This window comes from Paenarthrobacter sp. NPDC057981 (genome assembly GCF_042886835.1).
GTDB lineage: Bacteria > Actinomycetota > Actinomycetes > Actinomycetales > Micrococcaceae > Arthrobacter.
The window spans coordinates 1-50845 of record NZ_JBHVQI010000029.1 but is presented as its reverse complement, the minus strand read 5'-3'; the positions used below and the strand labels follow the sequence as shown (position 1 = coordinate 50845).

Genomic DNA, 50845 nt, shown 5'->3' with positions numbered 1-50845 from the left:
AACATCCGACCGCGTCAAACCCTCGAATGGGACACCCCAACTGAAAGACTGACCAAACTAATCGACGGTGTTGCACTAGCAAGTTGAAACCGCCCGGTTCATAAGCGCGTTATGTGTACAAAAACTCCGGAGGGCTAGGCGGGGGTGATCCGGACCGTCTGGCCGTTGACGGTCACGGTATCGCCGGCATGGAGTTGGCGGCCGCGTCGCTCGTCGATCTCTCCGTTGACCTTGACCAGGCCGTTCTTGATGAGCTCCGTAGCCTCCACGCCGTCCTCCACCAGGTTGGCGAGCTTGAGCAGCTGGCCGAGGCGGATCATGTCGTCGCGGATGGGAATCTCTTCGATTTCGGGGTTGCTCATACAGCAATGATGCCTGAAGTAGTGTGGTGACGGTGCCGCAGCCTTCGTCCCGTCCCGCCCTTCCTTTGGCCGTCGGCCTCATCCTCGCACTTGTCACCGGCTTGGTGCTCCCGATTCAGGGACGCATCAACGGGGCACTGAGCGCTGTCCTGAACGACGGCATTGCCGCTTCCGTAGTGAGCTTCACCACGGGCCTGGCAGTGATTGCCGTGATTTCCCTGAGCACGCCAAAGGGCAGGGCCGGGCTGCTGAGCATCGTTCCTGCCGTCCGCAGCCGCAGCTTCCCGCCGTTCTACGTGATGGCCGGTGGCGTCGGAGCTTTCTTCGTTTTCGCACAGTCATACACCGTGGGCCTTCTGGGCGTGGCCGTGTTCACGGTTGCCTCGGTGACCGGCCAGACCCTCAGCGGTCTGTTGGTGGATCGGCTCGGCATTGCCCCGGGCGGCAAACGCTCCATCACGGGACTGCGGGTGTTGGGCAGTGTCCTCACTGTCGCGGCGGTCGCGTGGGCGGTGTCGCCGCATTTCGGCGTCTCCACCGACGTCGGAATGATGGTGTTGCCGATCTTGCTGCCGCTTTTGGCGGGTTTCCTGATGAGCTTTCAGCAAGCCATGAATGGTACGGCCACCGTGCACTACGGCACGCCCCTGGCCACGACGGTGGTCAATTTCCTGGCAGGATCGGTGGTGTTGTGGATCGCCTGGCTGATCAAGGCGTCGCTCGTGGGAACCGGCAATCCGTTGCCCGCACAGTTGTGGTACTACCTTGGCGGCCCACTGGGCTGCGTTGCGATCGGCCTGGCGGCCCTGCTGGTCCGCAGCCTCGGCGTTCTTATCACCGGCTTGGGCATGATTGCCGGGCAACTGCTGGGGTCGCTGATGCTCGACGTCGTGATCCCCACGTCCGGTACGGTGGTCGCCTTGCCCACGGTGCTGGGCACGGTGCTGACCCTTGCGGCGATCATCATTGCCACTTTGCCGTGGCCAAAGGGAGCATTCGCACGGAGAGGTGCGGCGAAAGGCCGGTAGGGTAGGAGTCAGCAAATTCCCCCAACACCCCGCCGGACGACCCTGTCCGGAACCGGGGCCAACCACCCGCGGACCGCACCCAGCGGCCCTGTAGAACAAATGGAGTTACCCATGGCAGCAAAATCCGTCCTTGACCAGGTCATTTCCCTCTCCAAGCGGAGGGGCTTTGTCTTCCAGGCCGGTGAAATCTATGGTGGCTCCCGCTCTGCATGGGATTACGGTCCCCTCGGTGCGGAATTGAAGGAAAACATCAAGCGCCAGTGGTGGCAGAGCATGGTCCGCGGCCGCGAAGACGTCGTTGGCCTTGACTCTTCGGTCATCCTGCCCCGCCAGGTATGGGAAGCTTCCGGCCACGTCGAGGTCTTCTCGGATCCCCTGGTTGAGTGCCTTTCCTGCCACAAGCGTTACCGTGCGGACCACCTCGAAGAGGAATATGAGGAAAAGAAGGGCCGCCCTGCCGAAAACGGCCTGGCCGACATCGTCTGCGCCAACTGTGGTACCCGTGGACAGTGGACCGAACCCCAGGAATTCTCAGGCCTCCTGAAGACCTTCCTCGGCCCTGTGGCCAGCGAAGAAGGCCTGCACTACCTCCGTCCGGAAACGGCGCAGGGCATCTTCGTCAACTTCAACAACGTGCTCACCACCTCGCGGAAGAAGCCCCCGTTCGGCATCGGCCAGATCGGCAAGTCCTTCCGTAACGAAATCACGCCAGGTAACTTCATTTTCCGTACCCGTGAGTTCGAGCAAATGGAGATGGAGTTCTTCGTTGAGCCGGGCACCGATGTTGAGTGGCACCAGTACTGGATGAAGGAGCGCATGTCCTGGTACCGGGACCTGGGCATCCGCGAAGAGAACCTCCGCTTCTTCGAGCACCCGCTGGAAAAGCTCAGCCACTACTCCAAGGGCACCACGGACATCGAATACCGCTTCGGTTTCCAGGGCTCCGAGTGGGGTGAGTTGGAAGGCATCGCCAACCGTACGGACTTCGATCTCTCCACACACGCCAAGGCTTCCGGCACGGACCTGAGCTACTTCAACCAGGCCACCAACGAGCGCTACACGCCGTTTGTGATCGAACCCGCCGCCGGCTTGACCCGCTCCTTCATGGCGTTCCTGATCGACGCGTACACCGAAGACGAGGCACCCAACGCCAAGGGCGGAGTCGACGTCCGTACCGTACTGAAGCTGGACCCGCGACTGGCCCCGGTCAAGGCCGCCGTCCTTCCGTTGAGCCGCAACGAAGACCTCTCGCCGAAGGCCAAGGCGCTGGGCGCCCAGCTGCGCAAGAACTGGAACATCGACTTTGACGACGCCGGTGCCATCGGCCGACGCTACCGTCGCCAGGACGAAATCGGTACTCCGTTCTGCATCACCGTTGACTTTGACACCCTCGAAGACCAGGCCGTGACCATCCGTGAGCGCGACACCATGAGCCAGGAACGCGTTTCCCTGGACAAGGTCGAGGGCTACCTGGCTGCACGTTTGATCGGCGCCTAGTCGTGGCACTGGAATACCGCGAATGGAAGGAAGGCGACGATCTCGCCCTCCTGGAGATCTGGGGTGGTCCTGAGACCCTCCCGGCGGAGCAGTTCCGTGCGGCATTTGCGCCGTCGAGCAACCAGCCTTGGCGGCGGTGCATCGTGGCCGAGGACGTGGTGGACGGCGTGCGGATTCCTGTTGCGGCAGGTGTGGTCCACGAGGCGTCGCTTCACCCGGAACGGCTCTGGGCCTACATCGAGGTTGCCAAGGACCACCGCCGTGAAGGCGTCGGCGCCACCCTGCTGACCATGCTTCGCGCGGAAGCCGGCAACTCGCCGTCGGGGGTTACCAAGCTGCGCAGCAAGGTGGAGCCGGACACGGCCGGTGCGGCGTTCGCTGCCGCTGCCGGGCTTTCGCCCATCCAGAGGTCGCAGCTGGTGGTCGTGGACCCGGAGCCGCTCCCGCTTCCGCGCTTTGGCGATGGATCTGAAGAAGCTGCGTCCGAACGCGTGGAGGACCTGGCAACCGGTTCCGTTGAGCTGAGCGACGTCGTGGGCAAGTACTACACCCACGTTCACCACTGGGACAGCCCGGGGGAGCTCAGCATTGCCACTGTCCAGCGCCTGTTCCTGCATGACCTGACCGGCGCCCATGGTGCCATTGTGCTGCGTGCGCCCAAGGCCAGTGCCTTTGGCCAGGGTGTTCCGGCCAGCCGCAAGGGAAAGATCCAGGCGTTCGCCATCAGCTACGCGAAAGGTGACTCCGAGGAGCCATCGGACGTCTTTCTGGGCCACGACCCCAGCCTGTCGGCCGAGGAAGCCGCTTTTGCCGTTCGCGACCTGTTGGCGCTCATTGCCTACCAGCACCCCGTGCTGCTGGAAGTTGACGAGTCCATGACAGCCCTGCGAACAGTCCTTGAGCCCTTGCTGGAGTCCGGCAAAGCCCATGTCCGGGGCGCTGATACGGTGATAGTCAGCGACTGACCCGGCTTCATTGGAGCGTTGCGAATCCTGCCTGACCCTGTAGCACGGGTCGGGCAGGATTTGCTGTTTCCGGGTCCTTGTCAAAGGTTCTTGACGCGGCCAAGGCTCAGGAGTAGTCCTATCGAAGTAAGCCCCCACGCCGTCACGAACAGGGGGAGAAGCGTGAGGAAAGTCCGGTCTCACGGCTGAATCGATGGTAAGTACTATGAATCCAATAGCCCTCGACGGACTGCGGGAACAGTTGCGCGGGCAGCTCGTCACTCCCGAAGATCCTGACTACGACGCAGCACGTGCCGTCTTCAACGCCATGGTGGACAAACGCCCTGCCGGTGTCATCCGCGTAGCGCAGGTTTCCGACGTCATCGCCGGCGTGAATTTCGCCCGTGAAAACTCCATTCCCCTGGCCATCAGGGGAGGTGGCCACAGCGCTCCCGGCTTTGGCACCTGGGACGATGCACTGGTGCTGGACTTCGTTAACCGCACTGGGGTCCGGGTGGATCCCCAGCGTTCCAGGGCCCGGGCCGAGGGCGGGACGACGTGGGCCGACTTCAACTACGCCACCCACGCTTTCGGGCTCGCGACCACCGGCGGCATCGTCGGATCCACCGGTGTCGCGGGCCTGACGTTGGGCGGGGGGATCGGGTACCTCGCCAGGAAGTACGGGTTGTCCTGCGACAACCTTGTCTCGGCAGATGTCGTCACCGCGGACGGAAACTTTCTGATCGCCAGTGACGAACAGAATGAAGACCTGTTCTGGGCTATCCGGGGCGGTGGCGGCAACTTCGGTGTGGTCACGTCCCTGGAGTTCGAACTTCATCCCGTAGACATGGTCCATGCGGGCATCATCATTTACGGGGCTGAGAATATCCCCGCGGTGGCCAGGTTCTACCGTGATTACATCGCCTCCGCACCCGAAGAGTTCGGGGCATTCCTCGGCTTCCACCAGGGCCCGCCCGTTCCTTTCCTCCCCGAGGAATGGCACGGAAAGGCAGTGTGCGTTGTGGTGGGAATGTGGACGGGGGATCCTGCTGAAGGGGATGCACGCTGGCAGCCGTTCCTGGAGGCCGCTCCTGTGGCCGGGTCCATGGTGGGGCCCATGCCCTATCCGGCGCTGAACGTGGCCTTTGATGGACTCAATCCCAAGGGCATGCAGGGGTATTGGAAGGCCAACTTCCTGCGCGAACTCAACGATGGGGCAATTGCTGCCCACGCCCAATTCGGGGCCACCGTGACCAGCATGAACACCGCGGTCCATGTCTATCCCATCGATGGCGCTGTGTCGCGGGTAGGCGTCCAGGACACTGCCTTCGCCCACCGCGACATGAAGTTCTCTCCGGTCATCGCAACGCAATGGCCCGATCCCGCGGACAACGAGGCCAACATCGCCTGGACCCGAGGGTACGCGGCGGCCTTGGCACCGCATTCGGAAGCGGGCGGCTACATCAATTTCATGGACTCGGAGGACCAAAACCGGGTCGCGGACAATTACGGGCCCAACTGGGAAAGGTTGGTGGCCGTCAAAGCGAAATACGACCCCGACAACCTCTTCCGCGTGAACCAGAACATCCCGCCGGCCTGAGTCTGGAGCGCCCTGCCGTCCACGTAGGCTTGACCCATGAGGTTTTGCAGCTGATGGGTCATAGTCACTCCCACGGTCATTCTGAAGGTTTGGAGCCAAGCCCGCAGGCAGTCGCTTCCCGGAAACGGGCCAACTGGCTGCTGGCGGCGGTGCTGGTGCCCCTGGGTGCCCTGACGCTTGTGGCGATGCTGCTGATGTGGCCTTCGGGCAACAGGGAGGGGATCAATTTTTCGAGTCCCTACCAAGCAGCCCCGGGCGTGACTTTCGATACCGGCAGGATCCAGAGCGTAGTGGTGGAAAGCTGCACCCAAACGGGCCAAAACAGCAGTGCCCAAAGCCAAACGGGCCAAAACCAGAACCAGGCAGGCGGCTCCCAGTGCACCTTCGCGTTCACGGTTCCGGACAAGGGCGGGGACGCGGTAAAGGTGGTCATCAACCCCGATGTGGCCATGTCACACGGCGTGGATGTGGGCGACTCCATCCGTTACCTGAACCTTTCCGGGGTCCAGGGCAGTAACGCCGGCACCGGCGCGCCCGCGTATGTCTTCGTGGATTTCGTTCGCAACATCCCCATTGCCGCCTTGGCGGTGTTGTACGCAGTGGTGGTGATTGCAGTGGCCCGTTGGCGGGGCTTCCGTGCGCTCCTGGGGCTGGTGGGTGCCTACTTCGTCCTGGTCAGCTTCATTCTGCCTGGCCTGGTTGAGGGCAAGCCGCCGCTGTTGTTGGCGTTGGTGGGCTCCACGGTGATCATGATCGGTGTCCTCTACTTCGCCCACGGATTCTCGGCGCGAACATCCACGGCGTTGCTCGGGACCATTTTCGGGCTCGGTATCACCGCACTGCTTGCCGCCTGGGCCACCGATGCAGCCAACCTCGCCGGTGTAGGAAACCACGATGCCGCGACGCTGGTGAACATGTCGCCTCAAATTTCCATCTCCGGAATCATCCTTTGCGGCCTCATCATTTCCGGCCTGGGTGTCCTGAACGACGTCACCATCACCCAGTCCTCGGCCGTATGGGAGCTTTACGAACTCGCCCCGAACACCAGCGCGCGGAAGCTCTTCTCCTCGGCCATGCGGATTGGCCGGGACCACATCGCGTCCACCGTGTACACCATCGCGTTCGCTTACGCGGGCGCAGCACTTCCGATCCTGATCATCGTGATGCTGTACGACCGCCCCTTGGCCGAGGCTCTCACCAGCGCCGAGCTGTCGGAGGAAGTCATCCGCACCCTGGTGGGCTCCATCGGCTTGGTCCTCGCCATTCCGGTCACAACCCTCATCGCCGTCCTGGTGGTCAAGGCCACCGGCATGAAGCGGCTTGCCGCCGCCGGCGGACCGACCGTTAGCGCCGACGACCTTGACGACACCGGCGCGCTGGCCGCGGCCGCCGTCGTCGTGGGTTCTGAAAAGGACGACAGGAACGACGCCGGTGCGCGGGCAACTACCGACAGCAGCCAAGGCACCGATCACACGCCGGCGCGGCCGGGAAGCCGCCGGGCGCAGCGCGAAGCCGAGCGCCGGGGGAGCGAGTAACCCGATGACATTTGTCATGTCCAACTGATGACACCCGCTAGGGGTGCGCGGAGGAGCCTCCGGCTTGAATGGGTGTACAAGACCTATTCCAGGGAGAGCAATGACAACACGGGGAGTGCCGGCCGTTCACGCGGTCGGACTGCATAAGAGCTTCGGGAAGGTCCAGGCTGTGCGTGGCCTGGACCTGACCGTGCAGCAAGGGGAGGTGGTGGCTTTCCTCGGCCCCAACGGGGCCGGCAAGACCACCACCATCGACATGATCCTGGGGCTGAGCACCCCGGACCAGGGCGAGGTTTCCATTTTCGGGCACACCCCCAGGGGTGCCATAGCCCGCGGGCAGGTGGCGGCCGTCATGCAGACAGGCGGGTTGCTGCGGGACATCAGTGTCCGCGAGACCGTGCAGCTCACCGCGGCCATGTTCGAATCGTCACGTCCCGTGGACGAGGTGTTGAACCGCGCCGGCATCCAGGACATCGCGGATCGACGGGTTGAAAAGTGCTCGGGCGGCCAACAGCAACGCCTGCGCTTCGCCATGGCGTTGGTCTCCGACCCCGGCCTGTTGATCCTGGACGAGCCAACCACCGGAATGGACGTAGCCGGTCGCCGCGATTTCTGGTCCGCGATCCGCGCGGATGCCACCAAAGGCCGGACCGTCATTTTCGCCACGCATTACCTGGAAGAAGCAGACGCCTACGCCGACCGGATTGTCCTGGTCCGCCAAGGGGCCATTGTGGCCGACGGGACCGCCGCCCAGATCAAGAATCTGGCCTCCGGCCGGACCGTCAGGGCTTCTCTGCCACCGCAGGACAGGGAGCTGCTTGGCGCGCTTCCGTCGGCCGACGCCGTCGAGTACGACGGCGGACGCGTCACCGTCCGGACGTCCGACTCCGATTCAGTAGTCCGGTTCCTCCTCAATAACACCCGGGCGCACGACCTTGAAGTGGTGGCCCACAACCTCGAGGAAGCTTTCGTGGCCCTGACCGGCGACAAGCCAGCCACCGCGACAACCCCGGCGTTCGAAGGAGGCCGGGCATGAGCCAGGCAACAGCCATCCAGGACCGGAAACCGTCCGCTGGCGGTGTAAACGCCACGTTCCTGTGGATCGAAATCAAGCGCATGCTCCGGAACCGACGGACAGTCATGTTCACCGTCCTGATGCCGGCCATCTTCTTCTTCATCTTCGGTCTGTCCAACAAGAACCAGCAGTTGCCCAATGGCCACAGTTACGGCCAGTACATCCTGATCAGCCTCACCGTCTACGCGGCCATGACGGCAGCCACAGGTGCAGGCAGCCAGGTGGCTGTGGAGCGGGCCCAGGGGTGGAGCAGGCAGCTTCGGCTGACCCCACTGCTTCCCGGGGCCTACATCGCCGTCAAGGCAGCGGCTGCCCTGACATTGTCCTTGGTAGCGGTCATTGCGCAGTTCGTCATCGGCGCCATCTCCGGTGTCACGATGGATCTGCAGACCTGGCTTACCGCGGGCATCGTCGCGTGGTTGGGCTCCCTGGTGTTCGCTGCTTTAGGGCTGTTCGTTGGGTACCTTATGCCCAGCCAGAACGTCATGCAGATCCTGGGCCCGGTCCTGGCAATCCTGGCCATGCTGGGCGGCCTGTTCATGCCGATCGAGATCATGGGCGATACCTTTGGCCAGATCGCCAAGTTCACGCCGGCTTACGGCATTGGACAGTTGGCACGCAGCCCCATCACCGGGGAGTTCGATGCCATGTGGATCGTGAACGTCCTGGTCTGGCTGGCGATATTCGTGGGTGGGGCGGCCATGGCCTTCCGCCGTGACACCAACCGCGTCTGAGCTTCCTCCGCATGACTAAGGTGGGATCCATGAGCAGCCCGTCACTGTGGGAAACCCTCCGCGGTCCTGGTCCCCGGCGTTGGTTCCTCGGGGCAGGCTTGTCCATCATGCTGTGGGCCTGGCCCACCTGGAACCTCGTCTGGTCTGTGGAGGAACCGGCAACCTGGAAGGTCCTGGCCTCGGTGGCGTTGGTGGCCTTCTTCGCGGCCTACGCAGTCCTGCCGATGATCAGTCGGCGACGGGACGTCCGGACTGGATTGGTGTGTGTGGCGATCCTCTTGGCTCTCAACGGACTGGTGATCCTGCTGGTTGGCCGGGAAGCATTGTGGACCTGGCCATTCCTGGCCTGCGCCATTGGAATGACCACCCTGCCACCCCGCGTGGATTTCGCCTTGATCATGGCGCTTTCCGGTATCTCCCTGGCCTCGGAGTTGGCTGAGGGAAACCTGGAGCAGGCATTCTTCCAGCCGGCGCTAATCTTGTCCCTCGGTTTCATGATGTCCTCGTTCGCCCGGATGATCCGCCAAACGGTGGCGTTGCGGGCCGCCCAAACGGAATTGGCCGATGCCGCCGTCGCAGCTGAACGGAGCCGGGTGGCGCGGGATATGCACGACATCCTGGGCCACTCGCTCACGGTCATCGCCGTCAAAGCGGAATTGGCGGGGCGCTTGATGGAAGGTGTGCCGGCCGGACCTGCCAGGGACAAGGCGGCTGCTGAGGTTGCGGAGGTCCAGGAGCTGGCCCGTGGGGCGCTCGCCGATGTCCGGGCGACGGTAGCCGGCTATCGCGGCGTCAACGTCCTTGCCGAACTCGCGGCAGCGCGGACGGCCCTGGAATCGGCCGGCATCCAGGCCGACCTTCCCCTCACCGTGGAGCAGGTGCCTGCCAAGTATCGGGAGCTGTTCGGGTGGGTGCTCCGGGAAGGGGTGACAAATGTTGTGCGCCATTCGGGCGCCGTTCAGTGCCGGGTCCGCTTGACGGCGTCGACCGTCCTGGTGGAGGACGACGGCGTGGGGCCGGGACCGGGCGTCCCCGGCAGCGGGCTGGCGGGGATTCGGGAGCGGGCGGCCACCGCCGGCGGAACGGTAAGTATTGGAGCGAGCGACCTGGGAGGGTTCAGATTGGCTGTTGACGTATGACCATCCGGTTGGTGATCGCAGATGACCAGGCTCTGGTCCGGGGCGCCTTGGCTGCTCTCCTGGGGCTTGAAACGGATATCGAAGTGGTGGCCGAACTGGGGGATGGAACCGGTGTGGTGTCTGCCGTACTGGAGCATTCCGCGGACGTGGCCATGCTGGATGTCGAGATGCCGGGCTTGGATGGCATCAGCGCCGCTGCCGAGGTCCGAAAGGCCGCCCCGAACTGCAGGGTGCTCATGGTCACCACGTTCGGCAGGCCAGGGTACCTCCGAAGGGCCATGCAGGCGGGAGCCTCCGGTTTTGTTGTCAAGGACACTCCGGCCCGGCAGCTGGCCGAGGCAGTTCGGCGCGTGCACCACGGCTTGCGCGTGGTGGACCCCTCGCTCGCAGAAGAGTCGTTGATGTCCGGCGACAGCCCGCTGACCGAGCGTGAGTCAGAGGTGCTGAAGGCCGCGTCCGACGGCGGCACGGTGGCCGACATTGCCAGAGCGGCGGCGCTTTCGGAAGGGACAGTCCGGAACTACCTCTCAGCGGCGATGGCCAAGACCGGTGGACGGACCCGGGCCGAAGCCGTGCGCTTGGCAGAGGAGAATGGTTGGCTGCTGTAAGGGCCCCGGCCATCGATTTGCCCTGATTTGCAACAATGGATAGGTGACTGTAGTAGCAACGCCTCCCACTCCCAAGCTCGAGCTTCCGCCCTTGCAGCTGGGCGGGATCACCGTGGACACCCCGGTAATCCTTGCTCCCATGGCCGGAATCACCAACTCCGCCTTCCGCAGGCTCTGCCGTGAATACGGTGGCGGCCTGTACGTGGCCGAGATGGTCACCTCCCGTGCCTTGGTTGAGCGGACGCCGGAGTCGCTGCGGATCATTTCGCACGACGACGACGAAAAGGTCCGCTCCGTGCAGCTCTACGGTGTGGACCCTGTGACCGTAGGCGCCGCTGTCCGCATGCTCGTGGAGGAAGACCGCGCCGATCACATCGACCTCAACTTCGGTTGCCCGGTCCCCAAGGTCACGCGCCGCGGGGGAGGCTCGGCACTGCCGTGGAAGATCGACCTCTTCACCTCGATTGTCCAGACCGCAGTCAAGGAAGCGTCCAAGGGCGGCATCCCGCTGACCATCAAGATGCGCAAGGGCATCGACGAGGACCACCTGACCTACCTCGACGCCGGCCGGATTGCCCGTGACTCCGGGGTCGCCGCCGTCGCGCTTCACGGCCGCACGGCCGCACAATTCTATTCCGGCCAGGCCGACTGGTCCGCCATTGCCCGGCTTCGTGAGGCACTTCCTGACATTCCGGTGTTGGGAAATGGCGATATTTGGTCCGCCGAGGACGCTGTGCGCATGGTCCGGGAGACCGGCGTCGATGGCGTTGTGGTGGGCCGCGGCTGCCAGGGCCGCCCCTGGCTCTTCGGTGATCTGCAGGCTGCCTTCGAGGGCAAGGATGAACGGCACCGACCCGGTCTGCGTGAAGTTGCCGAAGGCGTCTACCGCCACGCCGAACTCATGGTGGAGACTTTCGGCAACGACGAATACAAGGCGCTCCGCGAGATCCGCAAGCACATGGCCTGGTACTTCAAGGGCTATGTGGTGGGCGGGGAGCTGCGCGCCAAACTCGCCACCGTGCCCACCTTGGAAGTGCTGCGTGAATTGCTCGACCAGCTGGACATGGATCTTCCGTATCCGGGCGTCGACTCCGAAGGCCCCCGCGGCCGCGCCGGCACTCCGAAGAAGCCGGCACTCCCGAAGGACTGGCTGGAAAGCCGTCAGCTGAATGCTGAACAGAGCGCGGATATCTCGGCGGCAGAGCTGGACGTTTCGGGCGGCTAGCCTCACACGTGTAAGACTGGCTCAAGAAGCTCCACACCGGCGGCGCTTGAAGGAGGCAGATACCCATGGGAACCGATGCAATGCTGGGCCGCGACGGAACAAGCCATGATTTCGTGCTGGCTATCCCCGGATACTCCGAGGCAGACTCTGCCAGGTGGGTTGAGGAGCCACGTAAGAGCAACTACCGCTCGGACTTTGAGCGGGACCGCGCCAGGGTCCTGCATTCCTCGGCCCTGCGCCGGCTGGGTGCCAAGACGCAGGTCGTGGCTCCGGACACCGACGACTTTGTCCGCACCCGCCTGACCCACAGCCTGGAAGTTGCCCAGGTGGGCCGCGAACTCGGGCGCTCCCTGGGGTGCGATCCCGACGTCGTGGACACTGCCTGCCTGAGCCACGACCTCGGCCACCCTCCCTTTGGTCACAACGGCGAATCCGCCTTGAACGAGGTCGCGCATACGATTGGCGGGTTCGAAGGCAACGCCCAAACGCTCCGCCTGCTGACCCGCCTCGAACCCAAAGTACTGGCAGCCGACGGCAGGCCGGCAGGGCTGAACCTGACCCGCGCGAGCCTGGACGCGGCGTCCAAGTACCCATGGTCCGCCGTCGACGCCCCCGTCATCCATGGCCACCGCACCAGCAAGTTCGGCGCGTACGAGGACGATCTGCCCGTGTTTGAGTGGTTGCGCGAAGGCGCGCCGGGAAACCGGTCCTGCATCGAGGCGCAGGTCATGGACCTGGCCGATGACATCTCGTACTCAGTCCATGACGTTGAAGATGCGATCGTGGCCGGGCATTTCCAACTGAAGTGGATGGAGAACCCGGACCATCGGGCCCGCGTGGTGGGCTACACCAAGCAGTGGTACCTCCCTCACAACGACCCCGCGGAAATCGATGCCGCATTGGCCCGCCTGGAAGCCACCAAGGTCTGGGTCCGCGAAGCCGATGGCAGCCGCAAATCCATGGCGGCCTTGAAGGACATGACCAGCCAGTTGATCGGGCGTTTCTGCCAAAGCGCCATGGAAACAACCCGGGACCACTTTGGCCCGGCCAATCTCACCCGCTATGACGCCGAGCTCATGGTCCCCGAGGAAACCGTCACCGAGATCGCGGTACTCAAGGGCCTGGCCACCACGTTCGTTATCTCCACCGACCACCGTCAACCGGTGTATGAACGTCAGCGCGAAGTGCTGCACGCGCTGGTGGGCGTTTTGAACGCCACCGGCGACCGTCACCTGGAGCCGATGTTCGCCGCTGACTGGCGGGACGCCGTCGACGACGGTGCGCGCCTGCGCGTCGTGATCGACCAGGTGGCGTCGCTGACGGATGTCTCGGCCCTGGCCATGTACGAACGCCTGGTGGGCAGCCTCCCGTCGCTGTGGTAGTGCCTCTGGGCGGACAGACTAGGATGGACTGGTGGCTGGCCTGATCAAACGTGAAGATATAGACGAAGTACGCCAGCGCACGGACATCAAGGAAGTTGTTGACGGTTACGTCACGCTCAAGGGCGCAGGACTGGGCAGCTTCAAAGGATTGTGCCCCTTCCACGACGAACGGTCACCTTCCTTCACCGTCCGGCCCCAGGTAGGCAGGTACCACTGCTTCGGTTGCGGCGAGGACGGCGATGCCATCTCCTTCATCCAGAAGATGGACCACAGTTCCTTCCATGAAGCCGTGGAGAAGCTCGCGGCGCGCATTGGCTACGAGCTCCGCTACGAGGACGGCGGCACCGGCCCAAGCCGCGAGGAAGTGGGCAAGCGCCAGCGCCTGTTGGATGCCCATAAGATCGCCGATGAATACTTCCGCGCCCAGCTTCTGACTCCCGGCGCCGCCGAGGCCCGCAACTTCCTGGATGGACGCGGCTTTGACCGCGCTGCGGCGGAACACTTTTCCGTGGGCTACGCACCGCAGGGCTGGGACTCCTTGCTCAAGCACCTGCGTGGGCGGGGTTTCACGGATGCCGAGCTGAAGCTCACGGGCATGTTTTCAGAAGGCAACAGGGGAATCTATGACCGGTTCCGCGGCCGCCTCATCTGGCCCATCCGCGACATCGCCGGCGACACCATCGGCTTCGGTGCGCGCAAGCTCTACGAGGACGATCAGGGCCCCAAATACCTGAACACCCCGGAAACCACGCTCTACAAAAAATCCCAGGTCCTGTATGGCATCGACCTCGCCAAGCGGAACATCGCCAAGGACCGTCAGCTGGTTGTGGTGGAGGGCTACACCGACGTCATGGCGTGTCACCTCGCGGGAGTCACGACGGCGGTGGCGACCTGCGGTACTGCCTTCGGTACCGAGCACATCAAGGTAGCCCGGAGGCTGCTTTCGGACGACGGCAGCGGGGGAGAAGTCATCTTCACCTTCGACGGTGACGCGGCAGGCCAAAAGGCCGCTTTGAGGGCTTTCGAGGAGGACCAGCGCTTCACGGCCCAGACCTATGTGGCGGTGGAACCCTCCGGAGCCGATCCCTGCGATCTTCGCCAGCTCAAGGGCGACGCCGCAGTACGCGAGCTGATCGGCACGAGGAAACCGCTCTTCGAATTTGCCATCAGGGCCACCCTGAGGCGGCACAACCTGGACACCGTGGAAGGGCGCGTGGCAGCACTGAGGGAGGCGTCCCCGGTGGTTGCCCAGATCAGGGATTCAGCTGCGAGACCCGAATACACGCGCAAACTTGCCGGCTGGCTCGGAATGCCCATTGAGGAAGTCAGCCGGTATGTCGGCGCGGCCGCCAAACGGGGGGCAGGCGGCAACGCCGCCGGTCCTGCCGGGCAGGCGCCAGCCGCGGCAGCACCGCCGTCGGGCATGCCGGTCTTTCAGCGCCCCAACCCCGGCGACCCCGTGGCAGGGATGGAACGACAGGCCCTGGAAGTGGTCCTGCAGGATCCTGCTGTCCTGGGCGGAATGGCGTGGGACCGCTTTGCGGCTTCACTCTTTTCCACTCCGGCCTACGCGGCCATCCATGCTGCCATCCGCGCCACGGGACTTGCCCAGGCAGCGGACACGGTGTCCTGGGTGGAACAAATCCGGCAGGAAGTGCCGGAACCATTGCGGAACCTGGTGTCAGAGCTGGCCGTGACGCCGTTGCCTGCAAGCACTCCCGAAGCCATGCAGCGGTACTGCCGCGATATCCTGGCCCGCCTTTTTGAACTCCAGATCACCCGCATCAAGGCTGACAAGATGGGGCAGCTGCAGCGGCTCGATGCGGCGGCCTATCCGGAGGAGTTCCAGCGGCTGAACCGCGAGCTGATGCAGCTCGAAATGGAACGAAGGGCCTTGCGTTCGGAGGGCTGAGAACCTCGATTTCGTTTTCCGGCAGCCCCCTGTTAAGCTAGTAACCGCTTCATTCCTCCGTAGCTCAATTGGCAGAGCATTCGACTGTTAATCGAAGGGTTACTGGTTCAAGTCCAGTCGGAGGAGCGCACATTACCCCCGTTCCGGTCAGCCGGAACGGGGGTATTTTTATACCCCCAGGGGGTATCTTCGCTCGATTTCACATCCCGCAAAACCTTTGCTAAAGTCATAACCGCTTCATTCCTCCGTAGCTCAATTGGCAGAGCATTCGACTGTTAATCGAAGGGTTACTGGTTCAAGTCCAGTCGGAGGAGCAAAAGGACCCCGTACCGGCTTCACTGCTGGTGCGGGGTTTGCTGTTTAAACGAAATCCATCTCCACCTGCAGGAAGCGGGAGGCTTCGGCCACGGCTGCCATGAACGAATCCTGCTCGGTAGGAGGAGTCCTGGGTTCCCGGGGATGCCATTCATGGGCCGCCGAATAGACCCTGGTGAAGCCTCCGCCGGGAGGTGCGTAGAAGATCCCGAACCGCTGCACGGGCCATTCGGGCGATGTTTCAGGCGCTACCAGCAGTGCGGCATCCGTTTCCGGGTTGTACCACTGGGCGATGGGCCTTCGGCGGTCGTCGGTGAAGAGACCTCCGGCGTACAAGGCGGCCGACGGCGGACTGGTCACCGAGCACAGGCGGTCCCACCACAACGGAAGGATGCGGTCATCCTTGCGCTGCCACGGTGCCGGAAACGGCTTCACCTCTTGCCAATGTGGCACATGTCAACTTTATCGCCGGTGGGTGGCCGCGAAAAGGGCAGCAGTCAGCGGGAGAGTCCCAGCCGCGGGTACAGCACGTCAAAGCCCTTCTCGAGGCCCGCATTCAGGGCAAGGCCCACGTGTCCGCCGTTGGGTACCTCGTAGTACGTCACCGTCATCCCGGCCTTCTGCGCCGCGGCTGACACGGCTTGTGCGGCAGCGACGTAGACGAGGTCGTCCGACCCCGCGGTGAACACGGCCGTGGTATCCGGGAAGTGCCTGCCCTTCATGATATTGATGGGCTTTTGGGCATCGTACGCGGCCTGGTTGCCGGCGAAGATTTCTTCCAGGTTCCCTGCCGGGTCTTCGGCCCCGGGGAATTCCTCGCCTGAGATGTCCACCACGTTGCCCCACATTTCCGGATACTTCACTGCGAACGAAATGGCGCATTGGCCGCCGTTGGAATAGCCGGCGATGGTCCAGTGGTCCCTGTCTGGAAGGATGTTCAAGTTGGCGCGGGCCCAGTTCACGACGTCCTGGTTGATGTACTTCTCCACGTTCCCGTACTTGGCGGTGTCCAGGCACAGGGTGTCATCCTGGTCGGGGCCGATCTGGTCGGCGACGATGGCGATGGGTGCCAGGCCGTGGTTCCTGGCCGCGAAGTCATCGAGGGCGGCTGAGACGTATTGCGGGTCGGGGAGGCCTGGCTGGCCCATCATGAGGACGAACAGGGGCAGCCGTGGGGGATCCGCGGTCAGTGCAGCCGGAGGGAGGTAGATTCCCGCGGGGCGGGCATTGAAACCGGAAGCTGTAGCCGGGATGACCTGTGTCCCCACCTTGCCGTGGGCCGGCATGTCTGCCGGAGGAGACCAGTGCTGCCACAGTGGTCCGGTGGGGATGGCACTGTCCGGGTTCGGTTTGTTCAACTCGATGGCGTCCTGGGTGGAGATCCCGAGGGCTGATCCCAAGGTGTTGTTCAGGCCGAACTCCGCATTGATGCCCAAGGCTGCAGCGATGACGAAGACGGGTACCGAGACGCCGGCAACCACCTTGCGCCAGGGCCTGCTGCGGACCAAACTGACAGCGGCCAAGCCCAGGGCAGCGAAGCAGCTGATGGACCAGAACCACACCCGCGGCGTCAAGCCCACGTGAAAGACGTCCATCACGTCCTCCACGATCCACACGGTAACCCACCCCAGCAGCCCGGCCACCACGATGGCAGTCATGGCCGTGCGCACCCAGCGCGCGGACGGCCTCAGGAACAGCACCAGGAAAAATGCCAAGGCAACGATCCCGGCCACGACCAGGATGAGGGGACTGGTGATCTCGAGTTTCAGGACGTCGTTCATGGGCACGCCGCCCGGTCAGTCGTCATGCGGCGGGCTCCCGGGCCACCATCTGCCGCAACAGGCCGGCACTTTGGGTGGGAGACAGCCCGGGCAGGTAGGCCGAACCAACGGCCAGTCCAATCGAAGGCAAGGCCAAAGGATCCTGGTAGTACATGTACAAGGTGCGGTGCTCGGGCTGGAAGCGTGATTTGAAGGCCGCCAAGGATTTGAAGCCATACATCGGCTCCAAAGCGTTCCCCAGGAGCGACAGGACCCGGTCCAGGGAGCTGCGGTCACCTTCGTCACTCCCGGTCCCGGCATTTGCCAGGGGAGAGCCGGAGAGGGAGATACGCGGAACCTGTTCCTTGAAGTGAGTTACTGCGGAGGCAATGAGGAATTCCATGACCCCTTTGAAACCCGTGGTCCGGCGCCTCATGAAGTCCAGGGTCCAACTGGAGATGCTGCCATCGCGGAACACAGGAAGCCAGCTGGTCACGCCGTGGACCAAACCGTCGTCGTCCACCGCTACACAGCAGAGGACTTCGGGATCCTTGAGTTCATTCAGGCCACCCAGGGTGAATCCCATCTCCGGAAGGGCTTTGTCGGACACCCACTCTTCAGAGATCTCAGCCAACTGTGCCCTGATCCCAGGCGGCATGGCTCCGTAGTGGTACCAGAGGTCCTTGATGGACAACTTGTCCGCGCGGTTGAGGGCGGTCCGGACGTTTTGCCATTCCTTGCCCTTGAACGTCATGGCCTGGACATTGAGCAGCGTTTCTTCGGCAACCTCCAGTTTCCTGAAACCGTGGGGGAGCAGTGGGCCATCCAGGCCGGAATCAGCGGAGTAGAAACATGGGACCAGACCCAGCGTGGAACAGTGCGAAACGAACCCGAGGGCTGCCTCGTCATGGTGGCTGGCCGCACCGTAGGGGCCGGCTACAGTCAGGGCGACGCCGTTATGGACCTGGTAGGCGACGCCTGCCTCTCTGCCAGGAGTGAACCAGTACTGGTTGTTGTCCCACAGTGCCATCCATGACAGGGTGCCGCCGCCTTGGTGCAGCAGCTCACGGGTGTGCCCCAGATCGGCTGCGGGGTCGGTGGTGATCATCTTGAAGCGGCGGTAGTTCTTCAGGACCAGGACCAGGATCACGAGCCAGATGACCACCCCGCCCAGGCCGTACAGAACTGTGCTCACCAGCCCCTGCGGCAGGGCCACGACAAACGGAACAGGGAAGGGAACCAAGATGTGCGTCAGTTGACCGGCAAGGTCCCACAGCGAAGATTGGCCGGCGTTGCCCTCCAGGAACCAAAACGCTGCGTACAGGGCCACGGCAGTGAGGGCCAGAACCAGTGCGGCCCTGCCCAAGGTACGGTATCCGGCGTCGCTGGACTCCACCCTGAACCGGTGCCTGTTGGCCAGCAACAGCGCCACGATGATGATGGGGGCCAGGACCGCGGGGACGACATACAGCAGCAGGTAGCCGAAGTCCTCATCGCCGAGGGTAACGTCGGGGTCAGAGACGTACTGGACAATGGCCAGGATCGTCACCGCCACCAAGTACAACTGGATGATCAACGTCAGGCGATATGCGAGGCGACGACCACGGCGAAGTCCCTCTGCGCAGACCAGCAGCAGGAGAACCGGAATCGTCGTAAGAACCGCCGCGCCCAAGCTGCGGACGCCCACCACGTTTTGCAGGGCCACGCAATTGGCTTCGTTTCTGCAGGCTTCCTGTACCTCGTCGACGTCGGGACTGGCTTGGAGCATGACCTCCGAGACCACCGACAGGGGGCCAACTTCCCAGGTACCGGTGATCTGGGTGAGGAGTGGACCCAGAGCGAACACGCCCACCACCGTGCCCACCAGGAACCTCGTTTCACGCAGGCTCGAGGAGCGGAAGGAGCCTCCGCTCCTGTGGAAGACAGCAGACTGAACGGCCCACCCGGCGACGACACCAATGACGGCGCCGGCCAGCCCCTGCAAGGTCTGGGCGACACCAACGAACAAGGCGAACATCAACGCCGCGGCAAGCAACCACGTGCGGAGGCGGCGACGCCACAGCGACTCGAGTGCCGCCGTCGAAAATCCCAACGCTGCTGCGGCACCGCCGTAGGCTCCCACTGCATACTCGCCGCCCAGGAAGCTGAGCCACTGGTCGCTGTTGTCGGTGCCGAAGGCGACGAGCGCCACCAGCGCGAGGGCGCTGAGGGCGGATCCTCCAATGAAAGCAGCCAGGGCCAGCCAAGGGCCGATGACCCTTTCTGCGATACCTGCCCCCACCAATATTGCGGCGGTACAAGCCACGTAGTCCAGAAGCGAGGAACCGAAAAACGTTGATGTGAACACAGACCACCACGGTCCGGGTTCTACCGCCAGTCCAAGCCCCACCCGGTCCAGGAGGCCTTCATCCGGGCCGTTGAGGACACTTCCCGTTGCTAATCCCACGATCCAGAAAACAGCCACCAGCGCAAGCGTCACTGGCAGGCTTCGCACGGCGGCCAGCCCCCGCAAGGTGCCTCGAAATCCGACGGCCGTGCTCATGTGATGTCCCCTTCACCGGTTCCGCGCCGGTAAGACCGGCTGGCCACCATTCTGCCCTGCGGCCGGGCGTTAAGGGGAGGGTTTGGAATGTTCGACGCCGGAGGGCCGCCTCACGCTGGCCGGCTTAGTCCCGGTTCCACGGCCCCGGGTTGACGCGGTAGAGAACAGCAGCGCCGATGACAGCGCCTAACAACGCGCCGAAAACCGCGCTCCCGGCGGCGCGACCAATCAGGGCGCCGGCAATTGCACCCAGCATGGCACCCAGAAAAAGCCCTCTGCCGTTGCGGTGCGGTTTCTTGCTCATGGAGACAGCCTACGTGTGGGCTAGTGGATTGAGGGCACGGTACGAGGCCGCACCACCAGCCACAGGGCAGTCATTGAGCCTGTAATGCAGACTGCCATGACAGCGCCCATCGGGACCGCGGAGGTAACCCCCAACCAGCCCACCACCGGTGGGACAATGCCGGCCATCATGAATTGCGAGGCACCCAGGAGGGACGCAGCAGTGCCGGCTTGGGCGCCGTGGTTGGCCAGCGACAATACCTGGACGCACGGGAACATGAAGCCGGTGGCGCAGATGTAGAACCACAACGGAACCAGGGTGCCCCACAAGCCCACATGGAACAAGTCCAGCACGATGATGAGTGCTGACATGCACAGCATGAACAGGGTTGCTCCGGCCACGATCCATTGCGGAGCAATCCGCCTGATCAAGCGGGAACTGATTTGGACACCGGCCACGATGCCCAGCGAGTTGATGCCGAAGAGGACGCCGTATTCCTGGGGCGAGAAACCGTAGACCTTTTGGAAGAGGAAGGTGGAAGCCGAAAGGTAGGCAAAGAGGCCTCCGAAGTTGAGGCTTCCCACCAACACCATGCCTACGAAGATCCGGTCGGTGAGGACCTTTTTGTACCGTTGTCCCACCGTCACTGCGGATTTACCGCGTTGTTCGGCCGGAAGAGTCTCCCGGATAAAGAATATGGACGCGACGATGACCAGCAGTCCGTAGGCAGCCAGGAAGTAGAAAATGCCTGGCCAGGGGAACACGAGCAGCAATTGAGAGCCGATGACCGGGGCCAGGATAGGGGCAAGCCCGTTGACCAGGGACATCCGGGAAAACATCCGGACCATGGAATAGCCGTGGAAGAGGTCCCTGACCATGGCCATTGCCACCACGCCACCTCCGGCCGCGCCGATACCCATGAGTACACGGAAAACGGAGAGCATGCCGATGTCTGTAGCCAAGGCCGCACCCAGCGATGAGCCGATATGCAGTGCCGTGGCAAGGATCAGGGGGAGCCTGCGGCCCACCTTGTCACTGAACGGCCCCACCACAAGCTGGCCAACCCCGAAGCCGACTGTTGTTCCGGTCAGGGTGAGCTGGATCGCTGCTTCCGAGACCTTGAAACTGGACTCAAGGGCCGGGAAGGCCGGGAGGTAAAGGTCGATGGTGAAAGGGCCCAGTGCCGTCAAGGCGCCCAGGAGCAGAATGTAGACAAGTTTTTCGCGTCGGCTCAGGGAATCGCCCGGAGCAGTGGGAGGGGTCACGATCATCTATCCTATGGGCCAGATCATATTTATTGGTGGTATGACGGGCGCGCCGCAGCGTGGCCCCGAAAGTTCAGCCGGAACCTGAATGATAGCTTTGAGGACAGGTGTCCGCAGCGGTCTTTTCCGAGGCGTTCGCCCGACACGATGCCCAGAGGAAGCAGTTAGGCGGAACCCATGAGTGGACGTCACACCGGCCGGACCAGTCAAGGACCAGCCATACGTACTTTGCCGAAGACCCTCAAGCTCGTCGCACGCTTGGCCCCACGGCAAATCAATGACGAGATCGCCCTTGCCAAGGTCGAACTCAAGCGCAAGGCAAAACAGCTTGGCGTGGCCGGTGTCTTCTTCGGCGTCGCCGTCGTATTTCTTGCGTTGCTGGTCATCGCGGTAGTAGTCGCAGTGATTTTGGGCCTGGCGACCATCATGCCCGGTTGGCTCGCGGCCCTGATCGTTTCAGCCTTCTTCCTCGTGGTTGCCGCCATTGCCGCCCTGATAGGTATCGCCAAATTCAAGAAGGCGATGCCGTTGGCTCCCGAGGACACCATCCGGGGCGTCAAGCACGATCTCGGCATCGCCAAGGAGGGCTCAGCCTTCGACGAGTCGATCCTGGACCCGAATTCACCGGCTGCCAAGGCCGCGAAGGCCGAGAAGGAAGCCGCAGCCCAGAAGGCAAAGGCCGAAAAGGCGGCAAAGGAAGCTGCCAAGGAGGCCGACGCCGTCAAGGCGCCCACTGAGGCCGAACTTCGCTCCCGTCTGCGGAAGCGCCGCGAGCACCTGACCGGGGTACGGGATGAACTTGGCGAACAGCTTGACGTCAAGAAGCAGGGCCAGGCGCTGCTGGAAAGCGCCAACATCAGGTTCCAGGAAAGCAAGGAATTCGCTGCCGCAAAATTCGCCGACCTGGGGGATTCAGTCCCCGAAAGCGTCAGCGAGCGGATGGCTGCCCGCTGGAAGGACCTCGCAGCGTTCGCCGCCGCCGCGGTCGTCTTCGTGGTCGCACTCAGGAAACTGCTGAAGAAGTAGCAGCTTCCCGCGGCACCGGAAACTGAAGGCAAGGAAGGGGGACATATGAAGCTGATTGGTGCTGGTTCGCACCCTGATCGTCCGCAAGTCGATCACGACCTCATCTTCACAGTCCCCAACATCCTCACTGTCCTGCGTTTCATGGGCGTACCCCTGTTTGTCTGGCTGGTCTTGTCTGAACAGGAGTACGGGTTCGCGGTCCTGGTTCTGGTTGTCATGGGCAGCACGGACTGGGTTGATGGCTACATCGCCCGGCGATTCGACCAGACCTCCAAGTTAGGCAGGATCCTGGACCCGATGGCCGACCGGGCCGCCCTCCTGGCCGTCGCGTTCACCCTGGTGATTGCCGGCGTCGTGCAGTGGTGGTACTTGGCCGCCTTGCTGGTGCCGGACGCCATCCTGGCGGTAGCTTCGTGGATCTACTTCCGGGGCCACCCGGACCTGCCCGTGAGCATCATTGGGAAGATCCGCACCGCGCTGTTGTTGGTGGGAACGCCATTGCTGGTCCTCTCGAAATTGCCCGTGCCCCTCACAGAGGTGTATTTCGTGGCGGCCTGGACGTTCCTGGGACTCGGCCTGGTGGGACACTGGATCGCGGCATACAACTACTACTGGGCCATCCTGCGAAAAGGAAAAGAATTGAAAACCGACGACGGCGGACACGGCTGATGGTCTTGCTTGCGGTTTTCCTCGCAGTCATGGGCGCCTTCTTCCTCGCCATTGGTGCCCAGCGGCAGGGCAGCGCCGTTAAGGCGGACACTGGTGGGCTGGCGCTGAGCTCGAATGGCTTTCTACGGCTGTTGCGGAATCCACGCTGGATGCTGGGGCTTTTGTTCCTTGCCATGGGAATGGCGATGAATGCCATCGCCCTGGTGTCCGCGCCGTTGACAGTGGTACAGCCTATCGGTGCCATTGCGTTGGTCATCACCACGGTGGTCAACGCCAAGGACCAGGGGCTCAGCATCAACAGGGCAACCGTCGTCGCCATCAGCGCCTGCGTTACGGGTTCAGCGCTGTTTGTGCTGCTGGCTGTTTTCGTGACCCAGGAGAACCACCACGTCAGTAGTGAGGATGAGCTGACGATTGTCCTGCTCCTGGCATTGGCGGTGGGCGTATTTGGCACCCTGGCTGTCTTGTTCAAACACCGGATGAGCGCCTTCATCTACATCCTTGGTGCCGGTGTGCTGTTCGGCTTTGTGGCTGTGCTGACCCGCATCATCGGCAAGCATCTGCTGGATCCGAACGGCATGTTTCTGTTCAACGTGCAGTGGTACACACTGATCGCTATCGCGGCAGCGGGTGGTTTGGGTTCATGGTTCGTGCAGAGCGCATATTCAAGCGGTCCGCCCGACCTCGTGATCGCCGGACTGACCGTGATCGACCCCATGGTGGGCATCGCAATCGGCATTGTCATTCTTGGTGAGCTTCGTCCCGATGTCCACGCCGTCATGGCAATCGCCATGGCAGCGGCCGCTTCCCTTGCTATCGTGGGGGTTATTGCCCTGAGCCGGCACCACCCGGAAGTCACCAAGCGCAAGAAGGATGCGAAGGCGGCTGCCAACCGGAAGGCCTAGGGCAGATCTGTACCTTGCGCCACCGCTTTAACAGGTGGCAAGCCGGCGACACCGCAGCATTGCCACAAGCAACGCTGTCCGCACCGTGACCATCAGGAGTTCTCCACGTGACCATTCCCGACACCACCAAACCCCTCACCATCCTGATTGCCGCGGACACGTACCCGCCGCACGTCAACGGTGCTGCCCAGTTCGGCTACCGGCTGGCCAAGGGGATGACGGCACGCGGACACAACGTGCATGTGCTGGCCTGCCGGCAGGATAAGGGCAAGAGCTTCACGGAGTTCCGCGACGAAGCCACTGTCCACCGTCTGCGCTCCCACAGTGTCTTCACACACGAGTACTTCCGCATCTGCTTCCCCTGGGAGATCAAGAAGGAAATCAGCCTGCTGTTCGACAAAGTGCAGCCCGACGTCGTTCACATCCAAAGCCACTATATGATTGGCGAGCACGTCCTGTACGAGGCCGTGAAGCGTGGCATCCGGGTTATCGCCACCAACCACTTCATGCCGGAGAACCTGAACCCGTTCCTTCCCTTCCCGCAGTGGTTCAAGGACATCGTGGGCCGTATTTCGTGGAAGGACATGGGCAAGGTGATGGGGCAGGCCGACGTCGTGACCACTCCCACGCCACTGGCCGCCAAGGCGATGCACCAGCATGCTTTCCTGCGAAAGGTCCTGCCGCTGTCCAACGGCATCGACTCCTCGGCCTACGAGCTCCATGCTGGTGAGGTGATCGAACCGCACCGCAATCCGACGGTCCTGTTTGCCGGACGCCTGGCTGAAGAAAAGCACGTCGACGTCCTGATCGAAGCGGTAGCAAAAACCCCACGTGAGCTTAATGTGCACTTGGAGATCGTCGGAGGCGGGGAAGTCCGCCCGGCTTTGGAAGCACAGGTAGCCAGGCTGGGGCTCCGCGATCGCGTGAAGTTCCTGGGGCTTGCAAGCGATGAGGAACTACGCGAGGCCTACATCAAGGCAGACATCTTCTGCATGCCCGGCACTGCCGAACTGCAGTCGCTGGTGACCTTGGAGGCCATGTCGGCATCCACCCCTGTGCTGCTCGCAGACGCCATGGCCCTGCCGCACCTGGTCCGGGAGGGTGAAAACGGATACCTCTTCGCGCCCAATGACAGCGCCGAACTCGCGTCCAAGATCACCAAGTTGGTGCAGCTTCCCAAGAACGAACTCGAAGCTATGGGCAAGATGAGCCGCGAAATGGTGGAGCCGCACAGCATCAACGGAACACTCCAGACCTTCGAGGACCTCTACCGGGGCGCCTCTTACGAGGACAAAGTGGTGTGACCACAGCACTGCTCTTTAGCTATTAGTATTGCTAGAGTGCTTTGCCCCGGACGGCTGTTTTGTTCGGGGCATCACGGGGCTATAGCTCAGCTGGTTAGAGCGCGGGACTCATAATCCTAAGGTCCTCGGTTCAAGTCCGAGTAGCCCTACCTTGACGGGGAGCTGTGGTTGACGATCAGTTGTCATCCATGGCTCCCATGTTGTTTCCGCCGCTGACTGCCGCCCACAGCTCTCGGCGGATTTTGGCTTCCTCGCCACTTCCCGTCGTGGGCAGACGCAGGAGCCGGATCTTGTGCTCACGGCAGATGGCGTCTTTGTGGGCATCCCGTGCCTGTTGCACGGGGTTGTTCTCATGGAAGGCGTACCCATCGACCTCAACAGCAAGAACGGGCCTGTTGCTGATGCGGTTGTAGACCACAAAGTCCAAGGTGGCGCGGTTCTGGACGTAGGTGAGTTGTTCGGGCGTGAGCATCGTCAGATCCGGCAACAGGTTCCGAAGCATAACTTGCGGCGCGATAGCCAAGTCACCGAAGTCCTTGTCTTGGACTATGTCAGACAACAGCGTCCACACGATGTTTTCCGACGCGAACTGTGAGTTGCCCCGCACCCGACTCGCGAGCGGTCTCAATAGCGCCGAATACTCTTTGTACAAGAGGTCGAAGACAGACAGGACGCTGCTGTCAAAAACCCCATCCTCCGGGTAGCGGTATTGGATGAAATGAATCAAGTCCCGAAGGTGGCGGCTTGTGGGAAGCATTGCGTTGTTGGTGACGAGTACAAACCGTTTCACAGCGCGGGACACTGCGACATTCACCAGGTGCGGGTCGTCCACGAATTCCATGCCCGATGCCCCGCCGTTTGACTCGTCCAAGACGGTGCTCATGATGATTACGGACTTCTGCCGCCCCTGAAACTTATGGACCGTGTCTGCTTGAATATTGTTGAGCAGGGCCTCGGTTACCTTGTCCACTTGCCGGCGGTACGGCGTCACCACAGCTATTTCGTGATCGGGGACGCCTGAACAGAATTGGGCCAGAACTTCCTTTGCGATGACATCCGCTTCACGCTGGTTGGTCCGTCCTCCGCCGTGGTGCTGCCGCATGTGATTGCCTGCAACTGTCCGGACTACGACGAGCGGCCGCCCCTCGACGGTGCCGGAGGTGTATGGAACAAGCTGGCCGTCATAGAACTTTTTGTTGCAATAATCGATGATCGCCGGATCGCAGCGGTAATGCTCTCGGAGCATGGTGCGCGGAAGGTAGGCGCCGAATTGTTGAATGATAGAGGACAGAATGTTGTGCCGTGTGTAGTCAACGTTCGGCGATGGCGCTCTCGAAGAGTGCCTCGAGGCCTTCTCGTCGGCGATGTGCTGAAGCTGCTGGAGGTCGCCGACGACGATGACGTTTCGGGCGCAAGAGAGGGCCAGGCCAGCAGCAAGCAGGTCCACCTGGGAGGCTTCATCGATGATCAAGTAGTCCAGGAACTTCCCAACAGGGACGTTCCTTCGCAAGGAGTGGCAGGTGCTGAGAACTACCGGGTAGTCCGAAGTGAACTCCGCAAAGTCAGTCTTGTAGTTGCTTTCGGTGTATATCCGTCTCCGCGTCCGGGCATATCGCAGATGGAGTGACGCGTCGAGCATTTGCCGTGAGGTCAGCCTATGTTCCTCCTCCAGGCGCCTGTGGTCCCCGTCCGCAAGAATCGCTTCGGCTTGGTCCATGCCCTGCTCCAGTTCGGCGATCTTCTTGTCGTAGTAAGCACGTTGCAGACTCAGGACCACATCTGTGGCTCTGCTATCCACACTCCCAAGCTGCCCGTACCGCAGTCGAAGCTTGATGCGCCTGAAGAACCTGCGGAGCGGACCTTCATCCACGGGAACGGGCGACGTTTCGGCAAGGAATTCGAGGATGCGGCTCGACGATCCGGGCAAGGACGCTACCCCGGCCGGCCCAAGGGAACCAGGGCGCTCCGGCTGGCGGAGGAAATGGCGCCTCTCGAGTTTGAACGCTTCAAGTTCATGCCTCATCCGTGCCAGATTCCGGGCCGTTTCTTGTAAGACCCGCAGTCGCCTGTCGAGGTCTGCTGCCTTGTCCGCCGTCGGCGCTTCGCCCGGCGCGCGGCTGACGAAATGATCGACGTCGGCATTTCTGGTTTTCTGTCCGACGAAGAATTCGTCCATTTTCTCCTTGCGTCGAAGGTCCGCCACTATGTAGCCGAAGCCTTCCTCCGCGAGTTTGTCCCGAACGTTCTCAACTGCCGCATTGTTGAAGGAGACGATTCCGACCGTCCTGCCTGGGGCCGCGACAATGTTGGCAACCAGGTTCAGTATGGTCTGGGTTTTTCCTGTTCCAGGAGGACCGTCGATCACCGATATCCGGTTGCTGAGTCCTTTCATGAGGGCTTCACGTTGGCTGATGTTTGAAGAAAAGGGCAGTATGGGGGGCTCTTGAGCCATGCGGACGGAGTCCTGGGCTTGGCCCCTAAGGTAGAGGTCGAGGGCGCTTCCCTGGGGGACGCTGTTGAAATTTTCGTACTGCCGACGCAGCGGGTCGTCCTCCCGCAGCTTCGACGAAATTTCCCGCCAATAGTCGAGGATGGCCTGGGCTTTCAGCTCTTCAGCAGAGGGCCTGGAAATGGCTATCTCATTGTCACGACAGGTTTGGTAGCCGGGGCCAGAGGCAACCGTGTGGAATGCACGCCACCATGTTCCCTGTGGCGATTCGAAGCGGAGAAGCTCCGTGACGCCTTCGACGACCTTGCCATGAATGGTCACTGCGTCCTGGGGCTGAAGGAGTACAGGGGCTGGATTCCCCAGAATTATCACCTTGTCAGAGGAGTATCTGTATCGCTTTTCGGAACCGAAGGTGACATATGTGTAGGCACCCGCGGTGCGGTACTCCGCCACCTCTGGGGTCTTGTCCACAAGACCGTTCTGCTGACGGGTGCGGATCAGAATCGCCTCGCGTCGTGGATTGATCACAGCAAAATCCCCCAAGTTCAAGTGCAGCGTTGCACGTCCGACGTTACAGAACAGTGTGAGGAGAAGCGCAGCTTTGGAAAGGTCTGCAACGTGTCATCCATTGCGGTAACCGAGGAACCTGCGGTAAGTTACTGATCAGTAACTTACTACTCGCCGGTAACTTGGCTGCCCGGCGGCCCCAGGGCCAGCAGCGCAGTCGTCGCCGGATCATGACGTGGTCGCAGGTGACCACCCTTGAAGGAGCGCACATGTCCAACACTGCATTCGATGCCGGCAACCTTCCCTATGCCGACGGCGACTTCTACGCCTTTGAGCAGCTGCTGACCAGCAAGGAGCAGGATCGGCTGGCGGAAGTCCGTGAGTTCCTCGCGCGCGAGGTCAATCCCATTGCGGTGGACTGCTGGAACCGTGGCGAATTCCCCATGGAACTCATTCCCAAGCTCGGCGAGCTGGACCTTGTCAGTCCCGTGCGCCGTCAGGGGTATTCCAACCTGTTCGCGGGCATGCTCCACGCTGAGGTAACCCGCGCGGACGCATCGATCGCCACCTTCATGGGTGTTCACGACGGACTCTTCACGGGATCCATCGAAGCCCTCGCGTCCCAGGAGCAGAAGGACGCGTGGCTTCCCGACATCTACTCCCTGAAAAAGATCGGGGCCTTCGGGCTTACCGAGCCCCTCGGCGGTTCTGACGTGGCCGGCGGCACCCGCACCACGGCCCGCCGCGACGGTGACACGTGGATCCTCGACGGCGCCAAGCGCTGGATCGGTAACGCCACCTTCTCGGATTGGGTAGTGATCTATGCCAGGGACGTGGCCGACAACCAGGTCAAGGCGTTCTTGGTTGACACCACGTTGCCGGGCTTCTCCGCCAGCAAGATCGAAAACAAGATCTCCCTTCGCACTGTGCAGAACGCGGACATCACCCTGGACAACGTGGTTGTTCCCGACTTCTTCAAACTGGCCAACGGCAACAGCTTCCGGGACACCAACAAGGTCCTCAAGGTCACCCGCCTGGCCGTTGCCTGGCAAGCCGTCGGACTCCAGATGGCAGCCTTCGATGTGGCACGCAGCTACGCTGTTGAGCGCCAGCAATTCGGACGCCCGCTCGCGGCCTTCCAGCTCGTGCAGAACCAGTTGGTCCAGATCCTGGGCAACACCGTCGCCTCGATGGGCATGATGGTGCGGTTGGCGCAGCTGGAGGATGCCGGCGTTGCCAAGGATGAGCAGTCGGCGTTGGCAAAGGCCTTCACCACGGCCCGGATGCGCGAGAGCGTTGCCCTGGGGCGAAGCATTCTGGGCGGCAATGGCATTGTGACCGATTACGGCATGGCCAAAATCTTCTCGGACGCAGAGGCGATCTACTCCTACGAAGGCACACACGAGATCAACACGCTGGTGACCGGGCGGGCCATCACCGGAGTTTCTGCGATCGTCTAGAACTTACGGCGTGTAGCCCTCGGGTCCGGCGTCCATCTCCCTGGGATGCCGCTTCGCGGGCTATTCCAGAGGCAACAGCACTGAGGGCCTTAGATCTGCAACGAAGCCCAGCGGATTGACGTATTCCCCGTCGCGCCGCACGCCCCAGTGCAGGCAGGTGGTGCTCCCGCAGTGGCCCGGCTGCACGTTGCCGATGGTTTGTCCTTTGACGACGTGGTCGCCCTCTTTCAACGCGCTGATGACGGGTTCAAAACTGCTCTTGAGTCCGTCGCCTTGGTCGATGGTGAGGACAGAGCGGTCGACCACGACGCCGGCAAACGTCACCACGCCATCGGACGGCGCGGTGACTGGTCCGCCGTCGGGCGCTGGACCCAAATCCACGCCCCGGTGCCCGCTCAGCCACGGTTTGTCCGGAGGGTCGAACGTCCGCAGGACGTTTGGTTTGGGAGAGAATGGCCAGTTCCACCGCCCAGGGGGAGAAGGGGCGGTCCCGCCGGGCCAGGCCAGGAGGATGAGGGCAATGACCGTTGATACTGCAGGTTTTAGGAAGGGCATGGCTCCAGCCTTCCGGGCGTCGGGAATTCGGGCCATGGTCCGGAGGTCGTATGTGGATAACCGGCGGTGATCGGCGGTCATTTGGGCGGGTTCCCTGTAGTACACTTGGTGGAGCAGTTTGCTGTGCCCTCATGCTTGTTCAGGAACATGTCTCATTCAGATATGTGAGGGTCCCAGGCTGACTACGCGTATCCAGCCCTCCTTCAGCGAAGCCCAGTCTTCAGGCTGCGGAGGATTGTGCCTCTTGCGGTCCGGCGGAACCTTGGTTCAGGCCGGATGAGAAGCGCAATGGATGCCAGGAGCCGCGCCCGTCCGGGCAAAGGCTAAACAACCGTCAACTATTGGCAGGGTAAGAGCAGCCCCCTGGGCTCTCTCATGAATGACCTGCCGGAAGGAGCGTCGGCATGCCCGTCGTAACCATGCGCCAGCTGCTTGACAGCGGCGTCCACTTTGGACACCAGACCCGTCGTTGGAACCCGAAGATGAAGCGCTTCATCTTCACGGAGCGCAACGGCATCTACATCATTGACCTCCAGCAGTCGCTGTCCTACATCGACCGCGCCTACGAGTTCGTCAAGGCTACTGTCGCCCACGGCGGCACCGTCCTGTTCGTCGGCACCAAGAAGCAGGCTCAGGAAGCAATTGCCGAGCAGGCTACCCGCGTTGGCCAGCCGTACGTCAACCAGCGTTGGTTGGGCGGTATGCTCACCAACTTCCAGACCGTCGCCAAGCGTATCCAGCGCATGAAGGAACTCGAAGAGATCAACTTCGACGACGTCGCCGGTTCCGCTTACACCAAGAAGGAGCTCCTGCTCCTCAAGCGTGAACTCACCAAGCTTGAGTCCAACCTCGGCGGTATCCGCAACCTGACCAAGGCTCCCTCGGTCCTCTGGGTTGTTGACACCAAGAAGGAACACCTTGCTGTTGACGAAGCCAAGAAGCTGAACATCCCGGTTGTTGCCATCCTGGACACCAACTGCGACCCGGACGAAGTTGACTTCCCGATCCCGGGCAACGACGACGCCATCCGCTCCGTCAACCTGCTCACCCGCGTTGTTGCCGACGCCGTAGCTGAGGGCCTCATCGCCCGCAACCAGCGCGCAACCGGTACCACCGAAGCTCCGGAAGAGCCGCTGGCCGAGTGGGAGCGCGAGCTCCTCGAAGGCAGCAAGGCCGAAGAAGCAGCAGCTGAGGCTCCTGCAGCCGAAGCTCCCGCTGCTGACGCTGCTGCAGGCGAAGCCGAAGCCAAGTAAATCTTGACCTTCGCCGGCCCCGGAAACGGGGCCGGCGGCAACTGACAGGATGGCGGCTCACGCAGTGGGCTGCCGTCCTTCAGTTACGTAAACACACAAATTTCTAGACAGAGGGGTTCACATGGCGAACTACACTGCTGCTGACATCAAGGCCCTGCGCGAGCGCACCGGCGCCGGCATGATGGACGTCAAGAAGGCTCTTGACGAAGCCAACGGTGACGCCGAGAAGGCCATCGAGATCATCCGCATCAAGGGCCTGAAGGGTGCTACCAAGCGCGAAGGCCGTTCCACCGCTGAAGGCCTGGTTGCTGCCAAGGTCAACGGTGGCGTTGGCGTAATGATCGAGGTCAACTGCGAGACCGACTTCGTGGCCAAGGCTGACAAGTTCATCCAGCTGGCCGACAAGGTTCTCAACGTTGCAGTCGAGTCCGGCGCTGCCGACCTCGAGACCCTGCTGGCCACCGAGGTCGACGGCAAGCCGTTGTCCGAGGTTGTTGTCGAAGAGGGCGCTGTCCTCGGCGAAAAGGTTGTTGTCCGCCGCATCTCCCGCGTTGAGGGCACCACGGTTGACGCTTACCTGCACAAGACGTCCAAGGACCTCCCGGCCCAGGTTGGCGTTCTGTTCGCAGTCGACGGTGAAGGCGAAGCCGCTGAAACCGCCGCTCACGACATCGCTGTCCACGTTGCAGCCATGGCACCGAACTACCTGACCCGCGAAGACGTTCCGGCCGAACTGGTCGAGTCCGAGCGCCGCATCGCCGAGGAAACGGCCAAGGCTGAAGGCAAGCCGGAAGCTGCTCTCTCCAAGATCGTCGAAGGCCGCGTGACTGGCTTCTACAAGGGTGAGGTTCTGGTTGACCAGGCATTCGCCAAGGATTCCAAGAAGACTGTTGCACAGGTCCTCGAAGAAGCCGGCGTCAAGGCAACCGCAGTAACCCGTTTCCGCGTCGGAAACTAGTAATTCATGAGAAGGGGTGGTCACTTCGGTGGCCGCCCCTTTTTCATGCACGCGTTCGGGTAGTACCAGCCCGGACCCACAGCACGATAATCTAGCCAGAGTCCACCAACGGGAAGGCACCATGGAAACCGTCAACACTGCAATCCAGCCCGAGAAGACCCGCCGACGTGTACTTCTGAAACTTTCCGGCGAAGTCATCGGCGGAGGCAAGCTGGGCGTCGATCCCGAAACCGTCCGGGCCATTGCCAAGCAGATCGCAGCCGGCGTGGCAGATGTGGAAGTGGCCATCGTTGTTGGCGGAGGCAACTTCTTCCGCGGTGCTGAACTGTCACAGAGTGGCATGGACCGCTCCCGCGCCGACTACATGGGCATGCTGGGAACCGTGATGAACTGCCTCGCGCTGCAGGACTTCCTGGAGCAGGCAGGCGTGGAAACCCGAGTCCAGAGCGCCATCACCATGGGCCAGGTGGCCGAGGCCTACATTCCCCGCCGTGCCATCCGCCACATGGAAAAGGGCCGCGTGGTCATTTTCGGTGCCGGCGCAGGCTTGCCGTACTTCTCCACTGACACTGTGGCCGCGCAGCGGGCCCTGGAAGTACACGCCGACGTCGTCTTGATGGCCAAGAGTGGTGTCGACGGCGTCTACACCGCCGACCCCAAAAAGGACCCGGCAGCCGAGAAGCTGGATGTCCTCAGCTACGACGACGCCCTGCGCCGCGACATCCGCGTGATGGACCAGACCGCCATGACCATGTGCAAGGACAACAACCTCTCCATGGTGGTGTTCGGCATGGAAGGCGAAGGCAACGTGACCCGCGCGATCCTGGGCGAAACGCTGGGAACCCTGGTAACTCCCTAGCAAGGGCTAGGATATTTCTAGGACCGTCCGCCCCTGGTGGCGGATCTTTACTGTGCATTGCCGCCTGCTGTTGGGCAGCAACTATTTTCTGAGGAGAAACCCGTGATCGAAGAGACCTTACTCGAAGCCGGCGAGAAGATGGACAAGGCCGTCGAAGTAGCCAAGGACGATTTCGCCACGATCCGTACCGGCCGGGCGAATCCCGGTCTCTACAACAAGGTCATCGTCGAGTACTACGGCACGCCCACTCCGCTCCAGCAGCTGGCCTCCTTCGGTGTGCCGGACGCACGGACCATCCTGATCACGCCTTACGACAAGACGGCCCTGCGGGACATCGAAAAGGCACTGAGCGACTCCGAGGTCGGAGCCAACCCGTCCAACGACGGCAACGTCATCCGCGTCACCATTCCGGAGCTCACGAAGGAGCGCCGCAAGGAATACGTGAAGATCGTCAAGGGCAAGGGTGAGGACGCCAAGGTCTCCATCCGCAGCATCCGCCGCAAGGCAAAGGACGCCCTGGACAAGCTCGTCAAGGACGGCGACGCCGGTGAAGACGAGGGCGCACGGGCTGAGAAGGAGCTCGATGCCCTTACGAAGCAGCACGTCGACAGCATCGACGAGCTGCTCAAGCGCAAGGAAGCCGAGCTGCTCGAGGTCTGATGAGCCAGGCTGAGCCGGCGCCCACTGAACGGGTCCCGACACGCGATAACCCCAAGCGCGCCCGGCGCGTACGGGCGAACCCCACACCCAAGGCGGGCCGAAACCTGCCGGCGGCGATCGGCGTCGGCCTTGCCATGCTGGTGGCCGTCTTGGGAGGGCTGCTGTTCCTCCCGCTGGGGTTCGTCCTCCTCACGACGGCCTTCGCCGTCCTGGGAGTGTGGGAAGTATTCCGGGCCCTCGAAGCCCAAGGCACCAGGATGCCGATCATTCCAGTGATGGTCGGCAGCCTGGCGATGCCGGTTTCGGCGTACTTCGGCGGTCTTGAAGGCCTGCTGTTCACGATGACGGCAAGTTCCGTGGCAGTGCTGCTGTGGCGCTCCATCGAAAGCGCGGCCGGAGCACCACGGAGTGTCTTTGCCGGCGTCTTCACGCTGGCCTGGATCCCGTTCCTCATCAGTTTCGCTGCGCTGCCGCTGCACGCGAGCGGTGGTGCTACGCCTGTGGGCTTCTGGCCCCACGGTATCCCGGACGGCGCCTGGCAGATCGCCTCGATGCTGCTGCTGGTGGTCTCCAATGACACGTTCGGCTACATCGTGGGGGCTTCGTTCGGCAAGCATCCCATGGCTCCCAAAATCAGTCCCAAGAAGTCCTGGGAGGGGTTCGCGGGATCTGTGGGCGGGGCCATGGTGATCGGCGTTCTGGCCTGTATTTTTCTGCTGGACAGGCCGTGGTGGGTTGGCCTGATTCTTGCTGTAGGAATGGTTGCCGCGGCAACGGCAGGGGACCTGGCCGAGTCCATGGTCAAGAGGGAACTTGGCGTCAAGGACATGAGCAGCATCCTGCCTGGCCACGGTGGCGTGATGGACCGTCTGGACTCCATCGTGTTCGCGGCCCCGGTGGCCTATGTTTTGTTCGCGCTGTTGAGCGGCGTTTGACAACCGATGAAGGAAAGAAAAGTGGCCTTGGATATTCGACGCCAGATTCCCGCGACGTTTGAGCGCGTGGAACGCAGCAAATACGGCTATAACGCCAAGCAGGTTGACGAGTTCCTCCAGCGTGCGAGGACGTCGTTCGAGAACCCTGTGGGGGCCACGGACCAGGTTGCCAGCGTGGATGTCCGTGAGGTGGCTTTCGATCCCGTCAAGGGTGGCTATGACGCCCACAGCGTTGACGCTGCCCTGGACCGCCTGGAGGATGCTTTCGCGCGCCGGGAGCGCGACGAGCTGATCGGCCAGCAGGGCGAAGAAGCCTGGCTGCGCCAGATCGGGAAACTTTCCGGGATTCTTCGTGGCAGGTTGCACAGGCCTGATGGGGAGCGCTTCCGCCGCCCCACGCGGAAGAGGATCCGCAGCTACAACATCCAGGACGTTGACGCCCTCTGTGTCGAGTTGATCGGGTACCTGGAGAATGATCAGCCGCTGAGCGTCGACACCGTCCGCCGCGCCGTGTTCCGCGCAGCAAAAGGGGACGAGGGCTACGAAGAAGCCCAGGTGGATGCTTTCCTTGCCCGAGTCGTTGAGCTGATGGCCGCTATCGATTAATTCAAGCCGGGGCCCGGGGAGATGGGTTGGTTGTTCCGCCACACGTTGAGGTAGCGGCGCCTGCCCCGCTCCAGCGAGGTAGCGAAGAATGCCAGGGCAGCGACCACCGCAACGCCTGCTGCCACGGGCACTGGAACCGCGAGCGTCAACAGCGCCGACCCCACAAGCAACGCTATCAAGGCGGCGTTGACGGTTCCCATGAACACCATGCTGCTGCCGGCGACCTGGCTGAAGTCCGTTCGGCCACCGAGGAAGTAGTAGGTCTTCTTCGCGCCTTCCTCGTCGTCCCTGTAACCGGCCATCAGATAGGGCGCAACACCAGGATCCAGCGCCACGTACGCTGCCCTTAGCCGGTTCATGGCGATGACGTACATAAGGTCTTCCATGCCAACGCTCATGACGCGGATGTGCGTCAGCAGGCCAACCACCACGTCGATGCTAAGAATGGTCAGGGCAAAGGCCCGGAAGGCATCGGAAAACTGGGTGGCGTTGCCGACCAGCGCCACGCTCAGCAGACTGGCCGAGGTAAACGTCAGGAACATGCTGATCCGGGTGAGGACTTCCCCCTGCGTGGTGCTGCGTGAGGCGAGCAAGCTCCAATGCTCAGTAGCCAGTAATTGCGCACGAACGCTGGGCGACAACTCCGGCGAGCCTGCAGCAGGCGGCTCAGGGCCGGTAGATGGTGCTTCCTCCGACATGGCGACATTGTCCTCCCGGCCCGCGGCGCGGACAACAGGCAACTAGCGCTCGGTGGCTACAGGCCGTTCAGGTACATGCAGACGGGACATCACACGGTTCACTGACGACGGCACCCGGTTCTTCGTCAGGATGGAGACAAGCACCGTCATGGCGAACGCTGCCGGAACAGTCCACGCGGCCGGTTGGGCAAGCCAGGCCGGTGCGTTCCCACCGCCGGTCAGGTTGCCGGCCACCATGGCGCCACCACAAAGCACTGCGCCGGTAGCCATCCCCGCGATGGCACCCACATCCGTCAGGCCCCGCCACCAGATACCCAGCAAAAGGACGGGACAGATGGTTGAAGCTGTGAAAGCGAAGACCAGGCCGACACTCCCTGCCAGGGCCAGGGTGTCCGTCATGAAAGCAAAACCCAAAGGCACGACGGCGGCCATCACCGCTGCGAGGCGGAACCCCCTGACGCTTCCCCCGAACAGGTCCTGGCTGATGACGCCGGACAAGGACACCACCAGCCCGGAGGTGGTGGACAGGAACGCAGCGAAGGCCCCGGCAACCACAAGGGCTGACAGCAGATCACCCGCGACGCCGCCGATCAGCTTGCCGGGGAGCAGCAGAACCAAGGCGTCGGCTTGTCCGGATTGGGCGAGTTCGGGTGCGAACATCCGTCCCACGGCGCCGGAGAGCGTGGGGAAAAGGTAGAAGACGGAGAGGAGCCCAAGGACGATCAGCGTGGTTCGTCGGGCAGACTGGCCATCGGGGTTGGTGTAGAACCTCACCAGGACGTGCGGCAGCCCCAGCGTTCCAAACAGCAAGGCCACCAGGAGCGAAATGTGCTGGTACGCACCCGCGGGGGCCTGGCCGGTGGGATTGACCGGCAGGGGAGCCTGCAGCGGGGTGTCGTTGCCGGCAAGCACCAGCAGGATGAACACCACGGGCACTGCCAGCGCGGTCAGTTTCAGCCAATATTGGAAGGCTTGGACAAACGTGATGGACCGCATGCCACCTGCCACGACCGTAAGGCACACGACCGCGACGACCGCCGTCGAACCTACCCACGACGGGAGGCCGGTGGTGATCCGGATGGTGAGCGCCGCCCCGTGCAGTTGCGGAACGATGTACAGCCAACCCACGGCCACCACCACCAGGCTGGTGACGCGGCGCACCACAGCCGAATCCAGTCGGGCTTCCGTGAAATCGGGGATCGTATAGGCACCCGAGCGGCGCAAGGGGGCGGCCACAAAGAGCAGCAACATCAAGTACCCGGCCGTGTACCCCACCGGGAACCACAGGGCGTCTGTACCGGAAAGCAGGATCAGTCCGGCGACACCCAGGAAGCTTGCGGCCGAGAGGTACTCGCCTCCAATGGCTGAAGCGTTCCACCACGGCGGGACGGTTCGTGAGGCGACATAGAAGTCGCTGGTCGTCCGTGATACCCGCAGTCCGTAAAACCCGATCACGGCCGTCGCAACTGACACGGCCAGGAAAGCGAACAGGCCGACGGCGGGGTTCACTTGTCCTCCACCAGGTCACGGTAGCGGGCTTCATTGCGCGCGGCGGCACGGTTGTACAGCCAGGCGCTCAAGCCGATGACGGGATAGATTCCCACCCCCAGCGTCAGCCAATCAAGCGGGATGCCGAAGACGCGGGTCCCTGCGACCCCGGGGCCATAGACGAGGATCGTCGCGAACACGGCAAGGATGATGAGGAATCCGCACGCGACCACCAGTGCCAGGCGCAATTGGGAGCGGATCAGGGAACGGACAAAAATCCTGCCGGCATCCGAATCCTCGGCCGCCTCCTGGGAGTGCAGTGCGCGGCCGGAGGCAGGTGCTGCCTGCTGCCGCGGCGCGGTGACGCGGACGCGGGTCATGCTTGGGGCCGGATGCGGGTGGACTGCAGTTTGTCCCGGACTGAAGGCAGATGCCTCCTGCTGATCGGCAATTCGGCACCCGAAACGGCAACACTGGGACCGGTGGTGGACAGCTTCAGGTGCTGCACGTGGTTCAGCGCAATCAGGTAGGAACGGTGGATCCGGATGAACCCGGCGTCTGCCCATTTTTGCTCAAGATCGGTGAGCGGAACCCGGATGAGATAGCTCGCCTCGGCCGTATGCAGCCGGGCGTAGTCGCCCTGCGCCTGGACATAGGTGACGTCGTCGCGGCGGATCATGCGGGTGGTGCTGCCCAGGTCAACGGTGATCATTTCGGTGGGGGGTGTTCCGTCCTTGATGAGATCACTGATCCGGTCCACCGAACGCGCCAGCCGTTCGGCCCGGAGCGGCTTGAGCAGATAGTCGACGGCGGCGAGGTCGAAGGCCTCCAGGGCGCAGTCTTCATCCGCAGTGACAAAAACGACGGCGGGCGGGCTGCTGCTGCGGGAAATGGCACGGGCAATGTCCAAACCGGACAGGGCGGGCATATGGATGTCCAGGAAGACGGCGTCCACTGCCTCGGTTTCCAGCTTGCGGAGCGCTTCGCTGCCGGAAGATGCGCGGTGGATGGCGCCAATCCGCGCATCCCGTCCGAGGAGGAAGGCAAGTTCTTCCACCGCGGGTAGTTCGTCATCAGCGACGAGCACGTTGATCATGATTAAAGACTAACCGCCACCTCAGGCGTCGTGTCCGGGCTGTGACTTGGGCACACGCATGGTGATCAGTGTGCCCTCGCCGGGAGCGGTGTCGATCACGAGGCCGTGTTCATCTCCGTAGACTTGTCGCAAGCGCGCATCAACGTTTCGCAGCCCCACGTGGTCGCCATCGGTGTGTCCGGCGAGGACCGACCGCAGGTGCTCCGGGTCCATGCCCACGCCGTCGTCCTCGATGGTGACCTCGGCGAAAGCTCCTGAATCGTTGGCGCATATAGTGATATGTCCCGGTCCTTCCTTCGCCTCAAGGCCGTGCCTTACCGCGTTTTCCACCAAGGGCTGGAGGCTCAGGAAAGGGATGACGGTGCTCAGGACTTCCGGCGCGACGCGAAGGCTGACCTGGACACGCTCGCCGAAGCGTGCCCGCTCCAACAGCAGATAGCGGTCGATGCAGCGAAGTTCCTCGGCCACGGTGGTGAAGTCACCGTGACGGCGGAAGGAGTACCTGGTGAAGTCCGCGAACTCCACAACAAGTTCCCTGGCCCGGGCCGGGTCCGTGTTGATGAACGACGCGATGGCGTTGAGGGAATTGTAGATGAAGTGCGGGCTGATCTGGGCCCGCAGAGCCCGGACCTCTGCTTCCATCAGCAGGGTTCTGGAAGCTTCCAGTTCTGCCAGTTCCAGCTGGGCCGCGATCCAATCAGCTACTTCACTGGTGGCCCGCACCAGACCCGCCCCGGCGGCCGGTGCCAATGCTGCCACTGATCCAACAACCCGTGATCCGGCCCTGATGGGGGCGATGACGGCACTGAAGTCGGGGCCGGACTGGTCGGTGGAATGCCCCACGCGCGGCACAACGGCGGTTCGTCCCGTGGCCAGTACTTCTGTCGCAAGCCCCATCAGCGACGCTTTGAGTTCCTCGCCGGCGCCATCCCAGGCCAGCACTGAACTGGTGTCTGTCATGGCAAAAGCGTCGCAACCGAGCAGGACGCGCAGTTGCCTGCTGGCTTTGGCCGCCCCGGCAGGTTGGAGGCCACCGCGAAGATGCTGCCCGGCCCGTGATGCTGCGTGCAGCGTGTTGTAGGTAGCGCGTTCTGCGTCAGTGCCAAGGTCCCGGAAGGAGCGGATCACCTTCAGGCCAACGCCCACGACGACGGCGACGGCCAGTGCGATCACTGCAATGGCGGCGGCGGTGAAGAGCGGGGAGTCGGGCATAAGGCCAGAGTAGCCCGAGGTGCCCAGCATCCCTGTTTCTACCTGTGCTTTTATCCCAATGCCACCGTTTGGCGCAGTGGCACAGCCGCTGGGCGACGACCACGGGCGAACCTCTGGAAGGGAAGCCTGAGCGCATTCGATAGTGATTGCAGTCACATCAGCCGCGCGTGGGAGCTGACGTGCTCATCACAACAGGAGGAACCATGGGTAATGAGGCCCAACCCCAGGACGCAACGGCGTCCGTGGACTTCCAGGAAGTCCAACAGACGGAACGGTTCAGAACGCTGCGGAAGCGGCACAGGAGCTTTGTCTTCCCCATGGCAGTCATTTTTCTGCTGTGGTATTTCGCGTATGTCCTGCTGGCGGATTACGCCGTCGCCTTCATGTCCACCAAAGTCTGGGGCAACATCAACGTGGGCCTGATTTTGGGCCTGCTCCAGTTCGTCACCACCTTCGGCATCACGGCTTGGTACGTGAGCTACTCCAACAAGAAACTCGATCCCATCGCGGCGGAGATCCGCAATGAGATCGAAGGGCACGAATTCGACAAGGACAGCAGCGTGACGCGCGGAGGAGCCAAATGAACACCACAATGGTCCCGGCAGTCGAAGTCGCTGCGTTGAAGGACACCACGCTCCTGAACATGGGTATCTTCGCCCTGTTCGTCGCGGTCACCATGGTGATCGTCTTCCGGGCCAGCCGGAACAACAAGACTGCGGCCGACTACTACGCCGCCGGCCGCTCTTTCACCGGATCCCAGAACGGCACTGCCATCGCCGGTGACTACCTTTCTGCGGCTTCGTTCCTGGGTATCACCGGTGCCATCGCGATCAATGGCTATGACGGATTCCTGTACTCCATCGGCTTCCTTGTTGCTTGGCTGGTGGCGCTGCTGCTGGTGGCCGAATTGCTCCGCAACACCGGCAAGTTCACCATGGCAGATGTGCTGTCCTTCCGCCTGCGGCAACGGCCTGTGCGCATCGCTGCGGCACTTTCCACCCTCGCGGTCTGCTTCTTCTACCTCCTCGCCCAGATGGCCGGTGCGGGAAGCCTCATTTCGCTCCTGCTGGGCATCAGCGACTGGGGCGGACAAGCCCTGGTGATTATCGTCGTCGGCGCTTTGATGATCATGTACGTGCTCATCGGCGGCATGAAGGGCACCACCTGGGTCCAGATCATCAAAGCCATCCTTTTGATCGCAGGTGCCGCGGTCATGACGGCCATGGTGCTGGCGATTTACGGCTTCAACCTGTCCAGCCTGTTGGGTTCGGCAGCGGAGGCCGCCAACAACCCGAACGTCCTGAACCCGGGCCTGCAGTACGGCAAGACAGAAACGTCCAAGCTCGACTTCATGTCGCTCGGCCTCGCCCTGGTCCTGGGAACGGCCGCCCTGCCCCACGTCCTTATGCGCTTCTACACGGTTCCAACCGCCAAAGAAGCACGTAAATCCGTTGTGTGGGCCATTTGGCTGATTGGCTTGTTCTACCTGTTCACCTTGGTGCTCGGCTATGGCGCAGCAGCCCTGGTGGGCGCGGAAACCATCAAATCCGCTCCCGGCGGCGTCAACTCCGCGGCACCGCTGTTGGCGTTCCACCTCGGCGGCCCGCTGCTCCTTGGTTTCATTTCGGCAGTGGCCTTCGCGACGATCCTGGCGGTGGTCGCAGGCTTGACCATTACGGCGGCAGCCTCCTTTGCCCACGACATCTACGCAAACGTCATCGCAAAGGGCAAGGCGGATGCGACCACCGAAGTAAAGGTGGCACGTCGAACGGTGGTGGTAATCGGCGTCCTCGCCATCCTGGGTGGCATCTTCGCCAACGGCCAGAATGTGGCGTTCCTGGTGGCGCTTGCCTTCGCAGTTGCAGCATCGGCAAACCTGCCCACCATCCTCTACTCGCTGTTCTGGAAGAGGTTCACCACTCAGGGCGCGGTGTGGAGCATGTACGGCGGTCTCGCCGCGGCGATCCTGTTGATCACGTTCTCGCCCGTGGTTTCAGGCGCCAAGACGTCCATGATTCCCGGCGCGAACTTCGCCTTCTTCCCGCTGAGCAACCCCGGAATCGTCTCGATCCCGTTGGCGTTCTTCCTGGGCTGGCTCGGTACGGTCCTGGATAAGCGGCGTGAAGATCCGGCCAAGCAAGCTGAAATGGAAGTGCGCTCGCTGACCGGCGTTGGAGCCGAGAAGGCAGTAGACCACTAAACAGCACAAAAAGGCTCCCCTGGAAACCGTTCGTTTCCGGGGGAGCACCTGTGTCCGGCGTCATTTCTTCAGGCTGAGCCACTCCTGAAGCTGCGCCAAAGGCCAGGTGGTAACAATGCGTTCGGTGGGTACGCCCAGGGCTTCGGCGCGCTGGGCACCGTACTGGAGGAAGTCGAGTTGTCCGGGTGCGTGGGCATCGCTGTCGATGCTGAACAGGCAGCCAGCGTCGAGCGCCAGCTTAATGAGATCATCGGGTGGGTCCTGCCGTTCCGGCCGCGAGTTGATTTCGACGGCGACACCCCACTCGGCGCACTCCTTGAACACCTTCGGAGCGTCGAACTCCGATTGCGGACGGGTTCCGCGCGATCCCTGGACGAGCCGCCCGGTGCAGTGTCCCAGGACGTTGGTGTGGGGATCGCTGATTCCGCCGAGCATCCGGGCAGTCATGGTTTTGCTGTCGGCGCGGAGCTTTGAATGGACACTGGCCACCACGACGTCCAGCTTGTCCAGCATGTCGGGGGTTTGGTCCAGGTTCCCGTCCTCCAGGATGTCCACCTCGATGCCTTTGAGCAAACGGAAATCGTCGTGGGAGGAGTTAATACCGTCCAATATGCCCAGCTGTTGCTCAAGCCTTTCGACGCTGAGGCCGTTGGCGATGGTGAGGTTGGGGGAGTGGTCCGTTAAGGCAAGGTACTCGCGGCCGAGGGTGCGCGCCGCGGACACCATGGCTTCAATGGGCGATCCGCCGTCGGACCAATTGCTGTGGCTGTGGAGGTCTCCCCGCAGGGCGGCTCTTAATGTGTCGCCGCCCGAGGCCAACGCAACAGCGCCCTTCTCCCGGAGGTCGTCGAGGTAGTCGGGGACCCGGTCCTCCATGGCCTGGGTGATGACTTCAGCGCTGCGGCTGCCGACGCCTTTCAGGCTGGTGATCCTCCCGCTTGCAACCAACCGTGCCAGCTCGTCGGCTGGAAGCTTCCGTACGGCGTCGGCCGCTTTGCGGAAGGCTTGGACCTTGAAAGTGGGGGCAAGGCTGCGCTCCAGCCAGAAGGAAATTTCGTCTAGCGCCTCAATGGGATCCATGGCTCCATGATCCACGAACCAGGCGCACCATCAACAGTGGGCACTATGTCGGTGGTGCGCCCGTCCGATGACCACCGCCTAGTGGTGGTGGCCCGGATCCAGGGCGGGATTGGAGCCCTGGCCGCTTTCTCCGCCGGGCGCCTGGCCGTGTTCCCCGTGCGGTACGGCATGCTGGCCGGCCATCGACGCCGCCAGGCCGGGCGTAGCGACGGAAGCAACAACGACGGCGGCTCCGAACGCGGCTGCCAGAAGCCGCCCGGTCCTTGGCTGGCCGTGGGCGCCGCCGTCGTTGGTCTTTTGCTGCCGCCTGAGCCAGCCCGCCCCGGCGAGTGCCATGAGGGTCAGGCCGAGGGCGGCAAAGTGGCTCACATCAAGTGAGCGCTGGGTGGCGACTTCGGCTGCGGTGACCGCGACGTGCACGCTAGCCGTCGCAGCCAGGACGGGAAGCGCGTAGCGCGCCATGACGAGCGAGTTGCGGTGCAGCCCCCACAGCGACCAAGCCAAAAAGGCCAGGCCTGCCCCAAGGGCTGCAACGCCGGCAACCACCATGCCGAAGGCAGCGGATCCAGCACCGGCGAGGTAGCCGGCAGCCAGGGACAGTTCAACCATCCCAGCCGCCATCGCAGCGAAGTAGACGTACAGAACAACTGCTGCCCTCAGGGTGGGGTGTTTCACTCGATCCATGGCGGTTACCGTCCTCGTGCTCGTTGGTGCTGGCGTTACGGGCTGGTGTTACAGGCCGTTGCTCAGGCGCGGGCGGAGGCTACGGCTGCCTTGTCCTGCGACAACGCGACACCCAGCAGGACGACGGCGCTGGCGAGGTGCAGGACGTTGTCGGCGCCGTTCAGGGCGATGATGTTCAACGAACTTCCGACGAGGAAGAGGCCGAGGATACCGACCAGCAGGTACACGCCGCCGACAGCGGTGTTGATGGACTTGGACAGCGTGACGCTGTTCAGGCCGGCGTACAGGAGGGCTGCGCCAATGGCCAAGTGGATGATGTTGTGAAGCGGGTTTACCGCGAAGATGATCAAGTTGGCGCCCTCGGTGGCGAAGAAGCCGACTCCCGAGGTGACGAAGAAGCCGAGCAAGCCTACCAAGAGGTAGACAGCTCCGAAGATGGTGGCGATCAAGCGATTGGGCGAAGTACGCATTGGTCCGAGCCTTCCAGTGATGGCCGGGATATCCGGCCGACCTGCTGAGTCCCGGGTGGGACTCTCATGCAGTGATTCGGACCATGCGTTTGTGTGGATGGGTGTGTTTGGGATTTTCTTTTTCCCGGTTAGGGCCGCAGGCGGATGCTGCTCATCTTGAGCTCGTTCGTGCCTTCAAAGACATACTGAAGATCGATCGTTTTCCCGTCGCACTGCAACGTGCCGGCGAGGTTTGCTTTGTTGTTGCCGTTCTCCGAGTTGACGTTCACGGAGTTGTAGTTCGGCTTGCAGGAACCGTCCAACTGCAGACTGGCGATGCCGTCAACGAAAGACTGCTTGTCCAATTCGTCCTTGAGCGGCTGGCTGAGGTAGTTGTCGTAGGCCTGTTCCGACTGTCCTGAGACTACGAGGTTGGTGAATTCATCCGCCAGTGAGCGTGCCTTCGATGTAGCGTTGCCCACCACATTGACCAGTATCACGACGCCAACGACAGCCAGCACGATGACCCCCGCCACGATGCCGAGCACGATCCACAAGACTTTTCGGTTCTTTCGGGGAGGCTGTTGGCCGTACTGGCCTGGTTGGTATTGGCCGGGTTGGTAGTTTCCCGGCGCGTATTGGCCTGTTTGGCTTTGACCTTGCGGATAGGGGTTTTGCTGGTAAGCGCCCGGTGCCGCGTACTGAGGGTCTCCACCCTGTGGAGAGGCGGACGACGGCGGCTGTTGCCACTGCGGCGGGGCACCGTTTTGCGGTGGATACCCGGGTTGTGGGGCACCGTTTTGCGGTGGGTACCCAGGGCCGGGCGGAACCGGTGGCGGGTAGTGGCCGGGTTGGTTTTGATCTGGCTGGTTCTGACCGCGCTGGTTGTGGCCGGGATCTTGCGGATTGCTCACGGTAGTGCCCCTTTCGGCAGCCTTCGGCAGCGCCACCACCTGGCCGGGATCCTCTGGGCGGCCCCCGGTGCGTCCACTTGAATCAAAGCGCATCCGTGCTTCCTTGAGCAAGAGGCCCGTGGAACCGACAGGCCCGCGGAACCCACCGGGAGGACCACTGATTCACGCCTCGGAACGGCGCCCCAAAAGCGGTTGCACGCGGTAGGGAATCATTTCCCGCATGGCCAGCGCGGTGTCTGTCCTGTCAACTCCGTCGCACCCGAGGATCTTTCCGTTGATGCGGTAAAGATCTTCGGCATCCAGTGCCACAACGCGCAGCAACAGGTCTGCGGAACCAGTAAGGCCGAAGCCTTCAAGAATTTCCGGGATGTCGGCGAGATCCTGGGCCAGTGAAGCGAGCTTTTGCTGCTGTACGTGGACCGTGATGAAGGCGGTCAGCGGGTAGCCCAACGCTACAGGGTTGATTCTTCGCTCGAATGACAGGAACGCATGCTTCTTCTCGAGCTGCGCCATGCGGGCCTGCACGGTGTTCCGGGACAACCCCAGCTTTTGGGCCAGAGCGACCACGGTGCCCCGTGGGTCCTTCGCCATTGCTGAGAGGAGCCGGGTATCAGTGCCATCCAAGGGTTGCATAATGCGCAAGATTAGCACGCTGCTGGTGCCTGAAATAGTGCACAATGCTCAATTTTACTGCAGGTAGTTGTACCCGATGCCTTGCGTGAGTAGGGTCACATTTAACCCCGGCGAAGGTGCCGGAGGGCCGGCGTGCGGCAGGACCACAAGTCTTGCGAGCGCCGACGAAAACGAGCCGGAAGGTTGCGATCACCTGTGTTGACGGATCAGGCGGGCAAGGGAGTGCATGATGATGCTCCGGGCCCTGGACTAAGTGCACAAATTTCCCTGCGGACTGGTGGCGATCTGCTCCAGTTGGTGTCTCCGGACGGAGAGCGCATCAGCCATCCTGAGTTCGATGTCTGGGTCAAAGACGTTGGCGATGAACAACTGTGCTCACTGTATGAGGACATGACCGTCATCCGCCGTATCGATGCAGAGGCTACGGCACTCCAGCGCCAAGGGGAACTGGCGTTGTGGCCACCACTCCTCGGTCAGGAAGCGGCCCAGATCGGCTCCAGCCGATCGTTGCGCGACGACGACTTTGTCTTCCCGAGCTACCGGGAAAGTGGCGTTGCCTACGTCCGCGGCGCCCATCTTTCGGAGATTGCTCGTGTATGGCGCGGAAATGCTTCATATGGCTGGGACCCGCAGCGCATCAACCTGGCGACACCACAGATCATCATCGGTTCCCAAAGCCTGCACGCTACCGGCTACGCCATGGGTGTGCAGTTGGACGGCGCCAACACGGCGGTCCTTGCCTACTTTGGCGACGGAGCCACCAGTGAGGGTGATGTGAACGAGGCCATGGTGTTCGCCGCCAGCTACCAGGCGCCGGTGGTGTTTTTCTGCCAGAACAACCATTGGGCCATCTCCGAACCTGTCCGCGTCCAGTCGCACGTGCAGTTGGCCGACCGGCCTACCGGATTCGGTATACCCAGCATGCGGGTGGACGGCAATGATGTCCTGGCCGTCATGGCGGCCACCCGGGTAGCCCTGGACCGCGCCCGAAAGGGTGGGGGACCAACGTTCATCGAGGCAGTCACCTACCGCATGGGTCCGCACACCACGGCGGACGACCCCACACGTTACCGTGACCCCATCGAGCTGGAGGACTGGGCGGCCAAGGATCCCATTCTTAGGCTCCGGAAGCTCCTCAAGGCGAAGGGCCTGCTCACGGACGACGTGGAGACACGCGTCAAAGCCAAGGCCGACGCCGTTGCCGCGGAGCTTCGTTCCAGTTGCATCGGCATGCCTGACCCGCAGCCCTTGGACGTCTTCAACCACGTCTACAGCACGCCGAATCCCTGGATCGAACGCCAAAAGGACCACTACTCCCGCTACCTGAACAGTTTCAACCAGCCAGTCGAGGAAGGTGCACGCTGATGTCCAAGCTCACGTTTGCCCGGGCCATCAACGCCGGCCTCCGGAAGTCGCTTGAAAATGATCCCAAAGTGGTCCTTATGGGGGAGGACATCGGCTCCCTCGGTGGTGTCTTCCGCGTGACGGACGGCTTGCAGAAAGATTTCGGAAAGCACCGGGTCATCGATTCCCCGCTTGCCGAGTCGGGCATCATTGGTACCGCTGTAGGTTTGGCGTACCGCGGATACCGGCCTGTGTGTGAGATCCAGTTCGACGGGTTTATCTACCCGGCGTTCGACCAGATCGTCAGCCAGGTTGCCAAGATGCACTACCGCACCCAAGGCCGCGTCAAGATGCCCATCACCATCCGGGTTCCCTTTGGCGGCGGGATCGGGTCCCCGGAGCACCACTCCGAATCACCCGAAGCGTACTTCACGCACACATCCGGGCTACGGGTGGTCGCGGTGTCCAATCCGCAGGACGCCTACACGATGATCCAGCAGGCCATCGCTTCCGACGACCCCGTCCTCTACTTCGAGCCCAAGCGGCGCTACCACGACAAGGGCGATGTGGATGAGTCGATCGATCTCTCCAAAGCGCTGCCCTTGGACAAGGCCGCGGTGGTGAACACCGGCAACGACGTCACCTTGGTTGCCTACGGCGCGTTGGTCAAGACTGCCAAGGATGCGGCCATGGCCGCCGCTGACGACGGCATTTCGGTGGAAGTGATCGACCTCAGGTCGCTCGCTCCAGTTGATTACCCCGTGGTGGAGGCCTCAGTTCGCAAGACCGGACGTCTGGTCATCACCCATGAGGCTGGGCAATCCGGCGGCCTCGGAGCTGAGATCGCAGCGAGCATTACCGAACGCTGCTTCAACTATCTCGAGTCTGCGCCCGTCCGTATTACGGGCTTTGACGTGCCTTATCCCTACTCAAAGCTCGAAATGCACCATTTGCCGGATCTGGACAGGATCCTCGACGGCGTGGACCGTGCGCTCGGCCGCCCCAACTCCCTGAGCGGACTGGAAGGATGACCGCCACCATGATCAAGGAATTCAGGCTCCCGGACCTCGGTGAGGGGCTGACCGAATCGGAAATCCTGAGTTGGAAGGTGGCAGTGGGGGACACAGTCACGCTGAACCAGGTCATCGCCGAGGTCGAAACCGCCAAAGCCGTTGTGGAATTGCCTTCGCCGTTCGCTGGCACTGTGGCGGCGCTTCATGAGCAGCCCGGGACCGTGGTGGAGGTTGGGAAACCGATTGTCTCCTTCGAGGTTGACGACGTCGGGACCTCCAACGGGAACGGCGCGCCTTTTGCTGGGGCGGGCTCCGATGGAGGCGAAACCGCCGAGGCCGGCGAAGCGGCGGCGAGTCCGGCGAAACGCGAGCCGAACCTGGTTGGCTACGGCGCCGTCGTCGAACATTCCGGTCGGCCGACTCGGCGGGCTCGCGGCCAGCAACAGCCTCAAACGCCCGCTGTTGCGGAACAGGTGCTTCCACCCCTGGCTGAGCCGGCTGCTGAGCGGCCGCGCTCAACGCCTCCGGTGCGCAAGCTGGCCCGGGACCTCGGGATCGACTTGGAATTGGTTTCCGGAACCGGCCCCGGCGGACTCATCACTCGCGAAGACGTTCAGGCCTTCACGGGAACGGCCGAAGCACCCCCGGCACCGGCTTCCCAGGAGGGGCGTGAAACGCGTACGCCTATTAAGGGTGTCCGCAAGTTCACCGCTGCGGCCATGGTGGCTAGTGCCTTCACTGCCCCGCACGTGACGGAGTTCCTTACAGTCGACGTGACCGCAACCATGGAGTTGCTGGCGAGATTGAAGGGCAACAAGGCGTTCGAGGGTTACAAACTGACGCCGCTGACCATAGCCGCCAAAGCTGTCATGGTGGCGCTGCGGAACAGTCCCACGCTGAACTCCCGTTGGGATGAGGCAAGCCAGGAAATAGTTCAGTTCAACTATGTGAACCTGGGCATTGCAGCGGCGACCCCGCGCGGCCTGACGGTGCCGAACATCAAGGACGCCGACCAGCTGACGCTTCGTGAGCTTTCCACCGCCCTGACGGAACTCACGGATACCGCTCGGGCCGGGAAGACCTCTCCGGCAGATCTTTCCGGGGGAACCATATCCGTCACCAACATCGGAGTCTTCGGGATCGATGCCGGCACTCCCATCCTGAATCCTGGCGAGGCGGCGATTGTGGCTCTCGGCGCGGTCAGGAAGGCACCGTGGGTGGTCAATGACGAACTGGCGGTGCGGCAAGTGATGTCCCTTAGCCTCTCGTTCGACCACCGCTTGGTGGACGGTGAGCAGGGATCGCGATTCCTCGCTGACCTTGGCGCCATCCTGGCAGACCCGGCCATGGTCATGACCATGATCTAGCCCCACCGGCCGCACCGGCCCGCCCCTTTACGAGTGCTTGCAGGAAACTGCAGTCAAGGGGTGGGCCGATGTGCGTCAATGACAGTGCGAGTCAGTCTTCGGTTGGCGTGGTCCTGTTCGAGTGGACGTTTCGCCAGCTGTGCTCCGGCTCGTATCCGAGCACCCTGCGCGCCTTGTCGATGGAGAGCATGGTTTCGTGCTCGCCCAGTTCCTTGACGACCTCGACGCCGGGGAATACTTCCGCTGCCAGTTCTGCGCTGCTGCGGCTCATCACGGTATCGGCGGCCGCGATAATAAACGTTTCGAACCCAGGTTCCACGTGCTCGAGACCGCGCACGACGGCAAGTGCGCCGTCTCGGGCGTCGATGTAACCCCACAAGTTCCATTTTCGCAGGGTGGCGTCCGCGTCGAATGAGGGAAAGGCGTCGTAGTCTTCCGGATCCATAACGTTGGAAAAGCGGAGAGCTGTGATGCTCAGCTCCGGGTCCCAGCGCGTGAGCTGGATGGCCATCTGCTCCTCGAGGTGTTTGACCAACGAGTATGTGCTCTCGGGTCGTGCCGCGTACTCTTCGTCTACGGGGATGTAGGGAGGGTCGATGTCGAAAGGCAGGCCCAGGACGGTCTCACTGGATGCGTAGACGATTTTCTTGATTCCGGCCCGACGTGCAGCCTGGAACACGTTGTATGTAGAGACCATGTTGTTTTCGAAGATCGCGGCGTCGGGAGCCAGCCCTGGTGCGGGGATGGCTGCAAGGTGCACGACGGCGTCCAAACCATCGTGTCGGTCGTCCAAGCCAAAGATGACGTCCACAACCTGTCCGTAGTTCCGGAGGTCGACGTTGACGTAGCCCCGGTCCCGTGTGCCGACCCGGTCCAGATTAAGCACCTGATGGCCGTCCTGGGTCAGTCGCCGGACCACGCTCCTGCCCAGTTTTCCGCTTCCGCCGGTGACGGCAATTTTCATTGTGTGCTCCTTGTGATCGATTCAGGCCGTGGAGGGACGCCTTGTTTCCAGCCTAGGTGTGACCTCGACCGCAGCCCACTCTTGTGACTGGCCCTGGGAATCCTAGGTACGCCGATACCAGCCACGCCGGATGTCGAGGCATCGGTTGTCCTTTCTCGTTTGCCGGTGCCCGTTTCTGCTGCTGCTTTTGTTTATGTTCGCAGTGGTGTGTGGTGGTGGTTGCGGCGGGGTGTTTGGTGGGGGTCGATGTGGGGTGGGGGGATGAACCAGGGTGTGCCGGTTTTCATGTCGATGCGCCATTGTTCTTTGTGGATGAGGTGGTGGTGGTGGGAGCAGAGCAGGGTGCCGTTC

47 protein-coding genes, 3 tRNA genes and 1 pseudogene are annotated in these 50845 nt (G+C 62.5%); 31 read left to right on the top strand and 20 right to left on the bottom strand.

The window, feature by feature from the left end; translation table 11 throughout:
• Positions 1-134: 134 nt before the first annotated feature.
• A complete protein-coding gene (locus tag ACFVSI_RS19410; RefSeq protein WP_387827287.1) occupies positions 135-362 on the bottom strand; it encodes an RNA-binding S4 domain-containing protein in 228 nt (75 codons plus the stop codon).
• Between the two features lie 23 nt (positions 363-385).
• On the opposite strand from ACFVSI_RS19410, the gene ACFVSI_RS19405 reads away from it, so the two are divergent.
• The 14 genes from ACFVSI_RS19405 (at position 386) to ACFVSI_RS19340 (ending at position 15355) form a co-directional block, all read left to right on the top strand.
• A complete protein-coding gene (locus tag ACFVSI_RS19405; RefSeq protein WP_387827285.1) occupies positions 386-1390 on the top strand; it encodes a DMT family transporter in 1005 nt (334 codons plus the stop codon).
• 111 nt (positions 1391-1501) lie between these two features.
• A complete protein-coding gene (locus ACFVSI_RS19400) occupies positions 1502-2887 on the top strand; it encodes a glycine--tRNA ligase (protein WP_387827281.1) in 1386 nt (461 codons plus the stop codon).
• A 2-nt stretch (positions 2888-2889) separates the two neighbouring features.
• Positions 2890-3852 (top strand): GNAT family N-acetyltransferase, encoded by a 963-nt coding sequence (locus tag ACFVSI_RS19395; RefSeq protein ID WP_387827278.1) that lies wholly within the window; start codon positions 2890-2892, stop codon positions 3850-3852.
• A 205-nt stretch (positions 3853-4057) separates the two neighbouring features.
• Entirely contained in the window at positions 4058-5431 is a 1374-nt protein-coding gene (locus ACFVSI_RS19390) for an FAD-binding oxidoreductase (protein ID WP_387827275.1), read from the top strand.
• A gap of 53 nt (positions 5432-5484) precedes the next feature.
• Positions 5485-6966 (top strand): YibE/F family protein, encoded by a 1482-nt coding sequence (locus ACFVSI_RS19385; RefSeq protein ID WP_387827273.1) that lies wholly within the window; start codon positions 5485-5487, stop codon positions 6964-6966.
• A gap of 100 nt (positions 6967-7066) precedes the next feature.
• On the top strand, positions 7067-8002 hold the full coding sequence (locus ACFVSI_RS19380; protein ID WP_387827270.1) for an ABC transporter ATP-binding protein: 936 nt from the start codon (positions 7067-7069) through the stop codon (positions 8000-8002).
• Complete coding sequence (locus tag ACFVSI_RS19375; protein WP_387827267.1) at positions 7999-8775, top strand: ABC transporter permease; 777 nt, start codon at positions 7999-8001, stop codon at positions 8773-8775. The genes ACFVSI_RS19380 and ACFVSI_RS19375 overlap by 4 nt, the downstream gene beginning before the upstream one ends.
• A 29-nt stretch (positions 8776-8804) precedes the next feature.
• Positions 8805-9914 (top strand): sensor histidine kinase, encoded by a 1110-nt coding sequence (locus ACFVSI_RS19370; protein ID WP_387827264.1) that lies wholly within the window; start codon positions 8805-8807, stop codon positions 9912-9914.
• Positions 9911-10522 (top strand): response regulator transcription factor, encoded by a 612-nt coding sequence (locus ACFVSI_RS19365; protein WP_387827263.1) that lies wholly within the window; start codon positions 9911-9913, stop codon positions 10520-10522. Before ACFVSI_RS19370 ends, ACFVSI_RS19365 begins: the two co-directional genes overlap by 4 nt.
• A 43-nt stretch (positions 10523-10565) precedes the next feature.
• Positions 10566-11747 (top strand): tRNA dihydrouridine synthase DusB, encoded by a 1182-nt coding sequence (gene dusB, locus ACFVSI_RS19360; RefSeq protein WP_387827261.1) that lies wholly within the window; start codon positions 10566-10568, stop codon positions 11745-11747.
• Positions 11748-11812: 65 nt separating this feature from the next.
• Positions 11813-13129, top strand: a complete 1317-nt coding sequence (locus tag ACFVSI_RS19355) for a deoxyguanosinetriphosphate triphosphohydrolase (protein ID WP_387827259.1) — start codon at positions 11813-11815, stop codon at positions 13127-13129.
• Between the two features lie 31 nt (positions 13130-13160).
• Positions 13161-15041, top strand: a complete 1881-nt coding sequence (gene dnaG, locus ACFVSI_RS19350; protein ID WP_387827257.1) for a DNA primase — start codon at positions 13161-13163, stop codon at positions 15039-15041.
• Positions 15042-15094: 53 nt separating this feature from the next.
• Positions 15095-15167 (top strand) — tRNA-Asn (locus ACFVSI_RS19345).
• Between the two features lie 115 nt (positions 15168-15282).
• A tRNA-Asn gene (locus tag ACFVSI_RS19340) sits at positions 15283-15355 on the top strand.
• A gap of 46 nt (positions 15356-15401) precedes the next feature.
• On the opposite strand, the gene ACFVSI_RS19335 is transcribed toward ACFVSI_RS19340, so the two are convergent.
• From ACFVSI_RS19335 to ACFVSI_RS19315, 5 genes are all read right to left on the bottom strand, one after another.
• A complete protein-coding gene (locus ACFVSI_RS19335; protein WP_387827256.1) occupies positions 15402-15809 on the bottom strand; it encodes a hypothetical protein in 408 nt (135 codons plus the stop codon).
• 44 nt (positions 15810-15853) lie between these two features.
• Positions 15854-17137 (bottom strand): alpha/beta hydrolase-fold protein, encoded by a 1284-nt coding sequence (locus ACFVSI_RS19330; protein WP_387827254.1) that lies wholly within the window; start codon positions 17135-17137, stop codon positions 15854-15856.
• A gap of 22 nt (positions 17138-17159) precedes the next feature.
• Positions 17160-19658, bottom strand: a complete 2499-nt coding sequence (locus ACFVSI_RS19325) for a bifunctional lysylphosphatidylglycerol flippase/synthetase MprF (RefSeq protein WP_387827251.1) — start codon at positions 19656-19658, stop codon at positions 17160-17162.
• A 124-nt stretch (positions 19659-19782) separates the two neighbouring features.
• Entirely contained in the window at positions 19783-19962 is a 180-nt protein-coding gene (locus ACFVSI_RS19320) for a hypothetical protein (RefSeq protein ID WP_387827249.1), read from the bottom strand.
• 20 nt (positions 19963-19982) lie between these two features.
• Complete coding sequence (locus ACFVSI_RS19315; RefSeq protein WP_387827246.1) at positions 19983-21212, bottom strand: multidrug effflux MFS transporter; 1230 nt, start codon at positions 21210-21212, stop codon at positions 19983-19985.
• Positions 21213-21383: 171 nt separating this feature from the next.
• Between ACFVSI_RS19315 and ACFVSI_RS19310 the strand changes: the two genes are divergently transcribed.
• The 5 genes from ACFVSI_RS19310 (at position 21384) to ACFVSI_RS19290 (ending at position 25259) form a co-directional block, all read left to right on the top strand.
• A complete protein-coding gene (locus tag ACFVSI_RS19310; protein ID WP_387827243.1) occupies positions 21384-22232 on the top strand; it encodes a phage holin family protein in 849 nt (282 codons plus the stop codon).
• A gap of 45 nt (positions 22233-22277) precedes the next feature.
• Positions 22278-22901 (top strand): CDP-alcohol phosphatidyltransferase family protein, encoded by a 624-nt coding sequence (locus ACFVSI_RS19305; protein ID WP_387827240.1) that lies wholly within the window; start codon positions 22278-22280, stop codon positions 22899-22901.
• On the top strand, positions 22901-23806 hold the full coding sequence (locus tag ACFVSI_RS19300) for a DMT family transporter (RefSeq protein ID WP_387827237.1): 906 nt from the start codon (positions 22901-22903) through the stop codon (positions 23804-23806). Before ACFVSI_RS19305 ends, ACFVSI_RS19300 begins: the two co-directional genes overlap by 1 nt.
• Positions 23807-23913: 107 nt before the next feature.
• Positions 23914-25110 (top strand): glycosyltransferase, encoded by a 1197-nt coding sequence (locus ACFVSI_RS19295; RefSeq protein WP_387827235.1) that lies wholly within the window; start codon positions 23914-23916, stop codon positions 25108-25110.
• Positions 25111-25185: 75 nt separating this feature from the next.
• Positions 25186-25259, top strand: a tRNA-Ile gene (locus ACFVSI_RS19290).
• Positions 25260-25285: 26 nt separating this feature from the next.
• Here the strand turns inward: ACFVSI_RS19290 and ACFVSI_RS19285 are convergent.
• Positions 25286-28087 carry an AAA domain-containing protein gene (locus tag ACFVSI_RS19285; RefSeq protein ID WP_387827232.1) on the bottom strand — a complete coding sequence of 934 codons (2802 nt, stop codon included), beginning with the start codon at positions 28085-28087 and terminating at the stop codon, positions 25286-25288.
• Positions 28088-28335: 248 nt separating this feature from the next.
• On the opposite strand from ACFVSI_RS19285, the gene ACFVSI_RS19280 reads away from it, so the two are divergent.
• Positions 28336-29526, top strand: coding sequence for an acyl-CoA dehydrogenase family protein (locus ACFVSI_RS19280; RefSeq protein WP_387827230.1), 1191 nt, complete (start codon positions 28336-28338; stop codon positions 29524-29526).
• A gap of 60 nt (positions 29527-29586) precedes the next feature.
• Here the strand turns inward: ACFVSI_RS19280 and ACFVSI_RS19275 are convergent, their stop codons facing one another.
• Positions 29587-30162 (bottom strand): M23 family metallopeptidase, encoded by a 576-nt coding sequence (locus ACFVSI_RS19275; protein WP_387827228.1) that lies wholly within the window; start codon positions 30160-30162, stop codon positions 29587-29589.
• A gap of 323 nt (positions 30163-30485) precedes the next feature.
• Between ACFVSI_RS19275 and rpsB the strand changes: the two genes are divergently transcribed.
• The 6 genes from rpsB (at position 30486) to ACFVSI_RS19245 (ending at position 35352) form a co-directional block, all read left to right on the top strand.
• A complete protein-coding gene (rpsB, locus tag ACFVSI_RS19270) occupies positions 30486-31334 on the top strand; it encodes a 30S ribosomal protein S2 (RefSeq protein WP_274262484.1) in 849 nt (282 codons plus the stop codon).
• A 121-nt stretch (positions 31335-31455) separates the two neighbouring features.
• Complete coding sequence (gene tsf, locus ACFVSI_RS19265; protein WP_262277983.1) at positions 31456-32292, top strand: translation elongation factor Ts; 837 nt, start codon at positions 31456-31458, stop codon at positions 32290-32292.
• A gap of 121 nt (positions 32293-32413) precedes the next feature.
• Positions 32414-33151: a UMP kinase gene (gene pyrH / locus ACFVSI_RS19260; RefSeq protein WP_274262486.1), complete on the top strand. Its 738-nt coding sequence runs from the start codon at positions 32414-32416 to the stop codon at positions 33149-33151.
• Positions 33152-33253: 102 nt separating this feature from the next.
• The gene (gene frr / locus ACFVSI_RS19255; RefSeq protein ID WP_274262487.1) at positions 33254-33811 is read left to right on the top strand and encodes a ribosome recycling factor; all 558 of its coding nucleotides are present in this window, start codon (positions 33254-33256) and stop codon (positions 33809-33811) included.
• Positions 33811-34746, top strand: coding sequence for a phosphatidate cytidylyltransferase (locus tag ACFVSI_RS19250; RefSeq protein ID WP_387827223.1), 936 nt, complete (start codon positions 33811-33813; stop codon positions 34744-34746). Before frr ends, ACFVSI_RS19250 begins: the two co-directional genes overlap by 1 nt.
• Positions 34747-34767: 21 nt before the next feature.
• Positions 34768-35352, top strand: a complete 585-nt coding sequence (locus tag ACFVSI_RS19245) for a DivIVA domain-containing protein (RefSeq protein ID WP_387827220.1) — start codon at positions 34768-34770, stop codon at positions 35350-35352.
• Here the strand turns inward: ACFVSI_RS19245 and ACFVSI_RS19240 are convergent.
• The 5 genes from ACFVSI_RS19240 to ACFVSI_RS19220 are packed head-to-tail and all read right to left on the bottom strand — an operon-like array spanning position 35349 to position 39846.
• Positions 35349-36050: a hypothetical protein gene (locus tag ACFVSI_RS19240; protein WP_387827217.1), complete on the bottom strand. Its 702-nt coding sequence runs from the start codon at positions 36048-36050 to the stop codon at positions 35349-35351. The genes ACFVSI_RS19245 and ACFVSI_RS19240 overlap by 4 nt on opposite strands.
• Before the next feature lie 42 nt (positions 36051-36092).
• Positions 36093-37559: a cation acetate symporter gene (locus ACFVSI_RS19235; RefSeq protein ID WP_387827215.1), complete on the bottom strand. Its 1467-nt coding sequence runs from the start codon at positions 37557-37559 to the stop codon at positions 36093-36095.
• Positions 37556-37918, bottom strand: a complete 363-nt coding sequence (locus tag ACFVSI_RS19230; RefSeq protein WP_387827212.1) for a hypothetical protein — start codon at positions 37916-37918, stop codon at positions 37556-37558. The genes ACFVSI_RS19235 and ACFVSI_RS19230 overlap by 4 nt, the downstream gene beginning before the upstream one ends.
• On the bottom strand, positions 37915-38634 hold the full coding sequence (locus ACFVSI_RS19225; RefSeq protein WP_387827210.1) for a LytR/AlgR family response regulator transcription factor: 720 nt from the start codon (positions 38632-38634) through the stop codon (positions 37915-37917). The genes ACFVSI_RS19230 and ACFVSI_RS19225 overlap by 4 nt, the downstream gene beginning before the upstream one ends.
• A gap of 21 nt (positions 38635-38655) precedes the next feature.
• Entirely contained in the window at positions 38656-39846 is a 1191-nt protein-coding gene (locus tag ACFVSI_RS19220; RefSeq protein ID WP_387827207.1) for a sensor histidine kinase, read from the bottom strand.
• A 203-nt stretch (positions 39847-40049) separates the two neighbouring features.
• Here ACFVSI_RS19220 and ACFVSI_RS19215 point away from each other — a divergent pair, with 203 nt between their 5' ends.
• Positions 40050-40430 carry a DUF485 domain-containing protein gene (locus ACFVSI_RS19215; RefSeq protein WP_387827291.1) on the top strand — a complete coding sequence of 127 codons (381 nt, stop codon included), beginning with the start codon at positions 40050-40052 and terminating at the stop codon, positions 40428-40430.
• Complete coding sequence (locus tag ACFVSI_RS19210) at positions 40427-42046, top strand: cation acetate symporter (protein ID WP_387827204.1); 1620 nt, start codon at positions 40427-40429, stop codon at positions 42044-42046. The genes ACFVSI_RS19215 and ACFVSI_RS19210 overlap by 4 nt, the downstream gene beginning before the upstream one ends.
• 60 nt (positions 42047-42106) lie before the next feature.
• Here ACFVSI_RS19210 and ACFVSI_RS19205 read toward each other — a convergent pair whose 3' ends face one another.
• The 5 genes from ACFVSI_RS19205 to ACFVSI_RS19185 all read right to left on the bottom strand — a co-directional run bounded on the left by ACFVSI_RS19205 (position 42107) and on the right by ACFVSI_RS19185 (position 45806).
• Positions 42107-43126, bottom strand: a complete 1020-nt coding sequence (locus ACFVSI_RS19205) for a PHP domain-containing protein (protein WP_387827201.1) — start codon at positions 43124-43126, stop codon at positions 42107-42109.
• A gap of 78 nt (positions 43127-43204) precedes the next feature.
• The gene (locus ACFVSI_RS19200; protein WP_387827199.1) at positions 43205-43810 is read right to left on the bottom strand and encodes a hypothetical protein; all 606 of its coding nucleotides are present in this window, start codon (positions 43808-43810) and stop codon (positions 43205-43207) included.
• 62 nt (positions 43811-43872) lie between these two features.
• Entirely contained in the window at positions 43873-44280 is a 408-nt protein-coding gene (locus tag ACFVSI_RS19195; protein WP_387827196.1) for a DUF4383 domain-containing protein, read from the bottom strand.
• Positions 44281-44408: 128 nt separating this feature from the next.
• The gene (locus tag ACFVSI_RS19190) at positions 44409-45173 is read right to left on the bottom strand and encodes a hypothetical protein (RefSeq protein WP_387827193.1); all 765 of its coding nucleotides are present in this window, start codon (positions 45171-45173) and stop codon (positions 44409-44411) included.
• Positions 45174-45335: 162 nt separating this feature from the next.
• On the bottom strand, positions 45336-45806 hold the full coding sequence (locus ACFVSI_RS19185) for an Lrp/AsnC family transcriptional regulator (RefSeq protein WP_262278533.1): 471 nt from the start codon (positions 45804-45806) through the stop codon (positions 45336-45338).
• A 195-nt stretch (positions 45807-46001) separates the two neighbouring features.
• Here ACFVSI_RS19185 and pdhA point away from each other — a divergent pair, with 195 nt between their 5' ends.
• From pdhA to ACFVSI_RS19170, 3 genes are read left to right on the top strand one after another with little or no spacing between them, the layout of a single operon-like run.
• Positions 46002-47171 carry a pyruvate dehydrogenase (acetyl-transferring) E1 component subunit alpha gene (gene pdhA, locus ACFVSI_RS19180; protein WP_387827191.1) on the top strand — a complete coding sequence of 390 codons (1170 nt, stop codon included), beginning with the start codon at positions 46002-46004 and terminating at the stop codon, positions 47169-47171.
• Entirely contained in the window at positions 47171-48181 is a 1011-nt protein-coding gene (locus tag ACFVSI_RS19175) for an alpha-ketoacid dehydrogenase subunit beta (RefSeq protein ID WP_387827188.1), read from the top strand. Before pdhA ends, ACFVSI_RS19175 begins: the two co-directional genes overlap by 1 nt.
• The gene (locus ACFVSI_RS19170; RefSeq protein WP_387827185.1) at positions 48178-49530 is read left to right on the top strand and encodes a dihydrolipoamide acetyltransferase family protein; all 1353 of its coding nucleotides are present in this window, start codon (positions 48178-48180) and stop codon (positions 49528-49530) included. The genes ACFVSI_RS19175 and ACFVSI_RS19170 overlap by 4 nt, the downstream gene beginning before the upstream one ends.
• 91 nt (positions 49531-49621) lie before the next feature.
• Here the strand turns inward: ACFVSI_RS19170 and ACFVSI_RS19165 are convergent, their stop codons facing one another.
• Entirely contained in the window at positions 49622-50494 is an 873-nt protein-coding gene (locus ACFVSI_RS19165) for an NAD(P)-dependent oxidoreductase (RefSeq protein ID WP_274262504.1), read from the bottom strand.
• A 191-nt stretch (positions 50495-50685) separates the two neighbouring features.
• Positions 50686-50845 (bottom strand): annotated as a pseudogene (locus ACFVSI_RS19160) (HNH endonuclease); the annotation flags it as partial.

Bases quoted from the DNA above. Each gene is read 5' to 3' on its own strand.
- ACFVSI_RS19410 (WP_387827287.1), bottom strand. From the start codon at position 362: ATGAGCAACCCCGAAATCGAAGAGATTCCCATCCGCGACGACATGATC.
- ACFVSI_RS19400 (WP_387827281.1), top strand. From the start codon at position 1,502: ATGGCAGCAAAATCCGTCCTTGACCAGGTCATTTCCCTCTCCAAGCGG.
- ACFVSI_RS19390 (WP_387827275.1), top strand. From the start codon at position 4,058: ATGAATCCAATAGCCCTCGACGGACTGCGGGAACAGTTGCGCGGGCAG.
- ACFVSI_RS19385 (WP_387827273.1), top strand. From the start codon at position 5,485: ATGGGTCATAGTCACTCCCACGGTCATTCTGAAGGTTTGGAGCCAAGC.
- ACFVSI_RS19380 (WP_387827270.1), top strand. From the start codon at position 7,067: ATGACAACACGGGGAGTGCCGGCCGTTCACGCGGTCGGACTGCATAAG.
- ACFVSI_RS19375 (WP_387827267.1), top strand. From the start codon at position 7,999: ATGAGCCAGGCAACAGCCATCCAGGACCGGAAACCGTCCGCTGGCGGT.
- ACFVSI_RS19370 (WP_387827264.1), top strand. From the start codon at position 8,805: ATGAGCAGCCCGTCACTGTGGGAAACCCTCCGCGGTCCTGGTCCCCGG.
- ACFVSI_RS19365 (WP_387827263.1), top strand. From the start codon at position 9,911: ATGACCATCCGGTTGGTGATCGCAGATGACCAGGCTCTGGTCCGGGGC.
- ACFVSI_RS19355 (WP_387827259.1), top strand. From the start codon at position 11,813: ATGGGAACCGATGCAATGCTGGGCCGCGACGGAACAAGCCATGATTTC.
- ACFVSI_RS19330 (WP_387827254.1), bottom strand. From the start codon at position 17,137: ATGAACGACGTCCTGAAACTCGAGATCACCAGTCCCCTCATCCTGGTC.
- ACFVSI_RS19325 (WP_387827251.1), bottom strand. From the start codon at position 19,658: ATGAGCACGGCCGTCGGATTTCGAGGCACCTTGCGGGGGCTGGCCGCC.
- ACFVSI_RS19320 (WP_387827249.1), bottom strand. From the start codon at position 19,962: ATGAGCAAGAAACCGCACCGCAACGGCAGAGGGCTTTTTCTGGGTGCC.
- ACFVSI_RS19315 (WP_387827246.1), bottom strand. From the start codon at position 21,212: ATGATCGTGACCCCTCCCACTGCTCCGGGCGATTCCCTGAGCCGACGC.
- ACFVSI_RS19310 (WP_387827243.1), top strand. From the start codon at position 21,384: ATGAGTGGACGTCACACCGGCCGGACCAGTCAAGGACCAGCCATACGT.
- ACFVSI_RS19305 (WP_387827240.1), top strand. From the start codon at position 22,278: ATGAAGCTGATTGGTGCTGGTTCGCACCCTGATCGTCCGCAAGTCGAT.
- ACFVSI_RS19300 (WP_387827237.1), top strand. From the start codon at position 22,901: ATGGTCTTGCTTGCGGTTTTCCTCGCAGTCATGGGCGCCTTCTTCCTC.
- ACFVSI_RS19280 (WP_387827230.1), top strand. From the start codon at position 28,336: ATGTCCAACACTGCATTCGATGCCGGCAACCTTCCCTATGCCGACGGC.
- ACFVSI_RS19275 (WP_387827228.1), bottom strand. From the start codon at position 30,162: ATGACCGCCGATCACCGCCGGTTATCCACATACGACCTCCGGACCATG.
- rpsB (WP_274262484.1), top strand. From the start codon at position 30,486: ATGCCCGTCGTAACCATGCGCCAGCTGCTTGACAGCGGCGTCCACTTT.
- tsf (WP_262277983.1), top strand. From the start codon at position 31,456: ATGGCGAACTACACTGCTGCTGACATCAAGGCCCTGCGCGAGCGCACC.
- pyrH (WP_274262486.1), top strand. From the start codon at position 32,414: ATGGAAACCGTCAACACTGCAATCCAGCCCGAGAAGACCCGCCGACGT.
- ACFVSI_RS19250 (WP_387827223.1), top strand. From the start codon at position 33,811: ATGAGCCAGGCTGAGCCGGCGCCCACTGAACGGGTCCCGACACGCGAT.
- ACFVSI_RS19240 (WP_387827217.1), bottom strand. From the start codon at position 36,050: ATGTCGGAGGAAGCACCATCTACCGGCCCTGAGCCGCCTGCTGCAGGC.
- ACFVSI_RS19230 (WP_387827212.1), bottom strand. From the start codon at position 37,918: ATGACCCGCGTCCGCGTCACCGCGCCGCGGCAGCAGGCAGCACCTGCC.
- ACFVSI_RS19225 (WP_387827210.1), bottom strand. From the start codon at position 38,634: ATGATCAACGTGCTCGTCGCTGATGACGAACTACCCGCGGTGGAAGAA.
- ACFVSI_RS19220 (WP_387827207.1), bottom strand. From the start codon at position 39,846: ATGCCCGACTCCCCGCTCTTCACCGCCGCCGCCATTGCAGTGATCGCA.
- ACFVSI_RS19215 (WP_387827291.1), top strand. From the start codon at position 40,050: ATGGGTAATGAGGCCCAACCCCAGGACGCAACGGCGTCCGTGGACTTC.
- ACFVSI_RS19210 (WP_387827204.1), top strand. From the start codon at position 40,427: ATGAACACCACAATGGTCCCGGCAGTCGAAGTCGCTGCGTTGAAGGAC.
- ACFVSI_RS19205 (WP_387827201.1), bottom strand. From the start codon at position 43,126: ATGGATCCCATTGAGGCGCTAGACGAAATTTCCTTCTGGCTGGAGCGC.
- ACFVSI_RS19200 (WP_387827199.1), bottom strand. From the start codon at position 43,810: ATGGATCGAGTGAAACACCCCACCCTGAGGGCAGCAGTTGTTCTGTAC.
- ACFVSI_RS19195 (WP_387827196.1), bottom strand. From the start codon at position 44,280: ATGCGTACTTCGCCCAATCGCTTGATCGCCACCATCTTCGGAGCTGTC.
- ACFVSI_RS19185 (WP_262278533.1), bottom strand. From the start codon at position 45,806: ATGCAACCCTTGGATGGCACTGATACCCGGCTCCTCTCAGCAATGGCG.
- ACFVSI_RS19175 (WP_387827188.1), top strand. From the start codon at position 47,171: ATGTCCAAGCTCACGTTTGCCCGGGCCATCAACGCCGGCCTCCGGAAG.
- ACFVSI_RS19170 (WP_387827185.1), top strand. From the start codon at position 48,178: ATGACCGCCACCATGATCAAGGAATTCAGGCTCCCGGACCTCGGTGAG.
- ACFVSI_RS19165 (WP_274262504.1), bottom strand. From the start codon at position 50,494: ATGAAAATTGCCGTCACCGGCGGAAGCGGAAAACTGGGCAGGAGCGTG.